This is a genomic window from Kitasatospora sp. NPDC001683 (assembly GCF_053596495.1).
In genome coordinates, this window is the sequence record NZ_JBSFGK010000012.1 from 56,197 (window position 1) to 111,840 (window position 55,644).

Annotated in this window: 54 protein-coding genes and 1 pseudogene; 38 read left to right on the forward strand and 17 right to left on the reverse strand. The window is 72.7% G+C overall.

Annotation, left to right across the window (positions count from 1 at the left end; all coding sequences use genetic code 11):
* Positions 1-161: 161 nt before the first annotated feature.
* Positions 162-284, forward strand: coding sequence for a hypothetical protein (locus ACWCYO_RS09305; protein WP_270148225.1), 123 nt, complete (start codon positions 162-164; stop codon positions 282-284).
* On the opposite strand, the gene ACWCYO_RS09310 is transcribed toward ACWCYO_RS09305, so the two are convergent.
* Positions 281-964 carry an ABC transporter ATP-binding protein gene (locus ACWCYO_RS09310; RefSeq protein WP_270148226.1) on the reverse strand — a complete coding sequence of 228 codons (684 nt, stop codon included), beginning with the start codon at positions 962-964 and terminating at the stop codon, positions 281-283. The two genes, ACWCYO_RS09305 and ACWCYO_RS09310, sit on opposite strands and share 4 nt — an antisense overlap.
* Positions 961-2,037, reverse strand: coding sequence for an ABC transporter permease (locus ACWCYO_RS09315; RefSeq protein ID WP_449783856.1), 1,077 nt, complete (start codon positions 2,035-2,037; stop codon positions 961-963). Before ACWCYO_RS09315 ends, ACWCYO_RS09310 begins: the two co-directional genes overlap by 4 nt.
* A 163-nt stretch (positions 2,038-2,200) precedes the next feature.
* On the opposite strand from ACWCYO_RS09315, the gene ACWCYO_RS09320 reads away from it, so the two are divergent.
* Genes ACWCYO_RS09320 through ACWCYO_RS09330 form a run of 3 tightly spaced genes read left to right on the forward strand, consistent with a single transcriptional unit; the run spans position 2,201 to position 5,097 of the window.
* Entirely contained in the window at positions 2,201-3,406 is a 1,206-nt protein-coding gene (locus ACWCYO_RS09320; protein ID WP_449783857.1) for a sensor histidine kinase, read from the forward strand.
* Positions 3,403-4,029 (forward strand): response regulator transcription factor, encoded by a 627-nt coding sequence (locus tag ACWCYO_RS09325; RefSeq protein ID WP_270148231.1) that lies wholly within the window; start codon positions 3,403-3,405, stop codon positions 4,027-4,029. Before ACWCYO_RS09320 ends, ACWCYO_RS09325 begins: the two co-directional genes overlap by 4 nt.
* A gap of 45 nt (positions 4,030-4,074) precedes the next feature.
* The gene (locus tag ACWCYO_RS09330) at positions 4,075-5,097 is read left to right on the forward strand and encodes a nitronate monooxygenase (RefSeq protein ID WP_270148232.1); all 1,023 of its coding nucleotides are present in this window, start codon (positions 4,075-4,077) and stop codon (positions 5,095-5,097) included.
* Positions 5,098-5,344: 247 nt separating this feature from the next.
* Here ACWCYO_RS09330 and ACWCYO_RS09335 read toward each other — a convergent pair whose 3' ends face one another.
* Entirely contained in the window at positions 5,345-6,796 is a 1,452-nt protein-coding gene (locus ACWCYO_RS09335; RefSeq protein WP_449783858.1) for an aminopeptidase P family protein, read from the reverse strand.
* 154 nt (positions 6,797-6,950) lie between these two features.
* Between ACWCYO_RS09335 and ACWCYO_RS09340 the strand changes: the two genes are divergently transcribed.
* The 5 genes from ACWCYO_RS09340 to ACWCYO_RS09360 all read left to right on the forward strand — a co-directional run bounded on the left by ACWCYO_RS09340 (position 6,951) and on the right by ACWCYO_RS09360 (position 12,724).
* Positions 6,951-8,702, forward strand: a complete 1,752-nt coding sequence (locus ACWCYO_RS09340; RefSeq protein WP_449783859.1) for an ABC transporter substrate-binding protein — start codon at positions 6,951-6,953, stop codon at positions 8,700-8,702.
* Positions 8,703-8,713: 11 nt separating this feature from the next.
* Entirely contained in the window at positions 8,714-9,682 is a 969-nt protein-coding gene (locus tag ACWCYO_RS09345) for an ABC transporter permease (RefSeq protein ID WP_270148236.1), read from the forward strand.
* On the forward strand, positions 9,679-10,665 hold the full coding sequence (locus ACWCYO_RS09350; RefSeq protein ID WP_270148237.1) for an ABC transporter permease: 987 nt from the start codon (positions 9,679-9,681) through the stop codon (positions 10,663-10,665). The genes ACWCYO_RS09345 and ACWCYO_RS09350 overlap by 4 nt, the downstream gene beginning before the upstream one ends.
* Before the next feature lie 77 nt (positions 10,666-10,742).
* Positions 10,743-11,747 carry an ABC transporter ATP-binding protein gene (locus ACWCYO_RS09355; RefSeq protein ID WP_270148239.1) on the forward strand — a complete coding sequence of 335 codons (1,005 nt, stop codon included), beginning with the start codon at positions 10,743-10,745 and terminating at the stop codon, positions 11,745-11,747.
* Positions 11,747-12,724 carry an ABC transporter ATP-binding protein gene (locus tag ACWCYO_RS09360; protein ID WP_270148240.1) on the forward strand — a complete coding sequence of 326 codons (978 nt, stop codon included), beginning with the start codon at positions 11,747-11,749 and terminating at the stop codon, positions 12,722-12,724. Before ACWCYO_RS09355 ends, ACWCYO_RS09360 begins: the two co-directional genes overlap by 1 nt.
* 337 nt (positions 12,725-13,061) lie before the next feature.
* Here ACWCYO_RS09360 and ACWCYO_RS09365 read toward each other — a convergent pair whose 3' ends face one another.
* The gene (locus tag ACWCYO_RS09365; protein WP_270148242.1) at positions 13,062-13,439 is read right to left on the reverse strand and encodes a YrdB family protein; all 378 of its coding nucleotides are present in this window, start codon (positions 13,437-13,439) and stop codon (positions 13,062-13,064) included.
* Between the two features lie 150 nt (positions 13,440-13,589).
* Here ACWCYO_RS09365 and ACWCYO_RS09370 point away from each other — a divergent pair, with 150 nt between their 5' ends.
* Complete coding sequence (locus tag ACWCYO_RS09370) at positions 13,590-14,780, forward strand: aminotransferase class V-fold PLP-dependent enzyme (protein ID WP_449783860.1); 1,191 nt, start codon at positions 13,590-13,592, stop codon at positions 14,778-14,780.
* A gap of 4 nt (positions 14,781-14,784) precedes the next feature.
* Here the strand turns inward: ACWCYO_RS09370 and ACWCYO_RS09375 are convergent, their stop codons facing one another.
* Positions 14,785-15,117 carry an ArsR/SmtB family transcription factor gene (locus ACWCYO_RS09375; protein WP_449783861.1) on the reverse strand — a complete coding sequence of 111 codons (333 nt, stop codon included), beginning with the start codon at positions 15,115-15,117 and terminating at the stop codon, positions 14,785-14,787.
* A 29-nt stretch (positions 15,118-15,146) separates the two neighbouring features.
* Positions 15,147-15,521: a hypothetical protein gene (locus ACWCYO_RS09380; RefSeq protein ID WP_270148247.1), complete on the reverse strand. Its 375-nt coding sequence runs from the start codon at positions 15,519-15,521 to the stop codon at positions 15,147-15,149.
* A 283-nt stretch (positions 15,522-15,804) separates the two neighbouring features.
* On the opposite strand from ACWCYO_RS09380, the gene ACWCYO_RS09385 reads away from it, so the two are divergent.
* Positions 15,805-18,660 carry a DEAD/DEAH box helicase gene (locus ACWCYO_RS09385; protein WP_270151343.1) on the forward strand — a complete coding sequence of 952 codons (2,856 nt, stop codon included), beginning with the start codon at positions 15,805-15,807 and terminating at the stop codon, positions 18,658-18,660.
* Between the two features lie 333 nt (positions 18,661-18,993).
* Here ACWCYO_RS09385 and ACWCYO_RS09390 read toward each other — a convergent pair whose 3' ends face one another.
* The 3 genes from ACWCYO_RS09390 to ACWCYO_RS09400 form a co-directional block, all read right to left on the reverse strand.
* Positions 18,994-19,896, reverse strand: a complete 903-nt coding sequence (locus ACWCYO_RS09390; RefSeq protein ID WP_449783875.1) for a 5'-3' exonuclease — start codon at positions 19,894-19,896, stop codon at positions 18,994-18,996.
* Positions 19,897-19,955: 59 nt separating this feature from the next.
* A complete protein-coding gene (locus ACWCYO_RS09395; RefSeq protein ID WP_449783862.1) occupies positions 19,956-21,026 on the reverse strand; it encodes a cation diffusion facilitator family transporter in 1,071 nt (356 codons plus the stop codon).
* A gap of 118 nt (positions 21,027-21,144) precedes the next feature.
* On the reverse strand, positions 21,145-21,903 hold the full coding sequence (locus tag ACWCYO_RS09400) for a gamma-glutamyl-gamma-aminobutyrate hydrolase family protein (protein ID WP_270148250.1): 759 nt from the start codon (positions 21,901-21,903) through the stop codon (positions 21,145-21,147).
* 155 nt (positions 21,904-22,058) lie between these two features.
* On the opposite strand from ACWCYO_RS09400, the gene ACWCYO_RS09405 reads away from it, so the two are divergent.
* The 4 genes and pseudogenes from ACWCYO_RS09405 (at position 22,059) to ACWCYO_RS09420 (ending at position 25,709) form a co-directional block, all read left to right on the forward strand.
* Entirely contained in the window at positions 22,059-23,444 is a 1,386-nt protein-coding gene (locus ACWCYO_RS09405) for a glutamine synthetase family protein (protein WP_270148252.1), read from the forward strand.
* A 48-nt stretch (positions 23,445-23,492) separates the two neighbouring features.
* Positions 23,493-23,645: pseudogene (locus tag ACWCYO_RS09410) on the forward strand (aldehyde dehydrogenase family protein); the annotation flags it as partial.
* A gap of 22 nt (positions 23,646-23,667) precedes the next feature.
* A complete protein-coding gene (locus ACWCYO_RS09415; RefSeq protein ID WP_270151346.1) occupies positions 23,668-24,453 on the forward strand; it encodes a 3-oxoacyl-ACP reductase in 786 nt (261 codons plus the stop codon).
* Positions 24,454-24,590: 137 nt separating this feature from the next.
* Entirely contained in the window at positions 24,591-25,709 is a 1,119-nt protein-coding gene (locus ACWCYO_RS09420) for a DUF2510 domain-containing protein (protein ID WP_449783863.1), read from the forward strand.
* 158 nt (positions 25,710-25,867) lie between these two features.
* Here the strand turns inward: ACWCYO_RS09420 and ACWCYO_RS09425 are convergent, their stop codons facing one another.
* The 3 genes from ACWCYO_RS09425 to ACWCYO_RS09435 all read right to left on the reverse strand — a co-directional run bounded on the left by ACWCYO_RS09425 (position 25,868) and on the right by ACWCYO_RS09435 (position 28,701).
* Positions 25,868-26,782 (reverse strand): lytic polysaccharide monooxygenase auxiliary activity family 9 protein, encoded by a 915-nt coding sequence (locus tag ACWCYO_RS09425; RefSeq protein ID WP_449783864.1) that lies wholly within the window; start codon positions 26,780-26,782, stop codon positions 25,868-25,870.
* Between the two features lie 242 nt (positions 26,783-27,024).
* Entirely contained in the window at positions 27,025-27,426 is a 402-nt protein-coding gene (locus ACWCYO_RS09430) for a hypothetical protein (RefSeq protein ID WP_449783865.1), read from the reverse strand.
* Between the two features lie 63 nt (positions 27,427-27,489).
* Positions 27,490-28,701, reverse strand: coding sequence for an amino acid deaminase/aldolase (locus tag ACWCYO_RS09435; protein ID WP_270148259.1), 1,212 nt, complete (start codon positions 28,699-28,701; stop codon positions 27,490-27,492).
* Positions 28,702-28,792: 91 nt separating this feature from the next.
* Here ACWCYO_RS09435 and ACWCYO_RS09440 point away from each other — a divergent pair, with 91 nt between their 5' ends.
* Positions 28,793-29,566, forward strand: coding sequence for an SseB family protein (locus tag ACWCYO_RS09440; protein WP_449783866.1), 774 nt, complete (start codon positions 28,793-28,795; stop codon positions 29,564-29,566).
* 51 nt (positions 29,567-29,617) lie between these two features.
* On the opposite strand, the gene ACWCYO_RS09445 is transcribed toward ACWCYO_RS09440, so the two are convergent.
* Positions 29,618-29,995 carry a DUF1844 domain-containing protein gene (locus tag ACWCYO_RS09445; protein ID WP_270148261.1) on the reverse strand — a complete coding sequence of 126 codons (378 nt, stop codon included), beginning with the start codon at positions 29,993-29,995 and terminating at the stop codon, positions 29,618-29,620.
* 498 nt (positions 29,996-30,493) lie between these two features.
* Here ACWCYO_RS09445 and infC point away from each other — a divergent pair, with 498 nt between their 5' ends.
* The 12 genes from infC (at position 30,494) to ACWCYO_RS09505 (ending at position 42,932) form a co-directional block, all read left to right on the forward strand.
* The gene (gene infC / locus ACWCYO_RS09450) at positions 30,494-31,216 is read left to right on the forward strand and encodes a translation initiation factor IF-3 (RefSeq protein ID WP_270151347.1); all 723 of its coding nucleotides are present in this window, start codon (positions 30,494-30,496) and stop codon (positions 31,214-31,216) included.
* A gap of 140 nt (positions 31,217-31,356) precedes the next feature.
* On the forward strand, positions 31,357-31,551 hold the full coding sequence (rpmI, locus tag ACWCYO_RS09455) for a 50S ribosomal protein L35 (RefSeq protein WP_270148263.1): 195 nt from the start codon (positions 31,357-31,359) through the stop codon (positions 31,549-31,551).
* Positions 31,552-31,660: 109 nt separating this feature from the next.
* On the forward strand, positions 31,661-32,056 hold the full coding sequence (rplT, locus tag ACWCYO_RS09460) for a 50S ribosomal protein L20 (RefSeq protein WP_030055649.1): 396 nt from the start codon (positions 31,661-31,663) through the stop codon (positions 32,054-32,056).
* Positions 32,057-32,168: 112 nt separating this feature from the next.
* Positions 32,169-33,035, forward strand: a complete 867-nt coding sequence (locus ACWCYO_RS09465; RefSeq protein WP_270148267.1) for a TrmH family RNA methyltransferase — start codon at positions 32,169-32,171, stop codon at positions 33,033-33,035.
* A 148-nt stretch (positions 33,036-33,183) separates the two neighbouring features.
* Positions 33,184-34,287: a sensor histidine kinase gene (locus ACWCYO_RS09470; protein WP_270148268.1), complete on the forward strand. Its 1,104-nt coding sequence runs from the start codon at positions 33,184-33,186 to the stop codon at positions 34,285-34,287.
* Positions 34,288-34,532: 245 nt separating this feature from the next.
* Positions 34,533-35,654: a phenylalanine--tRNA ligase subunit alpha gene (gene pheS, locus ACWCYO_RS09475; protein ID WP_270148270.1), complete on the forward strand. Its 1,122-nt coding sequence runs from the start codon at positions 34,533-34,535 to the stop codon at positions 35,652-35,654.
* Positions 35,654-38,173, forward strand: coding sequence for a phenylalanine--tRNA ligase subunit beta (pheT, locus tag ACWCYO_RS09480; RefSeq protein WP_270148272.1), 2,520 nt, complete (start codon positions 35,654-35,656; stop codon positions 38,171-38,173). The genes pheS and pheT overlap by 1 nt, the downstream gene beginning before the upstream one ends.
* Positions 38,174-38,288: 115 nt before the next feature.
* Complete coding sequence (locus tag ACWCYO_RS09485; protein WP_270148273.1) at positions 38,289-38,726, forward strand: GntR family transcriptional regulator; 438 nt, start codon at positions 38,289-38,291, stop codon at positions 38,724-38,726.
* Positions 38,723-39,652 carry an ATP-binding cassette domain-containing protein gene (locus ACWCYO_RS09490; protein ID WP_270148274.1) on the forward strand — a complete coding sequence of 310 codons (930 nt, stop codon included), beginning with the start codon at positions 38,723-38,725 and terminating at the stop codon, positions 39,650-39,652. The genes ACWCYO_RS09485 and ACWCYO_RS09490 overlap by 4 nt, the downstream gene beginning before the upstream one ends.
* Positions 39,649-40,614 (forward strand): hypothetical protein, encoded by a 966-nt coding sequence (locus tag ACWCYO_RS09495; RefSeq protein ID WP_270148275.1) that lies wholly within the window; start codon positions 39,649-39,651, stop codon positions 40,612-40,614. Before ACWCYO_RS09490 ends, ACWCYO_RS09495 begins: the two co-directional genes overlap by 4 nt.
* 118 nt (positions 40,615-40,732) lie before the next feature.
* Positions 40,733-41,575 (forward strand): chitosanase, encoded by an 843-nt coding sequence (locus tag ACWCYO_RS09500; RefSeq protein ID WP_449783867.1) that lies wholly within the window; start codon positions 40,733-40,735, stop codon positions 41,573-41,575.
* A gap of 256 nt (positions 41,576-41,831) precedes the next feature.
* On the forward strand, positions 41,832-42,932 hold the full coding sequence (locus tag ACWCYO_RS09505) for a substrate-binding domain-containing protein (RefSeq protein WP_449783868.1): 1,101 nt from the start codon (positions 41,832-41,834) through the stop codon (positions 42,930-42,932).
* A gap of 72 nt (positions 42,933-43,004) precedes the next feature.
* Here ACWCYO_RS09505 and ACWCYO_RS09510 read toward each other — a convergent pair whose 3' ends face one another.
* Positions 43,005-43,874 (reverse strand): 3-hydroxybutyryl-CoA dehydrogenase, encoded by an 870-nt coding sequence (locus ACWCYO_RS09510; protein WP_449783869.1) that lies wholly within the window; start codon positions 43,872-43,874, stop codon positions 43,005-43,007.
* A gap of 329 nt (positions 43,875-44,203) precedes the next feature.
* Between ACWCYO_RS09510 and ACWCYO_RS09515 the strand changes: the two genes are divergently transcribed.
* Complete coding sequence (locus tag ACWCYO_RS09515; RefSeq protein ID WP_270148281.1) at positions 44,204-45,022, forward strand: SDR family NAD(P)-dependent oxidoreductase; 819 nt, start codon at positions 44,204-44,206, stop codon at positions 45,020-45,022.
* Between the two features lie 24 nt (positions 45,023-45,046).
* Here ACWCYO_RS09515 and ACWCYO_RS09520 read toward each other — a convergent pair whose 3' ends face one another.
* Positions 45,047-45,961, reverse strand: a complete 915-nt coding sequence (locus tag ACWCYO_RS09520) for a polysaccharide deacetylase family protein (RefSeq protein WP_270148283.1) — start codon at positions 45,959-45,961, stop codon at positions 45,047-45,049.
* 211 nt (positions 45,962-46,172) lie between these two features.
* Between ACWCYO_RS09520 and ACWCYO_RS09525 the strand changes: the two genes are divergently transcribed.
* From ACWCYO_RS09525 to ACWCYO_RS09535, 3 genes are all read left to right on the forward strand, one after another.
* Positions 46,173-47,057, forward strand: coding sequence for an SAM-dependent methyltransferase (locus ACWCYO_RS09525; RefSeq protein WP_270148285.1), 885 nt, complete (start codon positions 46,173-46,175; stop codon positions 47,055-47,057).
* 102 nt (positions 47,058-47,159) lie between these two features.
* Positions 47,160-47,726, forward strand: a complete 567-nt coding sequence (locus tag ACWCYO_RS09530) for an HD domain-containing protein (RefSeq protein WP_270148287.1) — start codon at positions 47,160-47,162, stop codon at positions 47,724-47,726.
* 38 nt (positions 47,727-47,764) lie between these two features.
* Positions 47,765-48,271 carry an FBP domain-containing protein gene (locus ACWCYO_RS09535; protein WP_270148289.1) on the forward strand — a complete coding sequence of 169 codons (507 nt, stop codon included), beginning with the start codon at positions 47,765-47,767 and terminating at the stop codon, positions 48,269-48,271.
* A gap of 2 nt (positions 48,272-48,273) precedes the next feature.
* Here the strand turns inward: ACWCYO_RS09535 and ACWCYO_RS09540 are convergent, their stop codons facing one another.
* Complete coding sequence (locus tag ACWCYO_RS09540) at positions 48,274-48,648, reverse strand: RNA-binding S4 domain-containing protein (protein ID WP_449783870.1); 375 nt, start codon at positions 48,646-48,648, stop codon at positions 48,274-48,276.
* Positions 48,649-48,723: 75 nt separating this feature from the next.
* Positions 48,724-49,167, reverse strand: coding sequence for a VOC family protein (locus tag ACWCYO_RS09545; RefSeq protein ID WP_270148293.1), 444 nt, complete (start codon positions 49,165-49,167; stop codon positions 48,724-48,726).
* Between the two features lie 126 nt (positions 49,168-49,293).
* On the opposite strand from ACWCYO_RS09545, the gene ACWCYO_RS09550 reads away from it, so the two are divergent.
* From ACWCYO_RS09550 to ACWCYO_RS09575, 6 genes are all read left to right on the forward strand, one after another.
* Positions 49,294-50,460, forward strand: coding sequence for a methyltransferase (locus tag ACWCYO_RS09550; RefSeq protein WP_449783876.1), 1,167 nt, complete (start codon positions 49,294-49,296; stop codon positions 50,458-50,460).
* A 139-nt stretch (positions 50,461-50,599) separates the two neighbouring features.
* Positions 50,600-51,628: an N-acetyl-gamma-glutamyl-phosphate reductase gene (gene argC, locus ACWCYO_RS09555; RefSeq protein ID WP_270148295.1), complete on the forward strand. Its 1,029-nt coding sequence runs from the start codon at positions 50,600-50,602 to the stop codon at positions 51,626-51,628.
* A gap of 2 nt (positions 51,629-51,630) precedes the next feature.
* A complete protein-coding gene (gene argJ, locus ACWCYO_RS09560) occupies positions 51,631-52,794 on the forward strand; it encodes a bifunctional glutamate N-acetyltransferase/amino-acid acetyltransferase ArgJ (RefSeq protein ID WP_449783877.1) in 1,164 nt (387 codons plus the stop codon).
* Positions 52,795-52,966: 172 nt separating this feature from the next.
* A complete protein-coding gene (gene argB, locus ACWCYO_RS09565) occupies positions 52,967-53,842 on the forward strand; it encodes an acetylglutamate kinase (RefSeq protein WP_270151352.1) in 876 nt (291 codons plus the stop codon).
* On the forward strand, positions 53,839-55,044 hold the full coding sequence (locus ACWCYO_RS09570) for an acetylornithine transaminase (protein ID WP_270148297.1): 1,206 nt from the start codon (positions 53,839-53,841) through the stop codon (positions 55,042-55,044). Before argB ends, ACWCYO_RS09570 begins: the two co-directional genes overlap by 4 nt.
* Before the next feature lie 23 nt (positions 55,045-55,067).
* Positions 55,068-55,616 carry an arginine repressor gene (locus ACWCYO_RS09575; RefSeq protein ID WP_270148298.1) on the forward strand — a complete coding sequence of 183 codons (549 nt, stop codon included), beginning with the start codon at positions 55,068-55,070 and terminating at the stop codon, positions 55,614-55,616.
* Positions 55,617-55,644: the final 28 nt, after the last annotated feature.

Consider the following 55,644-nt stretch of genomic DNA (forward strand, 5'->3'; position numbering starts at 1 on the left):
TCCCGGGCATCGGGTGGAGGTGCTGGGCGGCGAGGTGTCCGTCGAGCCCGTGCCGGACATGCGGCATGCCAGAGTCCTGAAGCGGATGAGAAGGGCTTGCTACCAGGCAGGGCTGGGCGAAGGGGGCGCCGAAGGACCGGGTCGATCGGCGGGTTCTGGTGATGACCGATCCGCAGGACGGTGAGTACCGGGAGCAGGTCGTCCACCGCCCGGGGGAGTGGTTCACCTTGCCGGAGTCGATCGGCGCGGTGGTGACCATGAACGTGGACGACCTGTTCTCCTAGGCCGCTGTCGCCGGCACTTCCAGTCGGCCGTCGTGGACCTCGGCGATCTGGTCGACGGCCGTCAGGTGGGTGCGGTCGTGGGTGACCAGGACGGTCGCGGTGGCCCGACGGTGGGTGAGTTCGGTGATCAAGTCCAGGACCGCCGCGCCCCGTTCGTGGTCGAGGGCGCTGGTGGGCTCGTCCACCAACAGCACCGTGGGGTCGTTCATCAGGGCCCGGGCGATGTTGACCCGCTGGCGCTGGCCGCCGGAGAGCTGGTGCGGTCGGCGATGGGCCTGGTCGCGGAGGCCGACGGCGTCCAGGAGTTCCAGGGCGCGGGGGAGGGCGCTGCGGGGGGAGCGGCCGTCGAGGTGGGCCATCACCTGCAGCTGCTCGACGGCGGTGAGCGAGGGCAGCAGGTTGGCCTGCTGGAAGACGATGCCGATCTTGGTGCGGCGCAACGAAGTCAGCTCGGCGCGGTCGAGGCCCGCCGTGTCGGTGCCGTCCACGACGACCCGTCCGGAGTCGGGGCTGATCAGGGTCGCGGCGACCGCCAGCAGGCTGGACTTGCCGGAGCCGGAGGGGCCGACGACGGCCGTGAGCGAGCCCTTGGGGACGGTCAGGGAGACCTGATCCAGTGCGGTGAGCCGGCCGTCGCCGTCCGGGTAGGTGAGGGTGATGCGGTCGAGGGTCAGGCTCATCGGGCGCTCCCCAGGGCGGTCAGCGGGTCGACGGAGGTGATCCGGCGGATGGACAGGGCCGCGCCGATCGCGCCGAGGGCGATCATGACGGCGGCGGGCAGCAGCAGGGTCGGGGCGTCCAGGACGAAGGGGACGGCGGAGCCGATCAGCGAGCCGGCGCCGAGGGCGATCGCGGTGCCGACGGCCGTACCGAGCAGCAGCAGGAGGACGGCCTGGCCGAGGGCGTCGCGCAGCAGGTAGCGGGTGGAGGCACCGAGGGCCTTCAACACCGCGATGTCGCCGCTGCGTTGGATGGTCCAGACGGTGAAGAAGGCGCCGATCACCAGGGCCGAGATGGCGAACAGGAAGCCGCGCATCAGCTGGAGGGAGCCGTTCTCGGAGGTGTAGGAGCCGATCGCGGCGAGGGCGTCGTCCCGGGTGCGGGTCACGGTGCCGTGGCGGGCGTCGGCGCCGGCGAGGTCGGCGCCCTTGGCGGTGTGGAGGGCGATGACGGTGGCGTGGCCGGTGCCGCCGGGGGCGAACTGCTGCCAGTCGGTGAGGCTGCTCCAGATCACCGGGGTGTGGCTGTACGCGGCGTCGCCCTCGACGGCGGCGACGGTGAGCCGGTGGCCGGCCATGGTGAAGTCGGCGCCGGCCGTGAGGTTGCCGAGCTTCTCGGCGGCGGTCGTGGACAGTACCGCCTGGCCCGGGCCGATCAGGCCGCCCTGCGGCGCGAGGTCGGAGCCGTCCGGGACGCCGAAGGCGGAGAGGGCGGCGGTGCGGGTGCCCGCGGCGGCCTTGGTGGTGGTGATGCCGAGCGGCCGGGCGGAGGTGACGCCCGGCTCGCGGGACCAGGCCTGCCACTGGTCGGGGGTGAGCTGGGAGTCGGTGAAGCTGAGCGGCTGACCGTCGGCGGGCTTGGAGAACACCAGGTGGTCGGCGGGCAGGCCGGTGATCGCGGAGATGTTCTGCCGGCCGAGTCCGGCGGTGAGCCCGGACAGCAGGCCGACCAGCACGGTGATCAGCACGATGACGGTTCCCATCAGGGCGAACCGCCCCTTGGCGAACCTCAGGTCCCTCCAGGCGACGAACACGGTGGGCCTTCCTACGGATGAAACGGGTGATGCTCATACGGTCCGCGAAACGGGGCCGCCCGGGCATCGCGCGGGGGATTGCATCCTGGGCATCGAAGGGCCGAAGCGGAGTTCAACCTTTTGATTGATGCCGAGCCTCGGGCGCGGAACTTAGGCTGGAGGGATGGCGACCGAACGACCCAGAACCACTCCCGTCGCCCGCGTCCTCCAGGTCTGCCTGCACCTGCTCGTTGCGGGCCTGCTGGCGCTCGCCGTCGCCCGGGCCGCCGTCGTCGACCGGGGCGGCGATCCGCTGGCTGTCGCCGCCGCGGCCTCCGCGATGGCCGCGGTGTACGCCGTGGGGCCGCGGCTGGCCGCCGTCCGCGCCTCGCGCCGGGGCGCGGCGCTCTGGCTGGCGCTGCTCGGCGTCACCTGGGCGGGCCTGCTGGTCGCCACCCAGGACGGGGTGTGGCTGGCGTTCCCGCTGTACTTCCTGGAGCTGCACCTGCTCGGCCGGCGCAGCGGCCTGACCGCCGTGGGGCTGACGGCCGCGGCGGCGATCACCGCCTGGTCCTGGCACCAGCACAGCTTCAGCCTCGCCGCCTCGATCGGGCCCGCGCTCGGCGCGGCCGTCGCCACCGCGACCGTGCTCGGCTACCAGGCGCTGTACCGGGAGAGCGAGGAGCGGCGCCGGCTGATCGACGAGCTGACCGCGGCCCGCGCCGACGCCGCCGCCGCCCACCACGCGGCGGGGGTGCTCGCCGAGCGCGAGCGCCTCGCCAGGGAGATCCACGACACCCTCGCGCAGAGCCTCAGCTCCATCCAGTTGCTGCTCCGGGCGGCCCAGCGGGCGCTGCCCGAGCGTACCGAGGCCGCCGCCGGGTACGTCGAGCAGGCGCGGCAGGCCGCCCAGGACAACCTGGACGAGGCCCGGCGGTTCGTCCGCGCGCTCACCCCGCCGGCACTGGACGGCGATCCGCTGCCGGTCGCGCTGGAGCGGCTGTGCGCGACCACCACGGCGCACAGCGCGCTGCCCGTCCACCTGCACGTCTCCGGGGACCCGGTCCGGCTGCCGGCCGCGCAGGAGGTGGCGCTGCTGCGGATCGCGCAGTCGGCGCTCGGCAACACCGTGCGGCACGCGAAGGCCTCGCGGGCCGAGGTGACACTCAGCTACATGGAGGGCGAGGTGGCGTTGGACGTGTTCGACGACGGGACCGGGTTCGATCCGGCGGCGGTGGCCGGCCGCACCGGCGGGGACGGCGGCTTCGGGCTGCCCTCGATGCGGGCCCGGGCGCGGGCGCTCGGCGGCAGCTTCACGGTGGAGTCGGCGCCCGGGGAGGGCACGGCCCTGGCGGTGCAGCTGCCGGTCACCCCGGAGGTCGGCGCGTGATCCGGCTGCTGATCGCCGACGACCACCCGGTGGTGCGGGCCGGGCTGCGGGCGGTGCTGGAGGGCGAGCCGGACTTCGCCATCGTGGCGGAGGCGGCGACCGCCGAGCGGGCCGTGGAGCTGGCCGCGGAGCCGGGGGTGGACGTGGTGCTGATGGACCTGCAGTTCGGGCCCGGCTCGGCGTTGAACGGCGCCCAGGCCACCGCCGCGATCACCGCCCGGGCGGGCGCGCCGCGGGTGCTGGTGGTCACCACGTACGACAGCGACGCCGACACCCTGCCGGCGCTGGAGGCCGGTGCGACCGGGTACCTGCTGAAGGACGCCCCGCCGGAGCAGCTGGCCCAGGCGGTACGGGCCGCCGCGGCGGGGCGCAGCGCCCTGGCGCCGAGCGTGGCGGACCGGCTGCTGGAGCGGATGCGGACGCCCGCGGCGGCGCTCAGCGCGCGGGAGACCGAGGTGCTGGGGCTGGTCGCGGACGGGCTGACCAACCAGCAGGTCAGCCAGCGGCTGCACCTGAGCCAGGCCACGGTGAAGTCCCATCTGGTGCACATCTACACCAAGTTGGGGGTGGACTCGCGCACGGCGGCGGTCCGGGCGGCGCGCGGGCGAGGGCTGATCCGTTGAGCGTAGGGTGAGGGAGGTACCCGTAGGAGTGGGAGGAGCCCCCCGATGGCCGTGCGTCTCGCCGAACTCGCCGTGCCGGTGATCGGCGCCCCGATGGCGGGCGGGCCCTCGACGCCCGAGCTGGTGGCCGCGGTGAACCGGGCCGGCGGGCTGGGGTTCCTGGCCGCGGGCTACAAGAGCGCCGCGGGGATGGCCGAACAGATCGCCGCAGTACGGAAGTCGACCGACCGGCCGTACGGGGTGAACCTCTTCGTGCCGGCCCCGCCCGCGGACCCTGCGGCCGTCGCAGCCTACCGGGAGCGGCTGCGGCCGGAGGCCGAGCGGTGGGGGGTGGCGCTGCCGGAGGAGATCGGGCCGGACCGGGACGACTGGGAGGCCAAGCGCGCCGCGCTGCTCGCGGACCCGGTGCCGGTGGTCTCGTACACCTTCGGACTGCCGACGGCGGAGGAGGCGGCGGCGCTGCGGGCGGTCGGGACGCTGCAGGTCGGTACCGTCACCACGCCGGAGGAGGCGCGGGCGGCGCAGGCGGTCGGGATGGACGCCCTGTGCGTGCAGGGCCCGGAGGCCGGCGGGCACCGCGGCACCCACCGGGTGACGGACGCGCCGGGGGAGCTGCCGCTGCTGGAACTGCTGTCCGCCGTACGGGCGGTGACGCCGCTGCCGCTGATCGCCGCGGGCGGGCTGGGCGACGGTGCGGCGGTCGCGGCGGCGCTGCGGGCCGGGGCGGTCGCGGTGCAGCTGGGGACGGCGTTGCTGCGCTCCGACGAGTCCGGCGCCTCGGCCACCCACCGGGCCGCGCTCACCGAACTGCCGGAGACCGTCGTCACCCGCGCCTTCACCGGCCGCCCGGCCCGCGGCCTGCGCAACGCCTTCATCGACCGCCACGGCCGGTACGCCCCGCCCGCCTACCCGGAGGTCCACCACCTCACGGCGCCTTTGCGGGCCGCCGCCACCCGCCGCGCGGACACCACCGCCATGCACCTCTGGGCGGGCACGGCCCACCGGTTGGCGCGCACCGGCCCGGCGGAGGAGATCGTGGCGGAGCTGTGGCGGAGTGCGCGGGGATAGTGTGCCTGGCGCGCGCTGGGCGGGGCGTGTTGTCGCTCGCAGGGCTGGATTGAGCGGGAATGCGCACGGTAGCTCATAAGAGACGACTCGACTGCACCCCATGTGGATGATCCCGAGACGGCGAGCAGCATGCGTTGGAGAGGGCCCGACACGCGCCTACGCCGCAGCGATCGGTGGCGAGGTCGAGGTGGCCGTTCGGCAGGGGGAGCGGACGATCAAGGTGGCTTGACCGTCCGCTCGACCGGACTCAGCTCAGCAGGCCGGCCATCCAGGACTCGATGTCGGGGACGGTCCGTGGCAGGGCGCTGGACATCAGGTGGGCGCCGTCCTCGGTGATGACGAGGTCGTCCTCGATGCGGATGCCCATGCCGCGGAGCTCCAGGGGGAGGGTTTCGTCGTCGGGCTGGAGGTAGAGGCCGGGTTCGACGGTGAGGACCATGCCGGCTTCCAGGGTGCCGTCGACGTAGCGGTCGGCGCGGGCCTGGGAGCAGTCGTGGTAGTCGAGGCCGAGCATGTGGCCGCTGCCGCAGAGGGTGTAGCGGCGGTGGAGGCCGTTGTCCTCGGCGAGGGCCTGGTCGGCGGGGACGCGCAGGACGCCCCAGTCGGCGAGGCCTTCGGCGATGACGCGCATGGCGGCGTGGTGGAAGTCGCGGAAGCGGGCGCCGGGGCGCAGGGCGGCGATGCCGGCGCTCTGGGCGGCGAGGACGAGTTCGTAGGCCTGGCGCTGGACCGGGGTGAAGGTGCCGCCGAGGGGGAGGGTGCGGGTGATGTCGGCGGCGTAGAGGGTGTCGGTCTCCACGCCGGCGTCGAGCAGGAGCAGGGAGTCGGGGTCGAGGGCGCCGTCGTTGCGGATCCAGTGCAGGACGCAGGCGTGGGCGCCGGAGGCGACGATGCTGGTGTAGCTGGGGCCGTTGCCCTCGGCGCGGGCGCGCAGGTCGAAGACGCCCTCGATCCAGCGTTCGCCGCGGTGGTGGCGCAGGGCGGTGGGCAGGGCTCGGACGACGTCCTCGAAGCCGGTGACGGTGTGGTCGACGGCGAGTTGCAGCTGCTGGACCTCCCAGGTGTCCTTGACCAGCCGCAACTCGGAGAGCACGGCGGCGAGTTCGCCGTCGCGCTGGTCCGCGACGGGGCGTCCGGTGGCGAGGTCGACGAGGGCGTCGGTGCCCGCCAGTACCCGGGTGGACGGCTGCGGTCCGGTGAGCAACTTGCCCAGGTCGTCGAGGTGTTCGGTGCGCAGCCCGGTGAGCTGGGTGGTTTCGGCGAGGTCGGGGCGGCGGCCGACCCAGAACTCGCCGTAGCGGCGGTCGCGGTAGAACTCGCCGCCGTCGCGCGGGGATCGGGGGCGGACGTAGAGCACCGGTTCGTGGCCCGCGGCGCCGGCCGGTTCGAGGACGAGGACGTGGTCGGCCTGGTCCTCGCCGGTGAGCCCGGTGAGCCAGACGTACGCGCTGTGCGGGCGGAAGCGGTGGTCCAGGTCGTTGCAGCGGACCTTGAGGCGGCCGGCCGGGACGACGAGGCGTTCGCCGGGGAAGGCGGCGGAGAGCCGGGCGCGGCGGCCGGGGAAGCCCGAGTAGCCGGGGACGCGCTGGTCGGCGGGGAGCGGGGTGGCGGCCCAGTGGGTGCCCATGAAGGCGTCCAGGGCGGGGGAGACCGGGAGGTCGTGGCTTCCGGTGGCGAGGCCGGGCTGGGGGAGGGTCACCGGTGAACTCCTAGGCGGGGGTGGGGAGGTGAGGGCGCACGGACACGGCTGGGTAACGACCGGCGCCACCCCTTGTGTAGTGCAATTTCACATTACTATGTTACGGGTCACACAGCGGAGCGGCCAGAGCAGGCCCCCCACAGCGGAGTTGCACATGACCAGGCGCACCCATGCCCTCCTCGCGACGGCCCTCGCGGCGGCCCTCACCCTCGGCCTCGGGGCCTGCAAGAACGACAAGAGCGACAGCGGCGGTGATGCCGCGGCCGGCAGCACCCGGGCCCCGGGCGCCGCGTCCGGGACGATCGTCGGCGGCACCCCGGTCAGGGGCGGCACCCTGACCGTGCTGTCCAACCAGGACTTCGCCCACCTCGACCCGGCCCGCAACTGGACCATGCCGAACATGGACTTCGGCATCCGGCTGCTCTACCGCACCCTGGTCACCTTCAAGGCCGAACCGGGCGCCGCGGGCAGCGAGATCGTCCCGGACCTCGCCACCGACCTCGGCCGGCCCTCGGACGGCGGCAAGACCTGGACCTTCACCCTCAAGGACGGCGTCAAGTACGAGGACGGCACGCCGATCAGGTCCGCCGACATCAAGTACAACGTCGAGCGCTCCTTCGCCCCCGACCTCACCGGCGGCCCCGACTACGCCGAGCAGTACCTGGCCGGCGGCGAGAACTACAAGGGCCCGCTGAACGGCGAGCACCTGGCGAGCATCGAGACCCCGGACGACAAGACCGTGGTCTTCCACCTCAAGCGCCCGGTCGCCGAGTTCTCGTACACCGCGACCCTGCCGACCTTCGCCCCGGTGCCGCAGTCCCAGGACAAGGGCACCCAGTACGACCTGCGGCCGTTCTCCTCCGGCCCGTACAAGATCGAGACCTACGACCGCGGCAAGCAGCTGGTCCTGGTCCGCAACACCAACTGGGACCAGTCCACCGACCCGGTCCGCAAGGCGTACCCGGACAGGATCGTGGTCACCGAGGGCCTCAAGGGCGGCCAGGTGGACGACCGGATCATCGCCAGCGACGGCGCGGACGCCTCCGCCGTCGAGTGGATGAACCTGCGCCCGGAGTCCGTCTCCAAGGTGCTGCCCAAGGCGGACGTGAAGTCCCGGCTGATCGCCGAGCAGGAGGGCTGCACCGACATGCTGTACCCCAACACCTCCAAGGCGCCCTTCGACGACCCCAAGGTGCGCGAGGCCCTGATGTACGCGGTCGACCGGGACGCCCAGGTGACGGCGAACGGCGGCCCGGCGATGGGCGACGTGGCGACCTCCTACCTGCCGCCCGCGCTGGCCGGCGGCACCAAGCTGGACCCGCTGAAGATCCCCTCCACCGGTGACCCGGAGAAGGCCAAGCAGTTGCTGAAGGACGCGGGCAAGACCGACCTCAAGCTCTCGCTGACCGTCTCCACCGGCGACAAGACCCGGGCCGAGGCGCTGCAGCAGTCGCTGGCCAAGGCCGGCATGCAGGTCACCATCACCACCGCCGACCCGTCGGTCTACTACGACACCATCGGCGACACCAAGAACGCGCCCGACCTGGCCATCGTCGGCTGGTGTCCGGACTACCCGTCCGGTGCGACCTTCCTGCCGATGGTCTTCGACGGCCGCACCATCAAGGAGAAGGGCAACCAGGGCAACGTCGAGCAGTTCCGCGACCAGGCCACCGAGGACCGGATCGACCAGATCAACGCGATGTCCGACGTCACCGAGGCCGACAAGGCGTGGGTGCAGCTCAACGAGGACCTGATGAAGAAGGCGCCCACCGTGCCGATGCTCTGGCAGCGCCGCCCGTTGCTGGCCGGGACGAACGTGGCCGGGGCGTTCGGCTCCCCGGTGTGGACCGGTCAGTGGGACTTCGCCACGATCGGCCTCAAGGACCCCTCCAAGAGCAAGGGCTGAGGGCTCCTCCGATGAGTACCACCATCGATACCGGCGCGGCCGAAGAGGCCGAAACGGCCGGGCCGGTCACGCCGAAACGTTCCGGCAGAGGGCCCTGGCGGCTGGTCTGGGACCAGCTCTGGGCCAAGGGCTCGGCCCGGTTCGGCCTGGTCACCGTCGTCCTGCTGCTCCTGCTCGCCGCCCTGGCCGAGCCGCTGAGCGAGCTCGGCGGCTGGACCCCCGAGGAGTTCGACAAGCGCGCCGTGGACCCGTACCTGGGCGGCCAGCCGATCGGCGACTTCGGCGGGATCGGCACCCGGCACTGGCTGGGCGTCGAACCCGCCACCGGGCGCGACCTGTTCGCCCGGGTGCTGCACGGCGGCCAGGTCTCGCTGCTGATCGCCTTCACCGCCACCGCCGTGGTGGTGGTCACCGGCACCCTGGTCGGGATCGCGGCCGGCTACTTCGGCGGGCGGACCGACACCGTGCTGTCCCGGCTGATGGACCTCACCATGTCCTTCCCCTCGCTGATCTTCATGATCTCGATGATGTCGGTGGCCAAGGACGTCAACCGGATCCTGCTGATCACCCTGGTGATCGGGCTGTTCACCTGGCCCGGCATCGCCCGGGTGGTGCGCGGCCAGACCCTCTCGCTCAAGCACCGCGAGTACGTCGAGGCCGCCAAGGTCGGCGGCGCCCGCCCCTGGCGGATCCTCACCCGGGAGATCCTGCCGAACGTCTCCGGCCCGGTCATCGCCTACACCACGCTGCTGGTGCCCGGCATGATCGCCACCGAGGCCGCGCTCAGCTACCTCGGCGTGGGCGTGCGCCCGCCGACCCCCTCCTGGGGCCAGATGATCGCCGAGAGCATCAGCTTCTACGAGACCGACCCGACCTACTTCCTGATCCCGACGGCCTTCCTGTTCCTCGCCGTGCTCGCCTTCACCCTGCTCGGCGACGCGCTGCGCGACATCCTCGACCCCCGGGGAGGCCGGTCGTGATCCTCTACCTCGGCCGCCGGCTGCTCGGCGCGCTCGGCATCCTGCTGGCGATCTGCGCGATCACCTTCACCATCTTCTACCTGCTGCCCGCCGACCCGGCGGTGGCCGCCTGCGGCAAGACCTGCAGCCCCGAGCGGGTCGCCGAGGTCAAGGCCGCGATGGGCCTGGACAAGCCGGTCTGGGAACAGTTCGGCACCTACGTGACCGGCATCTTCGCCGGGCGCGACTACGGCAGCGGACCCGGCGCCACCCACTGCGCCTTCCCCTGCCTCGGCTACTCCTACGAGTACTCGCTGCCGGTCTGGGGGCTGCTCACCGACCGCCTGCCGGTCTCCGTCTCGCTCGCCCTCGGCGCGTCCCTGCTCTGGCTGGTCCTCGGCCTGGGCGCGGGCGTCACCTCGGCGCTGCGCAAGGGCGGGGCCGTCGACAAGACCCTGATGGTGTTCTCGGTCGGGGCGGCCTCGCTGCCGGTCTACTTCACCTCGATCATGCTGATCTGGGGCGTGGTCAGGACGGCCGGGCTGCTGCCCTACCCGTCGTACCACGCCTTCACCGACGGCCCGGTCGCCTGGGCCTCCAACCTGCTGCTGCCCTGGATCGCCCTCGCCCTGCTGTACGCCGCCATGTACGCCCGGCAGAGCCGCAACTCGATGATCGAGGCGATGGCCGAGCCGTACATCCGCACCGCCCGGGCGAAGGGCCTGCCACCGCGCACGGTGACCGTCAAACACGGGCTGCGCTCCGGGATGACACCGATCCTGACCATCTTCGGGATGGACCTCGGCGGGCTGCTGGCCGGCGCCGTCATCACCGAGTCGATCTTCGGACTGCCCGGCGTCGGACGGCTCTTCTACGACGCGCTGGTCCGCTCCGACCAGCCGGTGATCCTCGGGGTCACCCTGCTCGCGGCCACCTTCATCGTCGTCGCGAACCTGCTGGTGGACCTGCTGTACGCGTTCGTCGACCCGAGAGTGAGGTACTGAGTGAGCGAGCGGAGCGAGCGAACCGTCAAGAGGTGCGTCCTCGGCGAAGCGGCTGCCGAGCGAAGCGGGGCGGGCGCATGAGCCTGCTGGAAGTCGAGGACCTCAAGGTCGCCTTCGACACCCCGCGCGGCACCGTACGGGCCGTGGACGGCGTCTCCTTCGCCGTCGAGGCCGGGCGCACCCTCGGGCTGGTCGGCGAGTCCGGCAGCGGGAAGTCCGTCACCTCGCTGGCCGTCATGGGCCTGCACCGGGGGGCCGCCGTCAGCGGCTCGATCCGGCTCCACGGGCAGGAACTGACCGGACTGGGGGAGCGGGAGCTGGGCGCCGTCCGGGGCCGGCGGATCGCGATGATCTTCCAGGATCCGCTGTCCAGCCTGCACCCCTTCTACACCGTCGGCGAACAGATCGCCGAGCACTACCGGGTGCACTTCCGGGCGGGCCGGAAGGCCGGGCGCGCCAAGGCGGTCGAGATGCTGGCCGAGGTGGGCATCCCGGAACCGGCCCGTCGGGTCGACGAGTACCCGCACCAGTTCTCCGGCGGCATGCGCCAGCGCGTCATGATCGCCATGGCGCTCGCCTGCGAACCCGACCTGCTGATCGCCGACGAGCCCACCACCGCCCTGGACGTCACCGTCCAGGCGCAGATCCTCGACCTGATCGCCCGGATCCAGCAGGACCGCGGCCTCGGCGTCGTGATGATCACCCACGACCTGGGCGTGGTCGCCCGGGTCGCCCACGAGGTACTGGTCATGTACGGCGGCCGGGCGGCCGAACAGGCCCCGGCGGAACGGCTGTTCGCCGCACCCGCGCACCCCTACACCCGCGGCCTGCTGGACTCGCTGCCGCGCCTGGACGACACCGACGACGCCCCGCTGCGGGCCATCCCCGGCAGCCCGCCGTCGCTGCTCGTCTCCGCCCCCGGCTGCTCCTTCGCCCCGCGCTGCGCCCGCACCACCGGCGCGTCCGCCGAGGAGCACGCCCGCTGCCTGGCCGAGCGCCCGTCGCTCGACCGGCTCGGCCCGCCCGCCGCCGGCCACCGCGCCGCCTGCCACCTGCCGCTGGTGCCGGAAGGGATCGTCTGATGGCCGAACCACTGCTCTCCGTGCGGGACTTGGTGAAGACCTTCGCCGGTCGGCGCGGGCGCACCGGCCGGCCCGGCGCACCGATCCGGGCCGTGGACGGGGTGAGCTTCGACGTCGGCGCGGGCGAGACCCTGGGCCTGGTCGGCGAATCCGGCTGCGGCAAGTCCACCACCGGGCGGATGATCGTCCGGCTGCTCGACCCGACCTCGGGCACCGTCACCTTCGACGGCACCGAGATCGGCGGCCTCTCCCAGGCGCGGCTGCGGCCGCACCGGAGGCACCTGCAGATGGTCTTCCAGGACCCGTACTCCTCGCTCAACCCCCGGCAGACGGTGGCCCGGATCATCTCCGAGCCGCTGCTCGTCCAGGGCACGGGCGCCGAGGAGGCACGCGGCCGGGCGGCCGAACTGATGGAACTGGTCGGGCTGATCCCCGAGCACCTCGACCGCTACCCGCACGAGTTCTCCGGCGGCCAGGCGCAGCGGATCGGCATCGCCCGCTCGCTGGCCACCTCGCCCAAGCTGGTGATCGCGGACGAGCCGGTGTCCGCGCTGGACGTCTCCGTCCAGGCCCAAGTGGTCAACCTGATGGAGCAGTTGCAGCGCGAGCTCGGCCTGGCGTACGTGTTCATCGCGCACGACCTCTCAGTGGTCAAGCGGGTCTGCGACCGGGTCGCGGTGATGTACCTGGGCCGGATCGTGGAGATCGGTGACAAGGCCGAGGTGTACGGCAACCCGGCGCACCCGTACACCCGGGCGCTGCTGTCCGCCGTTCCGCTGCCGGACCCGGCGGCGGAACGGGCCAGGGAGCGGATCGTGCTGCTCGGCGACCCGCCGAGCCCGGCCGACCCGCCCACCGGGTGCGGCTTCCACCCGCGCTGCCCGAAGGCGCAGCAGCGCTGCCGGACGGAGCGGCCGCTGCTGGAGGCCGTCGGCACGGGTGGCCGGCAGGCCGCCTGCCACTTCCCGGAGGCCTGAGGGCCTGAGGGCCGCTCCGGCGGGCCTGGTGGACGGGCCGCCACAAGCCCCCGGTCGGACGCGGTGGGGAACCTCACGAGGGCCGCGTCCGACCGGGTTCCACGCCTCCTGGTGTTCGTCAGGAGGCGGCAGCCGCCGGGGCCCTGGCCCCTCGGTGGCGAGTCCGTCGGCCGGGTCGAGCACCCGGCGGCGGCGCAGCGACACGCAGCCGCAGCCGATGCAGCCGGTCAGTTCGGCCTCCAGCCGCTCCAACTCGTCGCGTCGGGCGCGCAGTTGCTCGGCCCGGCGGCGGGAGATCCGCCTTTTCGTCGGGGAGGTCCGGGGCCTTCCCGTTCCGTCAGCGCGTGGTGTACTCCACGGCCACGCTGACCACCGCCAGCACCGCGAAGACCACCGCCAGGGTGCTCCGGCCGGAGGCGTGCAGCGCCAGCGCCGCCGTTTCCAGGACCAGCACCTTGAGCGCGATCTCCACGCCCAGCGGCTGGCGGAACTTCGGCCCGCCCGCGGCCAGGAACAGGCCCCAGACGGTGGCCGCCAGGGCCGGTGCGCCGATCCCCAGCAGCAGCCGGGTCGCCAGGGTGGAGCCGGTCTTGAACCCCCAGTAGCAGAGCGCCGCCAGCATGCCGAGCTCCAGCCCGAAGGCGAGGCCCGCGTTGGTCGCCGTCAGCGGGGTCCACTGCCGCTGTCCGACCGGGCCCGGTATTGCGATCTTCATCCCCGCGCTCTCCCCGTCTCGCCGAGCCGCCCGGCCCGGGCGGCGGTTGTGCGGAGTCTCCCAGAGCGGCCCGGGCGGACTCAACGGATCCGCGGTCGGCAGCCAGTAGAGTGGCATGAAATGTCACACACCACCGAGGGGGAGAGTGCCATGACGGAGGACCCGGGCACCGCGGAGGACCTGAGCACCGTCGAGCCGCCGGCCCCGCTGCCCGCCGCCGAGGGCCTGTTCAGCGTCGCGCCGCACACCGCGCACCTGAACCACGGCTCCTTCGGCGCCGTGCCGCTCCCGGTCCAGCGCGCGCAGGAGGCGCTGCGCACCGAGCACGAGCTGGACCCGGACGGCTTCTTCGCCGATCTGCCGGACCGGATCGCCGGAGCCCGGGTGCGGATCGCGGCCGAGCTGGCCACCGACCCGGACCGGCTGGCGCTGGTCGCCAACGTCACCGAGGCGGCCGCGATCGCCCTGGACAGCATCCCCTTCGCCCCCGGCGACCGGATCCTGGTCACCGACCACGGCTACGGCGCGGTCACCCAGGCCGCCGCCCGCAAGGCCGCCGAGACCGGCGCCGAACTGGTGGTGGCCGAGCTGCCCCTGGTCGCCCCGGACGAGCGGGCCGTCCGGGAGGCGGTGCTCGCAGCCGTCGACGGGCGCACCGCCGTCGCGATCCTGGACCGGATCACCTCGCCCACCGCCCGTACGGTGGCGTCCCCGGCCCTGGTCGCCGAGCTGCGCGAGCGCGGGGTGACCACCCTGGTGGACGGCGCCCACGCGCCCGGCATGCTGCCCGAGCCGGTCGACCCGAACGCCGACTTCTGGTTCGGCAACCTCCACAAGTGGGCTTTCGCCCCGCGCGCCACCGGCGTCCTGTCCGTGCGGCCCGAGTGGACCGCCCGGGTGCGCCCGCTCGCGCTGTCCTGGGAGCACCACCGGGGCTTCCCGGCCAGCGTCGAGTGGCGCGGCACCTGCGACTACACCTCCTGGCTGGCCGCCCCGGCCGGCTTCCAGCTGCTGCGCGAGCTGGGCCGGGAGGCGGTCGCCACGCACAACACCGCGCTCGCCGCGTACGGCCAGCGGGTGCTGGTCGAGCGGGCCGGCCTGCGGGCGCTGCCCGCGACGCCCGGGGTGTGGATGCGCGCCGTACGGCTGCCGCGGGGCCGGTTCGACACCGAGCAGGCCGCCCGGGGGCTGATGGCCGGGCTGTGGCAGCGGCTCGGCGTCCGGGTGGCGGTCCGGCCGTGGGCCGGCGGCGGGGTGCTGCGGGTCAGCGCCCAGCTGTACAACCGGGCGGCGGAGTACGAGCGGCTCGCGGACGGGCTCGCGGAGTTCCTCAAGGACTGAAGGGTCAGTCGCCGGCCGCCCGCAGCTCCGCGAGCAGGACGTCCCGGTCGGCGAGCAGCTCGGTGAGGATCCGCCGGGCTGCCCGCAGCAGGTCGGTGACGTCGCCGCCGGCCAGCGCGTAGACCACCGTGCTGCCCTCCCGGGTGGCGGTGACGATGCCGGACCGGCGCAGCACCGCGAGCTGCTGGGACAGGCTGGAGGGCTCGACCTCCAGCTCGGTGAGCAGACAGCGGACGGGCTTCGGTCCGGCCTGGAGCAGCTCCAGCACCCGGATCCGGACGGGATGGCCGAGCATCCGGAAGAACTCGGCCTTGGCCTGGTACAGCGCCACCGTCACGAGGCCCCCCTTCCCTGGTGTCGGCGGGCTCAGATCTCCAGCGCGAGTTCGATCCGCTTCAGCTGGTGGCGGGCCATCGCGAGGTTGGAGCGGCTGCGGTTGAGGGCCAGGAACAGGAACAGGCCGCGCCCGCTGGGCGTCGTGATCGGCCGGACCATGTGGTACTGGTTGGTCAGGCTGATCAGGATGTCCTCGATCTCGTTGTCGTGCAGGTTGAGCATCTCCATCGCCCGCATCTTGGCGCGGACCACGTCGGTGTTGCCGGCGGCGGCGACGTTGAGGTCCATCTCGCCGCCGTCGCCGAGGCTGCCGAGGGCCATCCCGCTGCCGTAGTCGACCAGGGCGACGCCGATCGCGCCGTCGATCGCCATGGCTTCCTTGAGGGACATCTCCAGGTTCGCCATCGTGGCTGTCCTCCCGTGAGTGGTGACCGGGGCACCCGCGGGTGCCGTGGCACTCGAAGATCGGGTGCCGTGGCATCCGAAGGTAGGGAGCAACCTCCGCGCTCCACCGCGGATGACCGGAGACGTTCGGATCTGGCTCGGTCCTGATCATTTGAAGACATTTGCAACTATGGATCTGGGAGAGGAGTGATCTCCTCGCGCGGAAAACGGTGCTATCGATGTCACTCCACCCGGGTAACCTCTCGCTGAGATGCGAGATCACACCAACCACACCCGGACGGCGATGAACACCCCCGATCCAGAGCCCCAGGAAGACCAGGAGCTCAGCCCCGCCGAGGCGTACGCGGCCAGCCGTCGCCGGGCCAAGGAGCAGGCCACCGCCCTGTACGGCTTCCAGCAGTTGTACGACTTCCCGCTGGACGACTTCCAGCTGGAGGCCTGCGAGACGCTGGAGGCCGGATCGGGCGTGCTGGTCGCCGCCCCCACCGGTTCCGGGAAGACCATCGTCGGCGAGTTCGCCGTGCACCTGGCCCTCGCCGCGGGCCGCAAGTGCTTCTACACCACGCCGATCAAGGCGCTGTCCAACCAGAAGTACGGCGACCTGGTCAAGCGCTACGGCGCCGCCAAGGTCGGCCTGCTCACCGGCGACAACACCGTCAACGGCGACGCACCCGTGGTGGTGATGACCACCGAGGTGCTGCGCAACATGCTCTACGCGGGCTCCAGCACCCTCGACGGCCTCGGCTACGTCGTGATGGACGAGGTGCACTACCTCGCCGACCGCTTCCGCGGCGCCGTCTGGGAGGAGGTCATCATCCACCTCCCCGAGTCGGTCACCCTCGTCTCGCTCTCCGCGACCGTCTCCAACGCCGAGGAGTTCGGCGACTGGCTGGACACCGTCCGCGGCGGCACCAAGGTGATCGTCTCCGAGACCCGTCCGGTGCCGCTGTGGCAGCACGTGATGGCCGGCAACCGGATGTACGACCTGTTCGCCAACCCCGACCGGGACGGCCGCCCCAAGAACAACCTCAAGAACCCCGGCAAGGCCGTCAACCCCGAGCTGGTCCGGCTCGCCCGCTCCGAGCTCGACCGCAACCCGCGCGACCGCTTCGGCCGCGGTCGGGGCCGCTCCATGCCCAACGGCCGTCCCGGCCGGGTCTGGACGCCGGGCCGGGTGGACGTCATCGACCGGCTCGACGCCGAGGGCCTGCTGCCCGCCATCACCTTCATCTTCAGCCGGGCCGGCTGCGAGGCCGCCGTCCAGCAGTGCCTCAGCTCCGGCCTGCGGCTCAACAAGGAGGCCGAGCGCGCCCAGGTCCGCGCCATCGTCCAGGACCGCTGCGCCGACATTCCGGACGAGGACCTGCACGTCCTCGGCTACTTCGAGTGGCTGGACGGGCTGGAGCGCGGCATCGCCGCCCACCACGCCGGGATGCTGCCCCGGTTCAAGGAGGTCGTCGAGGAGCTCTTCGTGAAGGGCCTGGTCAAGGCCGTCTTCGCGACCGAGACCCTGGCCCTCGGCATCAACATGCCGGCCCGCTCGGTGGTCATGGAGAAGCTGGTCAAGTGGAACGGCGAGACCCACGCCGACATCACCCCCGGCGAGTACACCCAGCTCACCGGCCGGGCCGGGCGGCGCGGCATCGACGTCGAGGGCCACGCCGTCGTGCTCTGGCAGCGCGGCCTCGACCCGGAGGCCCTGGCCGGCCTCGCCGGCACCCGCACCTATCCGCTCAAGTCCTCGTTCCGGCCGTCGTACAACATGGCCGTCAACCTGGTCTCCCAGTTCGGCCGGCACCGCTCGCGCGAACTGCTGGAAACCTCCTTCGCCCAGTTCCAGGCCGACCGCTCGGTGGTCGGCATCGCCCGCCAGGTGCAGCGCAACGAGGAGGGCCTGGAGGGCTACCGCGAGTCGATGACCTGCCACCTCGGCGACTTCGACGAGTACATGGAACTGCGCCGCCGGCTCAAGGACCGCGAGAACGAACTGGCCCGCGAGGGCACCAGCCAGCGCCGCGCCGCCGCCATCGAGTCCATCGAGCAGCTCAAGCCCGGCGACGTCATCCACGTCCCCACCGGCAAGTTCGCCGGCCTCGCCCTGGTCCTCGACCCGGGCCTGCCGCCGGTCAACCGCTCCGGTCGGGGCGGCCCGCGCCACCCCGACTTCCAGGACGGCCCGCGCCCGGTGGTGCTCACCGCCGAACGGCAGGTCAAGCGGCTCGCCATGATCGACTTCCCGTACCCGGTCGCCGCGATCGAGCGCCTGCGCATCCCCAAGTCCTTCAACCCGCGCAGCCCCCAGTCCCGGCGTGACCTCGCGTCCGCGCTGCGCACCAAGGCCGGCCACCTCGAACCCGAGCGGTTCCGGCGCGGCCGCGCGGCCGCCGCCGACGACCCGGAGATCACCCGGCTGCGCGCCGAACTGCGCCAACACCCGTGCCACGGCTGCTCCGACCGCGAGGACCACGCCCGCTGGGCCGAGCGCTACCACCGGCTGCACCGCGACACCGAACTGCTGGAACGCCGGATGCGCTCCCGCACCCACACCATCGCCCGCACCTTCGACCGGGTCTGCGCACTGCTCACCGACCTCGGCTACCTCCAGGGCGACACCGTCACCGACGACGGCAAGCGGCTCGGCCGGCTCTACGGCGAACTCGACCTGCTCGCCTCCGAGTGCATCCGCGAGGGCGTCTGGAGCGGCCTCGCCGCCGCCGAACTCGCCGCCTGCGCCTCGGCGTTGGTCTACGAGTCGCGCCAGGCCGACGATGCCGGCGCCCCCCGGGTGCCGGAGGGTGCGGCCAAGGAGGCACTCGGTCAGATGGTCCGCATCTGGGGCCACCTGGACGCCCTGGAGGAGCAGCACCGGATCAACACCGCCGAGGGCGTCGGCCAGCGCGAACCCGACCTCGGCTTCGCCTGGGTCGCCTACCGCTGGGCCCTCGGCCACAACCTCGACCAGGTCCTGCGCGACGCCGACATGCCCGCCGGCGACTTCGTCCGCTGGACCAAGCAACTCATCGACGTCCTCGGCCAGATCCAGGACGCCGCCGGCGCGGACGCCGACCTCCGCAAGACCGCCCGCAAGGCCGTCGACGGCCTCCGCCGCGGCATCATCGCCTACTCCTCGGTGGGCTGACCGGCCCACCCCCCCACCGCCCGCCCGTCGCCGCTTCGGCTCCCGCCGAAGCGGCACCGGAGTTGTGCGGGGTTGCGCAGGAAGTCGATTCGGCCGACTTCCTGCGCAGAGGAGGGCTTGACCTTGGCCTTTCGGCGGCCTCTCTCGACCCGAGCGAGGCCGCCGACCACGCCCCTCTTGCCGTTTACGACGGTGGATGCTGGGCGAGGCCGGCGACGCACAACCATCTGAAGGCGCCGGCGGTGGTGGGGATCCTTGGTTGCCCGCGTGCGAGGAGGCGCCGTGTTCCAGGAAGACGGTTTCGGCGCGGGGCCCAACGGGTGCGTGGGATGCTCAGCGCGTGGCGAGAGCCTCCAGGAGGCGGTCCAGGGAGGTGCCGAGGCCCCAGCGGGTGGAGAGGTGTTCGAGGGTCATCGGGTCGAGGGGTTCGCGGGGGAGGGCGGGGTCGAAGTCGAGGAGGGGGGCGTCGGAGGCGACGCGGACGACGGTGGGGGCGACGTCGAGGTAGGCGGCGCCCTCGACGATGTTGCGGCGGCGGGCGGGGGTGAGCTTGGAGGCGACGTCGAGGGCGGCGGCGCGGATGGCCGCGAGGTCGCCGTACTCGTTGATCAGTTGGGCGGCGGTCTTCTCGCCGATCCCCTTGACACCGGGCAGGCCGTCCGACGGGTCGCCGCGCAGGGCGGCCATGTCGGCGTACTGGGCGCCGCGCACGCCGTACTTCTCGAGCAGCAGCGCGTCGTCGGTGGTCTGCAGGTTGCCCATGCCCTTGACCGGGTAGAGCACGGTGATCTGCCGGGCGTCGTCGACCAGTTGGAAGAGGTCACGGTCGCCGGTGACGATCTGCACCGGGCCCTTGGCGCGGGCGGTGAGGGTGCCGATGACGTCGTCGGCCTCGTAGCCGGGGGAGCCGACCCGGGCGATGCCGAGGGCGTCCAGCACCTGCTCGATCACCGGGACCTGCGGGGCGAGGGTGTCCGGCACCGCCTCCTCGCCGTCGACGGCCGCCTCGGCGACCCGGTGGGTCTTGTAGGAGGGGACGAGGTCCACCCGCCACTGGGGGCGCCAGTCGGCGTCCATGCAGGCCACCAACTGATCGGGCCGGTGGTCGTGGACCAGCCGGGCGATGAAGTCCAGCAGGCCGCGGACGGCGTTGACCGGCTCGCCCTGCGGCGAGCGCAGGGTGTCCGGTACGCCGTAGTAGGCGCGGAAGTACAGGCTGGCGGAGTCGAGCAGCATCAGTCGCGGTGCGGTCACGTCTCAGATCATGCCGCACCGCGCTGACGAAGACCCGGTTCTCAGTGCTCGTGCGGGCCGGCGCGGTGCACCGGGCCGTGGGCGTCGGCGCAGTGTTCGGCGGCCGGATCGCCCGGGGCGGCGATCTGCAGCAGCGCGCCGGCCTCGTCCTCGCCGACGTGGTCGACCTGGAGGGTGCTGTGGGTGATGCCGTACTCCTGGGCCAGTCGGCGCTGCAGTGCGCGCCGGACGGCGTGGCAGTCGCCGCCGGGGGTGACCAGGATGTGCGCGGACAGGGCCGGCTGGTTGGAGGTGATCTCCCAGATGTGCAGGTCGTGGATCTCCTCGACCAGCGGCTCGGTGACCAGCCGGTCGGCCACCGCGTCCGGGTCGATCCCGGCGGGGGCGGCCTCCAGGAAGATCCGCCCGGAGTCCCGGACCAGGCCGATGCCCGCCTTGAGCATCAGCGCGACGACGATCAGCGAGGCGATGGCGTCGGCCCGGACGAAGCCGGTGGTCAGCATGATCACACCGGCCACGGCGGTGGCGACGAAGGCGTACAGGTCGGTGAGCACGTGCTGGAAGGCGCCCTCGACGTTCAGCGAGCTGCGGTTGGCCTTCGACATGCACCAGGTGGCGGCCAGGTTGACCACGATCCCGATCAGCGCGGTGGCCAGCACCAGTGAGCCGGTGACCTCGGGCGGCTCGATCAGCCGGGTGATCGCCTCGTAGCCGAGCCAGGCGGACAGCACCAGCAGCGTCACGCCGTTGGCCTGCGCGGAGAGGATCTCGGCACGCTTGAGCCCGTACGTGTAGCCGCCTCGGGCCGGGCGGGCGGCGAGCCGCATGGCGACCAGGGCGAGCACGATCGAGGCGGCGTCGGTGAGCATGTGCGCCGCGTCCGAGATCAGGGCCAGCGACTGGGCGGCGAAGCCGACCACGACCTCGCCGGCCATGAAGACGAGGATCAGGGCGAGGGCGCTGACCAGCCAGCGGCGGTCGGCGTCGGCGGCGACGCCGTGCGAGTGGCCGCCGTGCGAGTGGCCGCCGTGCCCGTTGTCGTGGTTGTGACTGCGGCCGGGCGCGGTCAGGTGGTCATGCGCATGGTCATGGGAATGCTCGTGCCCGGCCATCGAAGTCCTCTCTGGACGCACGGGTGGGAGGCGGCGGGCGCGATCGCCCCGCACTCGAAGTGAACCGCAGAATCGACAAAGATCCAAAGGCTGTACTGGTGACCGTTGTCGTTGCCGTTCAGCCCAGCGCCACCGCGTCCAGCGACGCTGCGTCCAGCGACACCGCGTCCAGCGCCGCCGCGGTGGCGGCCTGGACCAGGGCCCGCATCACCCGCAGGTCGTCGCCCTGCTCCGGGTGCCACTGCACCCCCACCGTGAACCCCGGCCCCTCGACCGCCTCCACCGTTCCGTCCGGGGCGAGGGCGCCCACCCGCAGCCCCGTGCCCAGCCGGCCGACCGCCTGGTGGTGGAAGGTCGGCACCTCCAGTTCGCTCTCCGGCAGCAGCCCGCCGACCAGGGTCCCCGGTACGGGCCGCACCAGGTGGGTGCCGTAGCGCCCCGGCGAACCGCCGTGGACGTCGACGTCCACGACGTCCGGCAGGTGCTGCACCAGCGTCCCGCCGCAGACCACGTTCAGGATCTGCATCCCCCGGCAGATGCCCAGCACCGGCATGCCCGCCGCCAGGGCGCCGCGCAGCAGGGCGACCTCCCAGGCGTCCCGCTGCGGCGAGTCCACCTCCGTCAACGGGTGGGCCGGCTCCCCGTAGTAGGCCGGGTCGATGTCCGGCCCGCCGACGATGACGAGGGCGTCGAGCCGGGCGAGCACCTCGGGCGCGCGCTCGGGGGCGTCGGGCGGAAGCAGAACGGCGATGCCGCCGGAGTCCTGCACGTACGCGGTGTACCGCTCCGGCACCAGGGCGACGCGCCGGTCCCGCCAGTCGCTCCAACTCGCGTCCACCAGGTAGGTGCTGACGCCGATGAAAGGCCTGCGATCCATGGCGGGCATTCTCCACCCGTATCGTCTGATACTTCGTCAATCACGCGTGTCGGCGCGCCACACCCGTCCGCCCTCTTCCGCGCCGTGAGCCGCAGGCCGTACGGTTCGCTGTGACCGCTTGATCTCGAAGAGTGATCGAGGAGGAGGGTTCCGGCATGCCCGAGAACGCCGCCACGGGATCGCGGCCCCGGCCGCCACTGACCCTGGACGAACTGCGCACCCTGGTGGACGCGGGCGAGGTGCACACCGTCGCGCTCGCCTTCACCGACATGCAGGGCCGCCTGCAGGGCAAACGATTCGCCGCCCGCTTCTTCCTCGACGAGGTGGCGGAGCACGGCGCCGAGGCCTGCGACTACCTGCTGGCCGTGGACGTGGACCTGAACACCGTGGACGGCTACGCCTTCTCCTCCTGGGCCACCGGCTACGGCGACTTCGCGATGCGCCCCGACCTCGGCACCCTGCGGCTGACCCCCTGGCAGCCCGGCACCGCCCAGGTCACCGCCGACCTGGCCCGGCACGGCGGCCACCCGGTGGACGCCGCCCCGCGCCAGCTGCTGCGCCGCCAGATCGCCCGGCTCGCCGAGTACGGACTGGCCGCGGACATCGGCACCGAACTGGAGTTCCTGGTCTTCCGCGACACCTACGAGCAGGCCTGGCTGGGCGGTTACCGCGGCCTGACCCCGGCGAACCTCTACAACGTGGACTACTCGATGCTCGGCACCGCCCGCGTCGAGCCGCTGCTGTCCCGGATCCGCAACGAGATGGCGGGCGCCGGGCTGACCGTCGAGTCCGCCAAGGGCGAGTGCAACCTGGGCCAGCACGAGATCGCCTTCCGCTACGCCGACGCCCTCACCACCTGCGACCAGCACAGCGTCTACAAGACCGGCGCCAAGGAGATCGCCGCCCAACAGGGCTGCGCGCTCACCTTCATGGCCAAGTACGACGAGCGCGAGGGCAACAGCTGCCACATCCACCTGTCGCTGCGCGACGCCGTCGGCGCCCCCGCCTTCGCGGACCGGGACGGCCGGATGACCGACACCATGCGGCACTTCCTGGCCGGACAGCTCGTCGCGCTGCGCGAGTTCAGCCTGCTGTACGCGCCGAACATCAACTCCTACAAGCGCTACCGCCCGGGCTCCTTCGCCCCGACGGCCGTCGCCTGGGGCCGGGACAACCGCACCTGCGCCTACCGGGTGGTCGGCCACGGCCCGGGCCTGCGGATGGAGAACCGGGTGCCCGGCGGCGACGTCAATCCCTACCTCGCGGTGGCCGGGATGATCGCGGCCGGCCTGCACGGACTGCAGCGCAAACTCGACCTGCCCGCGCCCTGCCTGGGCAACGCCTACGCCGTGGAGGAGTACCCCCGGGTGCCCGGATCCCTGCGCGAGGCGGCCGAGTTGTGGGGGCAGAGCGAGCTGGCCCGGACGGCCTTCGGCGACGACGTGGTCGAGCACTACCTGAACATGGCCCGGGTCGAACAGGCCGCCTACGACGGGGCCGTCACCGACTGGGAGCGCTACCGGTCCTTCGAACGGATGTGAGGCATGACCGACTCGCCGGGCAGTGCCGTCCGCAACCCGGCCCGGGAGAGCTGCAACCTGTCGGTCGACTCGCACTCCTCGGTGCGCCACTGGACGCCCTTCGGCGGTTTCGGCGAGTCGGGGGTGGGCCGCGAGCTGGGACCGGACGCGCTGCGCCATTTCACCGAGACCAAGAACGTCCGGATCCACAGCGAGGAGTGACAGTCCGATGAGCCCCAGTCCGATGAGCGAGAACGACGTCGTCTGCCGCCGCCTGGTCGGCCGCACCGCCGTGGTCACCGGCGCGGGCAGCGGGATCGGCCTGGCAGCCGCCCGCCGGCTCGCCTCCGAGGGGGCGAAGGTGGTCTGCGCGGACCTGGACGAGGAGACCGGACGGGCGGCCGCCAAGGAGACCGGCGGGCTGTTCGTGCACACCGACGTCACCGACCCGTACATGGTCGAGGCGCTGTTCGACGAGGCGTACGAGACCTACGGCAGCGTGGACGTCGCCTTCAACAACGCGGGCATCTCGCCGCCGGAGGACGACTCGATCCTGACCACCGGCCTGGACGCCTGGCGCAAGGTCCAGGAGGTCAACCTGACCTCGGTCTACCTGTGCTGCAAGGCCGCGCTGCCGTACATGCGCCGGCACGGGCGCGGCTCGGTCATCAACACCGCCAGCTTCGTGGCCCGGATGGGCGCGGCCACCTCGCAGATCTCGTACACCGCCTCCAAGGGCGGGGTGCTGGCGATGTCCCGCGAGCTGGGCGTGCAGTTCGCCCGGGAGGGGATCCGGGTGAACGCGCTGTCGCCCGGGCCGGTGGACACCCCGCTGCTGCGCGAGCTGTTCGCCAAGGACCCGGAGCGGGCCGCCCGCCGGCTGGTGCACATCCCGCTCGGCCGGTTCGCCCGGGCCGAGGAGATCGCCGCCGCGGTGGCCTTCCTGGCCAGCGACGACTCCTCGTTCATCACCGCGAGCGAGTTCCTGGTGGACGGCGGCATCTCCGGGGCGTACGTCACCCCGTTGTAGGCCGTTGGCACCGCGGGTGCCACCGGTGGGCCCGGCTGGGCCATCGAGTGGCTTCTCACCGTAATCTCATCGAAAACCCTCGGAATTCCCGGCTACGCTGATTTCGCGTTTATCCGGCTACCTTTACATTCTTTGCTGTGAGTGAGCAGATTCCCGCCGGGTGGTACCCGGACCCGAAGGACACCGCCAGCGACCCGAGACCGCAGCGCTGGTGGGACGGCAAGGGCTGGACGGCCGAGACCCGGCCCGCACCCTCGGACGCCCCGCAGCCGGAGCCCCCGGCCGCCGCGGCCCCGGCGCCGGAGACGGCGGAGCAGCCCAGGGTGCTGGAGGGCGAGGTCCTGGACGGCGGGCCGACGGTCCGCTACCCGGAGCCGCCGCCGTTCGGCGCCGGGTACGGCGCGACGCCCGCCCAACCGCCGCGCAAGGCCTGGCGCAAGCCCTCCAAGCTGGTGGTGGCCACCGCCGTGGCCGCCGTGCTGGGCCTCGGCGCCGGCTCGGGGATCACCTACCTGGCGATGGACGGGAAGCACGACGGCGGCCCGAAGCACAGCGCCGCCCGGGCCCAGCCCGCGCCGAACGACGGCGGGGACGGGCTGTTCGGCTTCCCGGGCCTCGGCGGCGGAAACGGCAAGGGCGGGGGGAACGGCAAGGGCGGCGGGAATGGCAGCGGGAAGGCCAGGCCGGGCGCCGGGAAGGCGATCGACCTGGTGAACGGGCTCACCCTGCCCGTCCCCTCCGGCTGGCAGGCCGGCACGACCAAGGACGGCTACGCCGCGCTGACCATCGGCGACTACAAGTGCCCGGACGGCTCCGACTGCACGCTCGGCGGGGCGAACACCGGCCGGATCGACGGGGGCGGCACCGATCCCCAGGCGGCGGCCAAGGCGGACATCGACCACGCCGCCAAGGACGCCTACCGCGACATCACCGGGCACCAGGAGCTCAAGTCCGAGGCCGTGAAGGTCAACGGCCAGGACGGCTACCTGGTCCGCTGGAAGGTGGACGTGGCCAAGGGCAACAGCGGCTACGTGGAGACCGTGGTCTTCCCGTCCACCGACGGCAAGAACCTGATCTCGGTGCACTTCGGCTTCGACATCGCCGACAAGGCGCCGGACGTCGCGGTGATGGACACCATCGTCAAGGGCATCGCCGACTTCAAGGGCAAGATCCCGAGCCTCCCCGGCAAGCCGGGCTCCGGCGGCGGTTCCGGTTCCGGCAGCAGCCCCGACGGCTCCGGCACCGAGACCACCTGAGCCCCCCGCTCCTCACACCGCGACGGCCCACCCGGGAGGAATCCCTCCGGGTGGGTCGTCGCCGTTGAGCCCGTCGGCCCGTCAGTCCGGCGGACGGTCGGGGGCCACGGAACCGGACCGGACGGGGGTTGGCCGGTCCGGCCCCGCGTCGTCCGGCGTCAGGAGTCGCGTCGAACAGCCTCGATGCGACGGCGCCGGAGCACCATCCCCGCCCAGCCGGCGCCGAGCGCGGCGGCACCGGCGAGCAGCAGCGGACCGGTGGCGGAGGTGCCGGCCACGGCCGCGGTGGTGGTCGGGAGCGGCTGGCCGGCCGGGGCGTTCGGATCCCCGCCGTGGCCGTGGTGGGCGACCGTCGACCTGGGCGCGTCGGCGGCGATCTGGGCGTCGCTGGGCGCGGCCGGGGCGGCGAGCGACGAGACGGCGGTGGTGGCGCCGGAGGTGCCGAAGTCCACGTCGGAGCAGCTGTAGAACGCCTCCGGGCTGTCGCTGCGCTGCCAGATCATGTAGAGCAACTGGCGGCCGGTGCGCTTCGGCAGGGTGCCCGAGTAGGTGTAGTACCCGTTGACGGCGGTGCGGTCGACCTGCGCCTGGGCCACCGGGGTCGGGTCGAGGTCGGACCACTTCAGCGGCTGGGTGGGGTCGTAGCCCTGCTTGGTGAGGTAGACGGTCTGGGTGCCGACGTGCGGCGCGGTGGTGCGGAACTGGAAGGTGAAGGCGCCCGCGCTGACCGGGGTGGCCGGCCAGTCGGTGCGCGGCCAGTCCAGGGCCGCGTACTTGTCGCGGTTGGCCGAGCAGAGCCGGCCGTCCGGGATCAGCGCCTGGTGGTTGCCGTCGGCGTTGGCGATGTTGACCTCGTTCCAGTCGTACAGCGGCTGGGTGCCGCCGGCGGCGACGAGGTCCTTGCAGACCTGGGACACCGGGTGCTCGGGGCCCTCGGCGTAGCAGGCGGCGATCCGGCTGACCGGGCCGGTCATGGTGCCGTGGGCGCTGGCGGTACCGGCGGTGGTCGCGGCCACCGCGAGCACCGCGGCGCCGACCACGCCGACGGACAGGGCACTTCGCTTGATGGACATGGGGTGGGGACTCCTTGACCGTCGTTCCGGGCGGGTGTGGGGGAGCGGACACGCCTGCCCGTTCGGGGGTCGCCGGCCCGGATCGCGGACCCCCGGCCAGAGCGTAGGATTGGTCTGGACCAGATGGCAATAGCCGTGCGACTCGGGCTTGTTGACCGACTGTAGGCTTCGGAGCAGCGCAAAGGCCCGACGGGACGCCCGGGTTAGGCGTTCCATCGGGCCCGCTTAAGCCTGGGGAAAGGTCAGCGCTGGTTGGTGATGCCGGACTGGATCACGATGTCGCTGTTGATGGTCGAGTTCTCGATCACGTTGTGCACCTTGCCGATCCGTACGGCCTCCTGGGGGTCGAACTCCTTGATGATCTCCCGGAGTTCGGTGATGGCCTCCGGGTTCTCCCGGAACAGCGCGCGCAGCCGGTTGCGCAGCGCCGCGGTCTGGTCGGCCAGGACCTCCCGGTCGTCACCGGCCTCCAGCACCTCGGCCCGGATCGCCTCCAGCTCGGCGCTCGCCTCCTCGTCCCGCTCGCCCCGCCCGAACATCGTGGCGATCCGCGAACTGGCCTGCCCCCAGGCGGCCTTGGCCATCAGGCCGGCCAGCGCGGTGGCCCCCGACTTCACCATCTCCTGCACGAGCTCGGCGTCCATGCGACCCCTCCGTTTCGCAGTTGTGCTTGCGGCCACCACGGTAGGGGACCGGGCGGCGGCTCGTCAGAGGAACGTCTTCCCCTCACCCCGGTAGGTCGGCACGCTCCGGACGACCCGGTCCCCCTCGATCAGGTGCAACTCCGCGAAGCGCTCGCACAGCTCGCCCGCCTTGGCGTGCCGGAACCAGACCCGGTCGCCGATCAGCAGGTCGTCGGCGGCCGGGCCGATCAGCGGGGTCTGCACCTCGCCCGCGCCCTCCATCGGGTCGTACTGCAGCCCCACCGGAAGGTACGGCACCGGCGAGCGGTCCGGCCCGGCCGCGCCGGAGGCCGGGTAGCCGCCGCCGAGCACCGTCACCACCCCGACACCGGGGCGGCGCACCACCGGCTGGCCGAACAGCGCGGCCGGACGGCCCCGGAAGGAGCGGTAGTTGTCGAAGAGCCGCGGCGCGTAGAGCCCGGAGCCGGCGGCGACCTCGGTGACGGCGCGTTCGGCCACGGTGGACTCCACGCTGCCGGTGCCGCCGCCGTTGACGAACTCCAGCTCGGCCACCTGTCGCAGCCGCCGGACCGCCGCCGCGCGCCGCTCGGCCAGCTCGGTCCGCGACCTGGCCTGCATCAGCCGGATCAGCTGCGAGCGCACCGGCCGCCCCGGGATCCGGTCGCCCACCCCGGCGACGTGCCCCTCGTACGCCATCAGGCCGACCACCCGGAAGCCCGGGCGGCGCTGGACGAGTTCGGCGAAGGCGCCGAGTTCCTCCGGGGTGCGCAGCGGCGAACGCCGGGCGCCGACCCGGACCCGCCCGCCGAGCAGGTGCAGTGCGGTGTCCAGCTCCAGGCAGACCCGCACCTCGGCGTCGCCGGCGCGGGCCTTGTCGATCAGGTCCAGTTGGGCCGGGTCGTCCAGTACGACGGTGACCCGGCGGGCCAGCTCCGGGTCGGCCGTCAGTTCGGCGTAGCCGGTCCGGTCGGTGGAGGGGTAGGCGAGCAGGACGTCGCGCACTCCGGTACGGGCCAGCCAGAGCGACTCGTCCAGGGTGAAGCTCATCACCCCGGCGAAGCCGTCCACGGCCAGCACCCGTTCCAGCAGGGCCCGGCAGCGCAGCGACTTGCTGGCCACCCGGATCGGTTTGCCGCCCGCCCGGCGCACCAGGTCGGCGGCGTTGGCGTCGAAGGCGGCGAGGTCCACCACGGCCACCGGCCCGTCCAGGTGGGCGGTGGCCCGGTCGTACCGGTGCCGGTCGGAAACCGGAGTGGGTGCAACGAGGATGACCATGCGCGCAGGGTGCCACAGGCGGCTACCCGTGGGTAGAGGTCGCGTGCGGGGAAATGCGGGCGGTGGCCGGCGGTGGCATAGGGTCGGCCGGGTGGACCGCAAAGACTTCTCCAACCCGGCGTTCGTCGGCAAGAGCATCCCGAATCCCGGCTTCTCCGACGACGACGGCACGGCGGACCCGGCGCTGACCGCGGCCCTCGCCCGTTGGTCGCAGGACCGTACGGCCGAGCCCGAGGTGCTGGCGGCGCTGACCCCGACCCGGCTGATGGTCCCGATCGTCGCCCTCCTCGGCGAGGTCGAGGTGGACGAGCACGGGCACAAGCACGACAAGAGCAGCGACATGGCCGTCCCGGTGCTGGAGGCCCCGGACGGGCGTCGCGCACTGCCTGCCTTCACGTCGCTCGAGTCGCTCGCCCGCTGGCGCGCCGATGCCCGTCCGGCGCCGACGGCGGCCCCGCAGGCCGCGATGGTGGCGTTCTCCGAGCGCGCCGACACGCTGCTGATCGACCCGGCGGGGCCGGTGCCCTTCCTGCTGAGCGGTGCCCGGCTGCGGGCGCTGGCGGAGAACCGTCCGTACCTGCCGCCGGTGCGGGACCCGCAGGTGCGGGAGGCGGTCCGGGCGCTGCTGGCGGCGGAGCCGCAGGTGCTCAGCGGGCTGCTGGCGCCGTCGGAGGACGCGGACGGGGTGCTCGCGGTGGTGTTCGACCCGGCGCTGGACCGGTCGGGGCTGCAGGCGGTCGCGCAGCGGGTCGGCCGGGCGGTGGCCGGGGACCCGGTGCTGCGGGTGCGGCTGGACCGGGGGCTGGACCTCGCGGTGCTGCCGGCGAGCGCGGAGCTGCCGGGGGAGCCGCTGTACCGGCGGTAGGAACGAACGGGACCACCTACGAAACTTCGTAGGTGGTCCCGTGAGAACCGCTCAGCTGTAGACCGGCCCGGTGAACTTCTCGCCCGGCCCCGCGCCCGGCGCGTCCGGCACGAGCGAGGCCTCGCGGAAGGCCAGCTGCAGCGAGCGCAGCCCGTCCCGCAGCGGGGCCGCGTGGAAGTTGCTGATCTCCGGGGCGCCGGCGGTGACCAGCCCGGCGAGCGCGGTGATCAGCTTGCGGGCCTCGTCCAGGTCCTTGTCCTTCTCGCCGCCCTCGGCCAGACCGCACTTGACCGCGGCCGCGCTCATCAGGTGCACCGCGACGGTGGTGATCACCTCGACGGCCGGGACCTCGGCGATGTCGCGGGTGAGGTCGTCGAAGCCGATCGCGTCGTCGTCCGCGCCGGGGTTCTGGGTGGGCTCGCTGCTCAAGGGTGGCTCGTTCCGTCGTGCGGTGTGGGTACAGGTGGAGCGTACAAGGGGGCCCCGGACGCGCCGGGAGGGCAGTGCGCCGGGAAGGCGGCGGGCCGGGGCGGAATAGCGTTCGACGGCGTGACGCTGTAAGCTTCGAGACTGACCGGCCAGGATCCCGCATGGGCACCTGGCCAGCAAGTGGAGGCTCCACTACAGGAGGCCCGAGAGGGCAACCGCGAAAGTCTCCCACCTGATCGGCCTCGCGGTCGACGGGTCCGGTCCGCGACGGGCGCCACGGCGTCGAGTCGCCCGCAGCGTCCCTCACCGGACGCCGCCCCCGGTTGTGTGGAGCCCCGCTTGTACCGAGCGGGGCTTTTTTCGTGTCGCGGTGCACCAGGTGTCGAAAACCAGCACCGGGCAGCGCAGCACGAATGAAGCCCCGCCCAGTGGTCGAGTCCACTACGTGCGACCGCCGTCCGACGGCCGCATCGCAGAAGGTGCAACCGAGGAGGCCCCATCAGCACCGAGCCCCGCATCAACGACCGGATTCGCGTCCCGGAGGTGCGACTCGTCGGTCCCAGCGGCGAGCAGGTCGGCATCGTGCCGCTTGCCAAGGCGCTGGAGCTCGCGCAGGAGTACGACCTCGACCTGGTCGAGGTCGCGGCGACCGCCCGGCCGCCGGTGTGCAAGCTCATGGACTACGGCAAGTTCAAGTACGAGTCGGCCATGAAGGCCCGTGAGGCGCGCAAGAACCAGGCGCACACGGTCATCAAGGAGATGAAGCTCCGGCCGAAGATCGACCCGCACGACTACGACACCAAGAAGGGTCACGTCGTCCGGTTCCTCAAGCAGGGTGACAAGGTCAAGATCACGATCATGTTCCGTGGTCGTGAGCAGTCCCGCCCCGAGCTGGGCTTCCGTCTGCTGCAGCGGCTCGCCGACGACGTCCAGGAGCTGGGCTTCGTCGAGTCCTCGCCGAAGCAGGACGGCCGGAACATGATCATGGTTCTTGGCCCGCACAAGAAGAAGACCGAGGCGATGGCCGAGGCCCGCGCCCTCGCGGACGCCCGCAAGGCCGAGCGGCTGGGCCGGACCACCGGTTCCGACGCCGCCGCCGCGGACGACGACGCGGCGGCCGAGGACCTGGCGGCCGAGGGCGCCGAGACCGAGGCGCAGGACGCCCCGGTCGAGGAGCAGGACGCCCCGGTCGAGCAGCCGGCCGCTCCCCAGGGCGCCTGAGCCGCGAGGCTCACGGCGGTCCGGGGTCGGCCCCCAGGGTGACGGGGCGTCCCGCCCGGTCACCACAGATCCATCCAGTTCACGCCCGCGCGGCGCAGGTCGCGCGGGCGCGGACGGGACTGACGAGGAGAAACGGCGAAATGCCGAAGCAGAAGACGCACAGTGGCGCCAGCAAGCGCTTCAAGATCACTGGCTCCGGCAAGGTGGTGCGCGAGCGCGCCGGCCGCCGCCACCTCCTGGAGCACAAGCCCTCGACGCTGACCCGCAAGCTGGCCGGGACGGTCGAGATGGCCCCCGCTGACGCCAAGAAGATCAAGAAGCTTCTCGGCAAGTGATCGCCCTCCCGCCCGGCGCGAGCCGCGTGCGGGGCAGCTGATCCTTCCCGACCCATTCGAATGACGGACCACGTGAAGCAGTCCGTGGTCCAACCCAAGGAGTAATCAAGTGGCACGCGTCAAGCGGGCAGTCAACGCCCACAAGAAGCGCCGGGTCATCCTGGAGCGCGCCAGCGGCTACCGTGGCCAGCGTTCGCGCCTGTACCGCAAGGCCAAGGAGCAGGTCACCCACTCGCTGGTCTACAACTTCAACGACCGCAAGAAGCGCAAGGGCGACTTCCGTCAGCTGTGGATCCAGCGCATCAACGCTGCGGCCCGTGCCAACGGCATCACCTACAACCGCTTCGTGCAGGGCCTGAAGGCCGCCAGCGTCGAGATCGACCGCAAGATGCTGGCCGACCTGGCCGTCAACGACCCGGGTGCGTTCGCCTCCCTGGTCGAGGTCGCCCAGAAGGCGCTGCCGGCCGACGTGAACGCCCCGAAGGCTGCCGCCGACGCCGCCTGATCTTCCGAGATCGGTTGAGCTCTGACCGGACCCGCAGGCTCTCCTGCGGGTCCGGTTCTGCGTTCCACCCCCTCAGCACCTCCAGAAGTCAGCGCCTCCAGAGAACGAGACCATGCCGAGCACCGAGACCCCCCTGCTCACCTCCCTGCGCTCGCCGCGCGTCGTCGCCGCCCGCCGGCTCGCCAAGCGGAACCAGCGCACCAAGGAGCGCCGCTTCCTGGCCGAGGGCCCGCAGGCCGTCCGGGAGGCCGTCGCCTTCGGCAAGCTGCCGGGGACGGCCGAGCACGCCGTGGTCGAGGTGTACGTGGGCCTGGAGGCCGCCGAGCGGCACGCGGACATCGTCGAGGCCGCGCTGGCCGAGGGGCTGCCGGTGCTGACCGCCACCGACGAGGTGATCGCCGACATCTGCGACACGGTGACCCCCCAGGGCATCGTGGCGCTCTGCCGCTTCATCGACACCCCGTTCGCCGAGGTGCTCGCGGCCCGGCCGAAGCTGGTGGCGATCCTCGCCCACGTGCGCGACCCCGGCAACGCCGGCACCGTGCTGCGCACCGCCGACGCGGCCGGCGCGGACGCCGTGGTGCTCACCGACGCCTCGGTGGACCTGTACAACCCCAAGGCCGTCCGGGCCTCCGTCGGCAGCCTGTTCCACCTGCCGGTCGCGGTCGGGGTGCCGGTCGAGGAGGCGGTCGGGCAGCTGCGCGCGGCCGGTGTCCGGGTGCTGGCCGCGGACGGCGCGGGGGAGCGCGACCTGGACCAGGAACTGGACGAGGGCACCCTGGGCGCGCCAGGCGCGTGGGTGTTCGGCAACGAGGCGTGGGGGCTTCCGGAGGAGACCCGCGCGCTCACCGACGAGGTCGTGCGCGTCCCGATCCACGGGCACGCGGAGAGCCTCAACCTGGCCACCGCGGCGGCGGTCTGCCTGTACGCCTCGGCCCGGGCGCAGCGTTCGCCCGGTGGCTGCCGCTCGAACGGCTGACACGTTCCGCCAGACGGCTGACACGCTGTGGGGGCGCGCCCGGCGTGCTCGGATCACCACGCTGCAAGCCCTACTGCCGGGGCCTGCGAGGCGCTAGGGTCTGCCTCGGTGGGGGGAACGGCACGGTGGGTAATCGGGGAGGCAACCCATGGTCGGCAGCGGACCCGAACTCGACCCGGACGACCTGCCGGACGGCCTGGTGGTCGCCGACGCGACGGGCCGGGTGGTCTGCTTCAACCGGGCCGCGGCCCGGCTCACCGGCGTGCTCCCGGAGGCCGCGCTGGGCAGCGACCTGGAGGACGCCCTGCCGCTGGAGGACCTGGACGGCCGCCGCTGGTGGCAGCTGACCAATCCGTACGGCGGCCTGGCGATCCGCACCCGCCAGCCCGAGCGCAACCTGCTGCTGCCCGGCGGCCGTGAGGTGCTGGTCTCCGCCCGGTACGTCCGGGCGGTGCCGCAGGGGCCGCTGGAGCGCCTGGTGATCGCGCTGCGCGGTACCGAGGCCCGGCGCCGCACCGAGCGCAGCCACGCGGAGCTGATCGCCACCGTCGCGCACGAGCTGCGCTCCCCGCTGACCAGCGTCAAGGGCTTCACGGCGACGCTGCTGGCCAAGTGGGAGCGGTTCACCGACGGGCAGAAGCGGCTGATGCTGGAGACGGTGGACGCCGACGCCGACCGGGTCACCCGGCTGATCGCCGAGCTGCTGGACATCTCCCGGATCGACGCCGGGCGGCTGGAGCTGCGCAAGCAGGTGGTCGACCTGGCGGCCGCGGTGCGCCGGCACGTCGAGCGCAAGGTCGCCACCGGCATCCCCGAGGAGCGCTTCGACATCCGGATCACCGAGCCGCTGACCGTGCTGTGGGCGGATCCGGACAAGGTCGACCAGGTGCTGGCCAACCTGCTGGAAAACGCGGTGCGGCACGGCGAGGGAACTGTCACCATCGAGGTGGCACCGGCCAAGGAGGTCGTCGAGGCGCCCGTCTGGGAGCGCTCCGGCACCCCGCCCCGCATCGTGGAAGGCACAGCGGTCACCGTGAGCGACGAAGGCAGCGGCATCCCCGAGGAATCGATGCCGCGCGTCTTCACCCGCTTCTGGCGGGGCTCCAAGCGCGGTGGCACCGGCCTCGGGCTCTACATCGTCAAGGGCATCGTGGAGGCCCACGGCGGCTCGATCCGAGTGGACCGCGCGCCCGGCGGTGGGGCCCGGTTCCGATTCGTCCTGCCCGCCGGAGTGCCCGACTTCATGCTCTGAAAGAGCATGAACGACCAGCAGAGCATGTTGTGGTCGGGGTCCGGACGGGCTTGACGGCAGCCGCGCTACGCGCTGCGACTACACTCGACCTTTGGCGTTGCGCAACGCCCTGCGCGGCTGTGCCGCGGACGCCCCTCCCCGTCAGTACGGAGACGGGCTGCCCGTGCCCCGGCCCCGCCGGGCGTGACGCGAAGGCGAGCCCACACACCTGAGCACGGACGAGCAGGAGCACGGGAAAGATAGAGATGTCGGCACCCAACAAGTCGTACGACCCGGTCGAGGTCGAGGCCCTCAAGCCCGAGGTGGTGGAGCAGGCGCGGGACGAAGCCGTCGCCGCCTTCGCCGCCGCCACCACGCTCGACGAGCTGAAGCAGGCCAAGGTCGCCCACACCGGCGACCGCTCCGCGCTCTCGCTCGCCAACCGCGAGATCGGCGCCCTCCCGCCGCACGCCAAGGCCGCCGCGGGCAAGCTGATCGGCCAGGCCCGCGGCGCCGTCAACCAGGCGCTCGCCAAGCGGCAGGGCGAGCTGGAGGCGGAGCGGGACGCCCGCGTGCTGGTCGAGGAGGCGGTGGACGTCACGCTGCCGTACGACCGCGCGCCGCGCGGCGCCCGGCACCCGCTGACCACGCTGGCCGAGCGCATCGAGGACACCTTCGTCGCGATGGGCTACCAGGTCGCCGAGGGCCCCGAGGTCGAGGCCGAGTGGCTGAACTTCGACGCCCTCAACCTGGGCCCGGACCACCCGGCCCGCTCGATGCAGGACACCTTCTTCGTCCAGGCCCCGGACGGCTCCGCCGACTCCGGCGTGGTGCTGCGCACCCAGACCTCCCCGGTCCAGGCCCGCACCATGCTCGACCGCGAGCCCCCCATCTACGTGGTCTGCCCGGGCCGGGTCTACCGGACCGACGAGCTGGACGCCACCCACACCCCGGTGTTCCGCCAGGTCGAGGGCCTCGCCGTCGACGAGGGCATCACCTTCGCCGACCTCAAGGGCACCATCGAGGTGCTGGTCGAGAAGCTGATCGGCGGCGGCCTGGAGCTGCGCTGGCGCCCCTCGTACTTCCCGTTCACCGAGCCGAGCGCCGAGATCGACCTGCAGTGCTTCGTGTGCCGCGGCGAGAGCGTCGGCAACCCGGACCGCCCGTGCCGCACCTGCTCCTCCGAGGGCTGGATCGAGCTCGGCGGCTGCGGCGTGGTCAACCCCCGGGTGCTGGTCGCCTGCGGCGTGGACCCGAACCGCTACAGCGGGTTCGCCTTCGGCCTGGGCCTGGAGCGGATCCTGATGAATCGTCACAACGTCGCCGACATGCGCGACATGGTCGAGGGTGACGTGCGTTTCACCCTCCCGTTCGGGATGGAGATCTGATGCGCGTCCCGCTTTCCTGGCTGCGCGAGTACGTCGATCTGCCGGCCGGCGAGACCGGCCGTGACGTGGCCGAGCGCCTGGTCCGGGCCGGCCTGGAGGTCGAGACCGTCGAGCAGCTCGGCGCCGACCTCAAGGGCCCGCTGGTGGTCGGCGAGGTGCTCTCCATCGAGGAGCTGTCCGGCTTCAAGAAGCCGATCCGGCACTGCTTCGTCAACGTCGGCGACGCCAACGGCACCGGCGCGCCGCAGGAGATCGTCTGCGGCGCGACCAACTTCGCCGTCGGCGACAAGGTCGTGGTCGTGCTCCCGGGCGCCGTCCTGCCCGGCCCGTTCCCGATCTCGGCCCGCCAGACCTACGGCCACACCTCGGCCGGCATGATCTGCTCCGCCCGCGAGCTGGGCATGGGCGACACTGTGTCCGATTCTTTCGGGGGCAACGGCATCATCGTGCTCCCGCCGGAGTACGAGCCCGGCACCGACGCCATCGAGCTGCTCCAGCTGGTCGACGAGGTGCTCGACATCGCCGTCACCCCGGACCGCGGCTACTGCCTGTCCATGCGCGGCGTGGCCCGTGAGGCCGCTGCCGCGTACGGGCTGCCGCTGGCCGACCCGGCGCTGCTCGACGTGCCGCCGGCCAACTCCTTCGGCTACCTGGTCAAGGTCGACGACCCGGCCGGCTGCGACCGCTTCGTGGCCCGCACGGTCGTCGGCGTCGACCCGAACGCCAAGTCCCCGATCTGGCTGCAGCGCCGGCTGCAGAAGGCGGGCATCCGCCCGATCTCGCTGACCGTCGACATCACCAACTACGTGATGCTCGAGGTCGGCCAGCCGCTGCACGCGTACGACAAGCAGCGGGTGGACGGCCCGATCACGGTTCGCCGGGCGGAGCCGGGCGAGACCCTCACCACCCTGGACGGCGTGCAGCGCAAGCTGTCCGTCGAGGACCTGCTGATCTGTGACAACAGCGGCCCGATCGGCCTGGCCGGCGTGATGGGCGGCGCCTCCACCGAGATCCTCGACCCGACCGCCGGTCCGGGCACCACCGAGGTGATCATCGAGGCGGCGCACTTCGCCCCGGTCGTCATCGCCCGTGCCGCCAAGCGGCACAAGCTGCCCTCCGAGGCGTCCAAGCGCTTCGAGCGCGGCGTCGACCCGGAGGCCGCCCGCGCCGCCGCGCAGCGCGCCGTCGACCTGCTGGTGCTGATCGCCGGCGGCACCGCCGAGGCCGGGGTCACCGACATCGCCGGCCCGCACCCGGTGCGCACCATCCTGATCCCCGCCGACCTGCCCGACCGGGTCGCCGGCACCGAGTACGGCCGCGAGACCGTCACCCGGCGCCTGCAGGAGATCGGCTGCTCGGTCGCGGGCGCCGACACCCTGGAGGTCACCCCCCCGACCTGGCGCCCCGACCTGACCGACCCGTACGACCTCGCCGAGGAGGTCATCCGGCTGGAGGGCTACGACAACGTCCCCGCCCGGATGCCCAACGTGCCGCCGGGCAAGGGCCTGACCGAGGCCCAGCGCATCCACCGCCGGATCGGCGTGGCGCTGGCCGGGGCCGGCTACGTCGAGGTCAACAACTACCCGTTCCTCGGTGAGGCCGCCTTCGAGGCGCTCGGCCTGGAGCCGGACGACCGCCGCCGCCGTACGGTCAAGCTGGTCAACCCGCTCAACGACGAGGAACCGTCGCTGCGCACCACGCTGCTGCCGGGCCTGCTCGGCGCGCTGCGCCGCAACATCGGCCGGGGCAACACCGACCTGGCGATCTACGAGACCGGCACCGTGTTCCTGCCCAAGGACGAGCTGACCGTGGCCCCGCGCCCGGCCGTCGACCACCGGCCGAGCGACGCGGAGCTGGCCGCGCTGGACGCCGCGCTGCCGGACCAGCCGCGCCGGGTCGCCGTCGCCCTCGCGGGCGAGCGGCTGCCCTCCGGCTGGTGGGGCAAGGGCGAGCAGGCCTCCTGGGCGGACGCCGTCGAGGCGGCCCGTACGGTGGCCCGGGCGGCCGGCGTCGAGCTGACCGTCCGCCAGGGCCAGCGGGCGCCCTGGCACCCGGGCCGCTGCGCCGAGCTGGTCGTGGCCGGCACCGACCGGGTGGTCGGCCACGCCGGTGAGCTGCACCCGCGCGTGGTCAAGGCGCTCGGGCTGCCGGCCCGTTCGGCCGCGATGGAGGTCGACATCGACCTGCTGACGGCGGACGGCCCGGAGAAGGTCAGCGGCCCGGCGGTCTCCGGCTTCCCGGTGGCCACCCAGGACGTCGCGCTGATCGTGGACACCGCCGTCCCGGCCGCCGAGGTCGAGGCCGCGCTGCGCTCGGGCGCGGGCGAACTGCTGGAGGCCATCCGGCTGTTCGACGTGTTCACCGGCGAGCAGGTCGGCGAGGGCAAGAAGTCGCTGGCCTACGCGCTGCGCTTCCGCGCGGCCGACCGCACCCTGACCGCCGACGAGGCCACCGCCGCCCGCGAGGCGGCCGTCGCCGAGGCGGTCAGCCGCACCGGCGCGGTGCTGCGCGGCGCCTGACCCTCAGCAGGGCCTTGTCGAGGGCCCCGCTCGGACCGTTTCCGCGGTCCGAGCGGGGCCTTTTGCGTTCCCTTGGCTTGACGGCGCGTCACCATACCCGCTTAACTCATTAACTATGGAACTAGATAAAGGCGCCGACCAGCCCTCCCCGATCGAGTTCCGCCTGGACCCGGCCTCCGGCGTCCCGACCTACCTGCAGCTCGTGCAGCAGGTCGAACAGGCGTTGCGGATGGGCTGGTTGGCCGAGGGGGACCGGTTGCCCCGGGTGCGCGAGGTGGTCGCCGGGCTGGCGATCAACCCCAACACCGTGCTCAAGGCCTACCGGGAACTGGAGCACCGCGGCCTGGCGGCCGGCCGGCGCGGCCAGGGCACCTTCGTGCGTGGGCTGCCCGCCGGAGTGGTGCCGCTGCGCGAACGGGCCGCGCTGCGGCGGGGCTTGCTGGACTGGATGCGCTCGGCGCGGGCCGCCGGGCTGGACGAAGGGGGGATGGTCGCGGTGTTCGAGGACGCGCTGCGCGACCTGCGTGAGGGACGCGACGGGGTGGTGGCATGATGGCGGCGACGGACACCGTGATCGACTGCGGCGGGATCGGCAAGCGCTACCGCCGCTCCTGGGCGCTGCGGGACTGCCACCTCGCCGTCCCGGCCGGGCACGTGGTGGCCCTGGTCGGCCCGAACGGCGCCGGCAAGACCACCCTGCTCAGCCTGGCCGCCGGCCTCACCCTGCCCAGCGAGGGCGCGATGACCGTGCTCGGCGACCAACTCCCCGGCTCGCCCAGGGCCTTGGACCGGATCGGCTTCGTCGCCCAGAACGCCGCGCTCTACCCCGCACTGCGCGTGCGCGACCTGCTCGCGATGGGCCGCCACCTCAACCGGCGCTGGGACGCCGCCCGGGCGCGCGACCACCTGGACGGCCTCGGCATCCCGCTGGAGCGCAAGTACGGCAGGCTCTCCGGCGGCCAGCAGGCCCAGGTCTCGCTCGCCCTGGCCCTCGCCAAGCGTCCCGAACTCCTGCTGCTGGACGAGCCCTTGGCCGCGCTCGACCCGCTCGCCCGGCACGACTTCATGTCCGTGCTGCTCACCGCGGTGGCCGAGGACGGCCTCTCGGTGGTGTTCTCCTCGCACGCCGTCAACGAGCTGGAGCAGAGCTGCGACTACCTGGTGGTGCTGGCCGGCGGCCGGGTCCAGGTCTCGGGGGAGGTGGACGACCTGCTGGGCGGCCACCGGATGCTCACCGGCCCGACCGCCGAAGCGGACGCGGTCGCCGAGCGCCTGCCGGTGGTCCGCGACCGCCGGGCCGGCACCCAGTCCCACCTGCTCGTCCGCACCGGCGGGGTGGACGCCCCGGTCTCCGACGGCTGGCGCCAACAGCGCATCGGCCTGGAGGAGTTGGTGCTCGCCTACCTGCGTGAGCCGACCGTTTCCGCCCTGCCCGGCCCGCGCGGGGCCGTCCGTCCGAACCAGAAGGTGCTGTCGTGAGCTCCACCACCCTCGCCCCGCCCCGCTCCGCCGTGCTGCGGGCCGCCGGGCTGCGCCACCGACCCGCGCTGCTGACCCTGCTCGCGGTGATGGGCGCGATCTCGCTCGCCCTGCTGCTGCACGGCTGGTACCTGCACAACGGCCTGGAGCGGACGGGCGCGGCCTCCTGCGATCCGGCCACCGAGGCCTGTCGGGTCAAGTTCAAGCAGTTCCTGCACCAGTACGCCGACAGCATGCCGATGCTCACCGCCGTGTCCTACGTGCTCGGCGGATCCTTCGGCGCCTTCCTCGGCGGCCCGTTGCTGGCACGGGAGTTCGAGCACGGCACGGTCCGCTTCGCCTGGACCCAGGGTGCCGGGCGAAGCCGCTGGACGGCGGGCGGCCTGGCCGTGGGCGGCGCGGTGCTGGCCGGCGTGTCGGTGCCGTTCGGGCTGCTGCTGCACTGGTGGATCGTGCCGTCCACGATGGCGAGCGGAAGCTTCACCCCGGAGAGCTTCGTTCAGATGCCGCCCGTGCTGGCCGGCCGGGTGCTGGTGGCCTTCGGGACGGCGGCGCTGGCCGGCGCGGTGCTGCGCCGCACGGTGATCGCGGTGGGGCTCGGCCTGGCGGTCTCGGTCGCGCTGCCGTTCCTCGCGTATGCCGTGCGCTCGGACTACATGGCTCCGGTGGAGGATTCGACGCACACCCTGGCGCCCCTGGCGCTGGACGACCGCTGGCTGCTGAGCGTCTGGTTCTCCGACCCGGCTGGTAACCGGATCTCCGAGGGTGACTTCTACAACCTCGGACGTGACAACGCAGACCTCCAGTCCCTGGTGCGCGACGGGGGGTACACCGTGCACGAGGTGTACCAACCGGCCGACCGGTTCTGGCCGTTCCAGTGGATCGAGTTCGGCTGGACGACCCTGCTCGCCGTGGCGCTGTGCGCGGCGGCGGTCTGGTGGGTGCGGCGCCGGGCGGCCTGACCTGGGTCGTTCACATCCGGCTTGAAGTGAATACGTCAAAACCCTTGCGGCGCCGGGACTGTAGGGCTTTTGCTTCTCGTTAGGAAGGTTTCCTAACCCACGAGGAACCGGAGCATCCATGCGTCCTCAGCCCCGCCGTGCCCTCCGCATGGCCCTCGCCGCCGCCCTGGTGGCCGCGCCGCTCACCGTCGCGGCCACCTCGGCCGCCCAGGCCGCGCCCGCCGCCGCAACCTCCGTGCAGCTCAGGGGAGTCGGCCTCGACGACCCGCACGAGAAGGACATCGCGATGCAGCTGGTGTCCAGCGCGGAGAACTCGTCGCTGGACTGGAAGGGCCAGTACAAGTACATCGAGGACATCGGCGACGGCCGCGGCTACACCGCCGGCATCATCGGTTTCTGTTCGGGCACCGGCGACATGCTGGAGCTGGTCCAGCACTACACCGATCTCAAGCCCGGCAACGTCCTCGCCAAGTACCTGCCCGCGCTGAAGAAGGTCAACGGCAGCGACTCGCACGCCGGCCTCGGCACCCCGTTCACCAAGGACTGGGCCACCGCCGCCAAGGACCCGGCCTTCCAGCAGGCCCAGAACGACGAGCGCGACCGGGTGTACTTCAACCCGGCCGTCAGGCAGGCCAAGGCCGACGGCCTGCGCGCGCTCGGCCAGTTCGCCTACTACGACGCCATCGTGATGCACGGCCCGGGCAACGACTCCGACAGCTTCGGCGGCATCCGCGTCGCCGCCATGAAGAAGGCGAAGACGCCCGCCCAGGGCGGCGACGAGGCCACCTACCTCAAGGCCTTCCTGGACGCCCGCAAGGTGGCCATGAAGAAGGAGGCCGCGCACTCCGACACCAGCCGGGTCGACACCGAGCAGCTGGTGTTCCTCAACGCCGGGAACTTCGACCTCAACCCGCCGCTCAAGTGGAAGGTCTACGGCGACAGCTACGCCATCAACGGCTGACGCCCGGGTCGGAGCAGTGGCGGGAGGCCGTTCGGCCCGGTCTCCCGCCGCTCCGGCATTCGGTGCCCCCATTCGGTGCCCCCCCGCGAAATACCCAAGGGAATGTGAAAGTCCTGTTCATCCCGTAACGAATCGAGCAAGGGGATAACGAAGGATCTCTCCCGCATTGACGCATTCGCCCGGTGGCGTTTGACTCCCTCCCCTGCCGCAGTGTTGCGGCGCAGTACAGGAGGCACCACCGATCATGATCAGACCCATGCGTCTCGCGGCCACGGGCACCGCCGCCGTGTCGCTCGCACTCGCCCTCACGGCCTGCGGTCAGACTGCCGCGACCCAGGCGCCGGCGGCCGGCGGAGGCGCAGACGCAGGCGCAGGCGCAGGCACCGAGGGCATCGGTCTGCTGCTGCCGGAGAGCACGTCCTCCACCCGGTACGACGCGTTCGACAAACCACTGATCGAGAAGACGGTGGCGGGCCTCTGCACGAAGTGCACGGTCAGCTACGCCAACGCCGGTGGTGACGCGAACGCCCAGAAGAAGCAGTTCGACGACATGGTCGCCAAGGGCGTGAAGGTCATCCTGCTCGACCCGGTCGACGCCAAGCTCACCGCCCCGTGGGTGGACGCCGCCAACGCCAAGGGCGTGAAGGTGGTCGCCTACGACCGGCTGGCCCAGGGCAAGGTCGCCGCGTACGTCTCCTTCGACAACCAGCAGACCGGCCAACTCCAGGGGCAGTCCCTGCTCGACGCCCTCGGCCCGAAGGCCTCCGCGGCCAGCGTCGTGATGATCGACGGCGCCGAATCCGACCCCAACGCGGCGCAGTTCAAGGCGGGCGCGCACCTGGCGCTGGACGGCAAGGTCAAGATCCCCTACGAGCAGTCCGGCGAGTGGAAGCCGGACGTGGCCACGGCGAAGATGAACGAGGCCATCCAGAGCCTCGGGAAGAACGGGTTCCAGGCCGTCTACGCCGCGAACGACGGGATGGCCGCCGCCGTCATCGAGGCCCTGAAGGCCGCGGGCATCAAGAACGTGCCGGTGGGCGGCCAGGACGCCTCCATCGACGCGATCCGCCGGGTGCTCACGGGCGAGCAGGCCTACACCATCTACAAGCCGTACAAGCCCGAGACGGACGCGGCGGGCACCATCGCCGTACAGCTGGCCGAGGGCATGGACATCAGCACCACCGCGACCTCGTCCACGGACAGCGGCGGGCTGCGCATCCCCTCGCTGCTGCTCACCCCGATCGTGGTGACCAAGCCGAGGGTGGAGGCCACCGTCGTCGTCGGTGGGCTCTACAAGGCGTCCGACATCTGCACCCAGCAGTACCAGGACGCCTGCGCGGAGGCCGGGGTCAAGTAGCCGGGACCGTCGGGAACTCGACGAGGGCGCGGCCGCACCGACCAGGTGCGGCCGCGCCCTCGCCGTCGAGCGTCAGGCGCTCGCGGTGTAGTCGTAGAAGCCGCGGCCCGACTTGCGGCCCAGCAGGCCGGCGTCGACCATCCGGGACAGCAGCGGCGGAGCGGCGTACAGCGGCTCCTTGTACTCGTCGTACATCGACTCGGCGATCGAGACGATGGTGTCCAGGCCGATCAGGTCGCACAGCCGCAGCGGGCCCATCGGGTGGGCGCAGCCGGCCTCCATGCCCTTGTCGATGTCGGAGGCGGTGGCCACGCCCGACTCGAACATCCGCACCGCGGAGAGCAGGTACGGCACCAGCAGCGCGTTGACCACGAAGCCGGCCCGGTCGCGGGCGCGGATCGGCTCCTTGGCGAGCACCTGGGAGGCGAAGGCCTCGACCCGCTCGGTGGTGACGGCCGAGGTGGTCAGGGTCGGGATGACCTCGACCAGCTTCTGCACCGGCGCCGGGTTGAAGAAGTGCAGGCCGATCACCTGCTCCGGGCGGGAGGTGGCGGCGGCCAGCTTCACGATCGGGATGGACGAGGTGTTGGAGGCCAGGATCGCGTCGCGGCGCTCGACCACCCGGTCCAGGGTCTCGAAGATCCGGACCTTGACGTCCTCGCGCTCGGCGACCGCCTCGACCACCAGGTCGCGGTCCGCGAAGTCGGACAGCTCGACGGTGAAGGTCAGCCGGGCCATCGCCTCGTCCCGCTGCTCCGGGGTCAGCTTGCCGCGCTTGACCGCCGTCTCCAGGGAGTTCGTCAGCCGGGTGCGCCCGAACTCCAGCGCTTCACCGCTGGCCTCCGACACCATGACGTCCAGCCCGGCCCGGGCGAAGACCTCGGCGATGCCCGACCCCATCAGGCCGCAGCCGACTACTCCGACGCGCGCGATGTCACTCACTCAGTTGCCCTTCGGTGGTGCTGGGGGTCGCCCAGCGAAGTGGTGGCCCAGCGAGCTGCTGGTCAGCGGGTCGGTGTACCGGAATGGGTGCACCGGTCACCGCCCCGACGACGTTACTACTCCGTACCGGCGAGTAGGTCACCCCCTCCCCGGCGCAGTGCCACCGCGACACCCGGCACGGTGCCACCGCGACACCCGGCACGGTGCCGGCCCGGACGGCCGTCCGAACGGGTGAGGCCGCGCCGCCCGCGCGTGTGCCCGGGGCCGCCACCGCCCGGCGCCCGACAGAATGCCGCAGACGGGGGCCGGGGACGGGAAGGGAGCACGCGGTGTCGACGGGATCGCTCACAGGACAGGTCGCCCTGATCACCGGCGGCGGCCGGGGCATCGGCCGGGAGATCGCCATCGGGCTCGCCGCCGAGGGCATGGCCGTCGGCCTGGTCGGCCGCACCCACGACACGCTGACCGCCACCCTCAAGGAGTGCGTCAAGCACGGCTCCCGGGGCGTCGCCGTCACCGCCGACGTCTGCCGCCACGGCTCGGTGCGCGAGGCCGTCCGCCTGGTCGAGCGCGACCTCGGCCCGATCGACCTGCTGGTCAACAACGCCGGCCAGGTCGACCGCGCCGAGGTGCCGCTGTGGGAGACCGACCCCAACCAGTGGTGGCAGGTGATCGAGACCAACCTGCGCGGCCCCTACAACCTGCTGCGCTGCGTACTGCCCGGCATGGTCGCCCGCCGCCACGGCCGGGTGATCAACCTCAACTCCGGCTTCGCGCTGCGCCCGGACGGCGACTACACCGCGTACGCGACCTCCAAGGGCGCGCTGCTCCAGCTCTCCGACAACATGGCGGACTCGCTGGCCCAGCACGGCGTCGTGGTCCTCGACATCAGCCCCGGCGCGGTGGCCACCGACATGACCGCCGGGATGCCGATGTTCAAGGACATGAAGGACTGGGGCTCGATCCCGTACATGGTCGCGGTCACCGTGGACGCCGCCCGCGGCCGCTTCGACGCGCTGCACGGGCGGTTCATCCACGCCGGGCGGGACGACCTGGAGGAGCTGGTCGAGCGGGCCGACGAGATCCGGGAGGCGGACGCCCGGACGCTGCGGCTGCGCCCGTACAAGGACGACGACCCGATGGCCTGACCCGATTTGCCTGAGATCGGCGGGTCAGGCGCACAGCTGGCTGGCGGTGACCGGCTTGAGCCCCGCCTTGGCCAGCCCGTCCAGGATCGCCGGCAGCGCGTCGATGGTGCACTGGTGGCCCATGTGCAGGGCCACCACCGAGCCGCCGCGCACCGCGCCCAGCACCCGGCGCTGCAGCTCGGCGGCGGTCGGGTCGCTGTAGTCGCGCGGGTCGACGTCGTAGGACAGCACGTGCTCGTAGCCGACGGCCTTGGCCTGATCGGCCACCATCGAGGTGGCGTACTGCGCGGCGGAGGGGCGGAACCAGCGGCCGATCGAGCCGGTCAGCGCCTTCAGCCGGTCGGCGCACTGGGCGATCTCGGCGCGGGCCTGGTCCGGGGTCATCGCGGAGATGTTGAGGTGGTTCTGGGTGTGGTTGCCCAGCTCGTGGCCGCCGTCCAGGATCCGCTGGACCATCTGCGGCTGCTGGTCCAGCCAGCTGCCGACCGCCAGCACGGTCAGTTTGGCGCCGCGCTGCTCGGCGGCCTCCAGCAGGGCGGTGGCGAGCTTCGGGTCACCGCTGCCGTGGCAGGTCAGCGCCACGTTCTTGGCGGTGCGCGGCCCGTGCACCACCTCGTAGGGCGTGCCGGCCGCCAGCGGCGCCAGCACCGGCGGGGTCGGCGGGGCGGAGGCCTGGGCGGACGCCTGGGGAGCGGCCGGGGTGGCCGTGCCGGTGGGCGTCGGGGTGGTCGGGGCGGGGGAGTCGGGCCCCTCGCCGCCGGTCCAGGCCGGGTCGGTGGTGTGCTGGGGGTCGACGCTGCCGGGGTGCGCGGCGAGCGCCGCCCCGGGCTCGGCGCGGCGGGGCGTGCCGCTGCCGCAGGACGTGAGGAGCCCGCCGGAGGCGGACAGGGCGGCCAGCTTGGCGGCGGTGCGCAGTACGGTGCGGCGGTCGGCAGTCATCGGCAGCCAGCATAGAGAGGACGGCCCCGCGGGGCGATCCGCACCGCCGTCCGCAACGGCTTTGACGTGCACACACTCGCTTTTCACGAGTGTGTGCGTAAACCTGAACTCCCGCTGTTTCCACGGCGTGTCCTTGGATACGATCGCCGCGCACCGCGTTGTTACGGGGCAGTAGGCACATTCCGGCATTGCGCATTGGGGGCGGAACAGGATGCATGAGGACACCGCGGCCATCGACCAGGACACCCGCACCGGCTGGGAGTGGGCCAGAGCCGACGACTGGCAGCCGCCGAGCGAGCTCGACACCGGCATCCCGCACACCGCCCGGATGTACGACTACTACCTGGGCGGCAAGGACAACTTCGAGGCGGACCGCAAGGCCGCCCAGGCCGCGATAGCCGCCTACCCGGCACTGCCGCTGCTGGCCCGCACCAACCGACAGTTCCTCGGCCGGGCCGTCGAGTTCGCGGCGGGCCGGGGGATCCGCCAGTTCATCGACATCGGTACCGGGATCCCGGCCGTGGGCTCCACCAGCGAGGTCGCCCAGCGGGTCGCCCCGGACGCCCGGGTGGTCTACGTGGACAACGACCCGATCGTCGCCACCCACGCCCGCGCCCTGCTGGCCGGCCACCCGGCCGGGCACACCTCGGTCATCGAGGCCGACCTGCGCGACCCGGAGGCGATCCTCGGCCACCCGGCGCTGGCCGCCGCCGTGGACCTCTCCCAGCCCGTCGCGCTGATGCTCGTCGCCGTCCTGCACTTCATCCGCGACGAGGAGGGCGCCGAGCGGATCGTCCGCACCCTGCGCGACGCGCTCGCCCCCGGCAGCGCCCTGATCCTCTCCCACGGCAGCCCCGACTTCGCCTCCCGTGAGAGCGCCGCCGAGGGCGCCCGGATCTACAAGAGCGCCAGCGCCCCGCTGGTGCTGCGGCCCCGGTCCGGTGTCGAACCCTTCTTCGGCGACTTCGAGTTCGTCGGCCCCGGGCTCGTCCAGCTGCCGCTCTGGCGCCCCACCGCGGGACACGTCCGCACCGCCGAGCTGCCCGAGGGCTGGCAGGACGTCTCCGCCTACGCCGGCGTCGCCGTCAAGAAGTGACCGCGGGGCCGGTCCCGGCGCCCCCCTCCGGCGCCGGGAACCGGTCCTCGCAGACTACGGCTGGGCACTGACAAACCGTCACCGCCCCGGATACCCTGCGGCGTGACCACCGCACTGCCGCCCCTGCCGCCCCTTCCGCCGGATGCCGCCGAGCTGCTGCGGGCCGTCGAGGCCCCGCCCCGGCTGGTCGCCCACCTCGCGCTCGTGCACCAGGTCGCCGAGCAGATCGCCGAGTTCTGCGCCGCCGAGGGCCTGGCCTTCGACCGGGAGGCCGTCCGGTTCGGCGCCGCCACCCACGACATCGGCAAGGTGGTCCACCCCGAGGAGCTCTCCGGGCCCGGCTCCGCGCACGAACCCGCGGGCCGCGCCCTGCTGCTCACCCACGGCGTCGCCGAACCGCTGGCCCGATTCGCCCGCAGCCACGCGAGCTGGGGCGAGCCCGGTATCACCACCGAGGAACTACTGGTCAGCCTGGCCGACAAGGCCTGGAAGAACCAGCGCGTCCGCGACCTGGAGGACCTCGTGATCGACCGGCTCGCCGGGGCCACCGGCCGGGAACGCTGGGAAACCTTCCTCGCCCTGGACGACCTGCTCACCCGGATCGGCGAGGACGCCCCGCGGCGGCTCGCGCTGCAGGCCGCCCATCCGGTGCGTACCGGGAGAAATTGACGCGACAGCGCGCGGCGCGCGGTGTTAGCTTCGGCGCCATGCAACCCCTCAGCGACCCAGAGATCCGTGCGTCCTTCGTCAACTGCTCCAAGGGCGAGGCCCGTCGGCTCAACCTGCCCCGGGGCCTGGCCGAACTGCCTTGGGAGAGTCTGGACTTCCTCGGCTGGCGGGACCAAGGCGCGCCCGACCGGGCGTACTTGGTGGCGCCGTACCAGGGCCGGCTGGTCGGGGTGACGCTGCGCTCGCCGATGGTCCGGCGCAGCCTGACCAAGACCAACGTGTGCTCGCTGTGCATCACCGCGCACGCCGGGTCGGGCGTCGCGCTGCTGGCCGCCCGCCGGGCCGGGGCCGCCGGGCGGGAGGGCAACACCGTCGGCACGTACGTCTGCGCCGACCTGGCCTGTTCGCTCTACGTCCGCGGGCTGAAGAAGTCCACCCTGGTCACCCGGCCCGACGAGTCGCTGCCGCTGGAGGACCAGGTCGCCCGTACGGTGCTCAACCTCGACGCCTTCCTGGCCCGGGTGCTCACCGACACCGCCGCATAGGACTACCGTCCGCGCAGCTGGTCCAGGTCCCGGCGCTCCCGCTTGGTCGGGCGCCCCGCGCCGCGGTCCCGCTCGAAGGCCGGTGCCGTGAACTCGCGCGGCGGTCGCGGCGGGCTGTTGTCGATCAGGCACTCCGCCGCGACCGGGGCGCCGACCCGCTTGCGGATCAGTTTCCGCACCTCGACCACCCGCTCGTAGCCCTCCCCGCGGAGCCGGACCTCGTCCCCGGGCTTGAGCGTCTGCGCCGGCTTGGCCCGTTCGCCGTTCACCCGCACGTGCCCGGCCTTGCAGGCGGCCGCCGCCAGCGAGCGCGTCTTGGCCAGCCGGACGGACCAGATCCAGACGTCCACCCGCACGCTTCCCTCGTGTTCAGCCATCCCCGGAGCCTACCCAAGCCGAGTCCCAAGCCGAGTCCCGAGTCGCGTCCCCGAGTTGCGTTCCCGAGCCGCGTTTCAGACCGCAGCGGCGGAGGCTTCCTGGAACTCGTGCGCCTCACGGATGTCGGGCACCTCCTGGACCGCCCAGCCGTTGCCGTCCGGGTCGTTGAAGAACACGAAGTTGTTCCAGGCCTCGCCGTGTCCGTTCACCCGCGCCCCCGCGACGAAGTGCTGGACCGGGCTCACCTCCACGCCGCGCGCCGCCAGCTCCGCGTGCGCCTTCTCTATGTCGGTCACCACCAGCTGGAGCCCCTTCACCGAGCCCGGCGCCGCGTCGATCAGCCCGCTGCCCACGACGATCGAGCAGCGCGAACCCGGGGGAGTCAGCTGGACCACCCGGACCCCGTCGCGCAGCCGGGTGTCGTGGTCCACCGTGAAGCCGGCCTGCTCCTCGTAGAAGAGCTTGGCGCGGTCCACGTCCGCCACCGGCACCACCACGACTTCGAGCTTCCAGTCCATCGCCCTCACCCCTCTCGGTCGGGCTCTTCCAGTATCTGCCCGAACCGTTCCCCGGTGGCCTTCGGATAGCCTGAGAACACGATGAATCCGCAGACCACGCCCCCCGCGTCCCCGCCGGTCACCTCGCTGGCGACGCCCTGGGGCGCCCTCGACCTCACCCGCTTCCCGGCGGACCCGCGCGAGCGGTTGCGGGCCTGGGACGCCGCCGACGAGTACCTGCTGCGCCACCTCGCCGGCGAGGCCGACAGCGCCGACGGCGCCGCGACCGAGCTGGCCGGCCGCCGGATCGCCGTCCTCGGCGACCGCTGGGGCGCGCTGACCACCGCACTGGCGCCGTACGAACCGGTCCAGATCACCGACTCCCACCTCGGCCGGCAGGCCACCCGGGAGAACCTCGCCCGGGCCGGTGCCGCCGTCGACGAGGCCCGGCTGCTCACCACCCGGGACACCCCGCCGGAGCGGATCGACGTCCTGCTGGTGCGCGTCCCCAAGAGCCTGGCCCTGCTGGAGGACCAGCTGCACCGGCTCGCCCCGGCGGTCCACCCCGGCACGGTCGTGGTCGGCACCGGCATGGTGACCGAGATCCACACCTCCACCCTGCAGCTGTTCGAGAAGGTCCTCGGCCCGACCCGCACCTCGCTGGCCGTCCGCAAGGCCCGGCTGATCTTCTGCACCCCCGATCCGGCGCTCGACCCCGGCCCCAGCCCGTGGCCGCACCGCTACGCGCTGCCGCCGGACATCGGCGCCGCCGCCGGCCGTACGGTGGTCAACCACGCCGGCACCTTCTGCGCCGAGCGGCTCGACATCGGCACCCGCTTCTTCCTGGCCCACCTGCCCACCCCCGCCCCCGGCGACCGGGTGGTCGACCTGGGCTGCGGCAACGGCGTGGTCGGTACGGCCGCCGCACTGGCCGGGCCGGGCGCCGAGCTGGTGTTCGTGGACGAGTCCCACCAGGCGGTGGCCTCCGCAGAGGAGACCTTCCGGACCAATCTGGGCCCGGAGGCCCCGGCCGAGTTCCGCACCGCCGACGCGCTCGACCCGGCGGTGTTCGCCCCCGGCTCGGTGGACCTGGTGCTCAACAACCCGCCGTTCCACTCCCACCAGGCCACCACCGACGCCACCGCCTGGCGGATGTTCACCGGCGCCCGGCGCGCGCTGCGGCCGGGCGGCGAGCTGTGGGTGGTCGGCAACCGCCACCTCGGGTACCACGTCAAGCTGCGCAAGCTGTTCGGCAACTGCCAACTCGCCGCCGGCAATCCCAAGTTCGTGGTGCTGCGCGCGGTCAAGCGGTAGCCCGCGCGGCGGTTCGGCAGCGCCGTCCCGATCCGGAAGCCGTGCCGACAGCGCATGGCCGGCCGTGCGGTTCGCCTACCCAGCCTTGCATGACTTTTCCTCCACGCGTATATTCATGCCACGACGAAGGAGGAACGCCATGGCATTGCGAGTCGCCGTCGCCGGCGCGAGCGGATACGCGGGCGGCGAGGTGCTGCGCCTGCTGCTCGGCCACCCCGAGGTGGAGATCGGGGCGCTGACCGGCGGCTCGAACGCGGGCAGCAGACTGGGCGAGCTGCAGCCGCACCTGCTCCCGCTGGCCGACCGCGTCCTCGAGCCCACCACCCCCGAGGTGCTGGCCGACCACGACGTGGTGTTCCTGGCCCTGCCGCACGGTCAGTCCGCCGCCGTCGCCGAGGCCCTCGGCCAGAACGTCCTGGTGGTCGACTGCGGCGCCGACTTCCGGCTCAAGTCCGCCACCGACTGGGAGCAGTTCTACGGCTCCGCCCACGCCGGCACCTGGCCCTACGGCCTGCCCGAACTCCCCGGCCACCGCGCTGCGTTGAAGGGCAGCAACCGGATCGCCGTGCCCGGTTGCTACCCGACGGCCGTCTCCCTGGCGCTCTTCCCGGCGTACGCGGCCGGGCTCGCCGAGCCGGAGGCCGTGGTGGTCGCCGCCTCCGGCACGTCCGGTGCGGGCAAGGCCGCCAAGCCCCACCTGCTCGGCAGCGAGGTCATGGGCAGCGTCAGCCCGTACGGCGTCGGCGGCGTGCACCGGCACACCCCGGAGATGGTGCAGAACCTCACCCCGCTCGCCGGCGAGCCGGTCACCGTCTCCTTCACCCCCACCCTCGTCCCGATGCCGCGCGGCATCCTCGCCACCTGCTCCGCCAAGGCGAAGCCGGGCGTGAGTGCCGAGAGCCTGCGTGCGGCCTACGCCGAGGCGTACGCGGACGAGCCCTTCGTCCGCCTGCTGCCCGAGGGGCAGTGGCCGCAGACCAGCAGCGTCTACGGCGCCAACACCGCCCTGATCCAGGTCGCCCTGGACGCCACCGCCGGGCGGATCATCGCGATCAGCGCGATCGACAACCTGGTCAAGGGCACCGCGGGCGGCGCGGTGCAGAGCATGAACATCGCCCTCGGCCTGCCCGAGGAGCTGGGCCTTCCCCTGAACGGAGTCGCACCGTGACCATCCCGAACACCGGCGTGACCGCCGCCAAGGGCTTCCGCGCCGCCGGCGTGACCGCGGGCATCAAGGCCTCCGGCACCCCGGACCTCGCCCTGGTGGTCAACGACGGCCCCTCGCTCGCCGCGGCCGGCGTCTTCACCGCCAACCGGGTCAAGGCCGCGCCCGTGCTCTGGTCCCAGCAGGTCCTCAAGGGTGGTCAGGTCTCCGCCGTCGTGCTCAACTCCGGTGGCGCCAACGCCTGCACCGGCCCGGCCGGCTTCCAGGACACCCACGCCACGGCGGAGAAGGTCGCCGCGGAGCTCGACCTCAACGCCGGCGAGGTCGCCGTCGCCTCCACCGGCCTGATCGGCGTCCGGCTGCCGATGGACATCCTGCTTCCCGGCGTCACCCTGGCCGCCCAGCAGCTCAGCGAGACCGGTGGCGAGGCCGCCGCGATCGCCATCAAGACCACCGACACCGTGCACAAGACCGCCCAGTTCACCAGCCCGGCCGGCTGGACGGTCGGCGGCATGGCCAAGGGCGCGGGCATGCTCGCCCCGAGCCTGGCCACCATGCTGGTCGTGCTCACCACCGACGCCGACCTGGACTGCGCCGCCCTGGACGCCGCGCTGCGCGGCGCCACCCGCACCACCTTCGACCGGATCGACTCCGACGGCTGCATGTCGACCAACGACACCGTGCTGCTGCTCGCCTCCGGCGCCACCGGCATCACCCCGGACCGGGCCGAGTTCGCCGAGGCCGTCCGCACCGTCAGCGCCGACCTGGCCCGCCAGCTGATCGGCGACGCCGAGGGCGCCAGCAAGGACATCCGGATCGACGTCACCGGCGCCGCCACCGAGGACGAGGCCGTCGAGGTCGCCCGCACGATCAGCCGCAACAACCTGCTCAAGTGCGCCATCCACGGCGAGGACCCCAACTGGGGCCGGGTGCTGTCCGCCATCGGCACCACCAGCGCCGCCTTCGACCCCGACCGGCTCGACGTGGCCATCAACGGCGTCTGGGTCTGCAAGGACGGCGGCGTGGGCGAGGACCGCGAGCTGGTCGACATGAAGGCCCGCGACGTCGTCATCACCGCGAACCTCAACGCCGGTACGGCGAGCGCCTCGCTGTGGACCAACGATCTCACGGCCGACTACGTCCACGAGAACAGCGCCTACTCCAGCTGACCCGCTGACCCGCTGACCCGCTGACCCGCTGACCCGTTGACCGGCTGATCCGCCGATCCGCGACATCCTCCCCCAGCCTCCGGCCGGGGGGACCCCCATCGACGAGGGAATCCCCGTGCAGATCGCACCCAAGGGCGAACAGGCCCGCAACAACACCGCGTTGCCCAAGGCCATGACGCTGATCGAGGCGCTGCCCTGGCTGGAGCGCTTCCACGGCAAGACCATCGTGATCAAGTTCGGTGGCAACGCCATGGTCGACGAGGACCTCAAGGCGGCCTTCGCCCAGGACGTCGTCTTCCTGCGCTACGCCGGACTGCACCCCGTCGTGGTGCACGGCGGCGGCCCGCAGATCAGCGCCCAGCTGGACAAGCTCGGCCTGGAGTCCAACTTCACCAACGGCCTGCGCGTCACCACCCCCGAGACCATGGACGTGGTCCGGATGGTGCTGGCCGGCCAGGTCCAGCGCGAGCTGGTCGGCCTGCTCAACGAGCACGGCCCGTTCGCCGTCGGGATGACCGGCGAGGACGCCCACACCATGACGGCCGTCAAGCGCTACGCCGTGGTCGACGGCGAGCCGGTCGACATCGGCCTGGTCGGCGACATCGTCAACATCGAGGCCGGTGCGGTGAAGGCGCTGATCGCCGACGGCCGGATCCCGGTCATCTCCTCGATCGCCCGCGGCGCCGACGGCCACGTCTACAACATCAACGCCGACACCGCGGCCTCCGCCCTGGCGGTCGCGCTCGGCGCCGAGATGCTGGCGGTGCTGACCGACGTCGAGGGCCTGTACAAGGACTGGCCGAACTCCGACGACGTGATCAGCCAGCTCAACGCCGGCGAACTGGAAGCCCTGCTGCCCAATCTGGCCAGCGGCATGCTCCCCAAGATGGAGGGCTGCCTGCGTGCCGTCCGCTCCGGCGTGGGCACCGCCCGCGTGCTGGACGGCCGGGTGCAGCACAGCCTGCTGCTGGAGATCTTCACCGACGAGGGCATCGGCACGATGGTCGTGCCGGACGACGAACCGACCGTGACCGGGGGACTGGCATGACGCACAACGAGCAGCTCACCGACCGGTGGCAGCACGCCTTCACCGACAACTACGGCACCCCCCGCGTCCCGCTGGTGCGCGGCGAGGGCGTCAAGCTCTGGGACGCCGACGGCAAGGAGTACACCGACCTGCTCGGCGGCATCGCCGTCAACGCCCTCGGCACCGCCCACCCGGCGGTCGTCGCGGCCGTCACCCGGCAGATCGCCACCCTCGGCCACGTCTCCAACCTCTTCATGGCCGAGCCGACCATCGCCCTCGCCGAGCGGCTGCTGCGGCTGGACGGCCGCGAGGGCGGCCGGGTGTTCTTCTGCAACTCCGGCGCCGAGGCCAACGAGGCCGCCTTCAAGATCAGCCGGCGCACCGGCCGCACCCACCTGGTCGCCCTCCAGGGCGGCTTCCACGGCCGGACCATGGGCGCCCTCGCGCTCACCGGCCAGCCCGCCAAGCAGGACCCGTTCCGCCCGCTGCCCGGCGACGTCACCCACGTGCCCTTCGGCGACGTCGAGGCGCTGCGGGCGGCCGTCACCACCGAGACCGCCGCCGTCTTCCTCGAGCCGGTCCAGGGCGAGAACGGCGCGATCCCGCTGCCCGACGGCTACCTGAAGGCCGCCCGCGAGATCACCCGGGCCACCGGCACCCTGCTGGTCCTGGACGAGATCCAGACCGGCATCGGCCGCACCGGGTACTGGTTCGCCCACCAGGCCTTCGAGGGCATCGAGCCGGACGTCGTCACCCTGGCCAAGGCGCTCGGCGGCGGCCTGCCGATGGGCGCGGTGCTGGCCTTCGGCGAGGCCGCCGAACTGCTCACCCCGGGCCAGCACGGCACCACCTTCGGCGGCAACCCGGTGGCCGCCGCGGCCGGACTCGCGGTGCTGGACACCATCGAGTCCGAGGGGCTGCTGGAGCACACCCGCAAGATCGGCGAGCGGCTGCGGCACGGCATCGAGGCGATCGGCGACCCACTGGTCTCGCACGTGCGCGGGGCCGGCCTGCTGCTCGGGATCGTGCTCACCCGGCCGGTCTCCGCCCGGATCCAGGCCGCCGCACAGCGGGCGGGCTTCCTGGTCAACGCCGCCGTCCCGGAGGCCGTCCGGCTGGCGCCGCCGCTGGTGCTCACCGAGCAGGACGCGGACGCCTTCCTCGCCGCGCTGCCGGGCATCCTCCGGACGGTCCGGGAGAGTGCCCCGGCCGATGCGAGTTGACCGTCGTCCGGGAGAATAATCACATGACCGATTCCCGCTCCGGCCCCTCCGCCGCCGGCCCGACGCCGCAGGTCCCGCAGACCCGCACCGCGCGCCACCGGCGGATCGTGGACCTGCTCACCCGCCAGCCCGTGCGTTCGCAGAGCCAGCTCGCCAAGCTGCTCGCCGACGACGGACTCGTGGTCACCCAGGCCACCCTGTCCCGGGACCTGGACGAGCTGGGAGCGGTCAAGATCCGCAACCGGGACGGCGCGCTGATCTACGCCGTCCCGGCCGAGGGCGGCGACCGCACGCCGCGCGCACCGATGGGGGAGTCGGCCAGCGAGGGCCGGATGGCCCGGCTGGCCGGCGAGCTGATGGTCTCCGCCACGGCCTCCGGCAACCTGGTCGTGCTCCGCACCCCGCCCGGGGCCGCCCAGTTCCTCGCCTCGGCGATCGACCAGGCCGAGGTGTTCGAGATCATCGGCACCATCGCCGGTGACGACACCGTGCTGCTGATCAGCCGCGACCCCGCCGGCGGCCAGGCGCTGGCCGACCACCTCATGCAACTCGCCCAGGCCAAGGCCCAGTAGCACCGTCCGACCCCGACCCCGGCTGCGG

Excerpts from the sequence above, each read along its gene's own strand:
- ACWCYO_RS09405 (WP_270148252.1), top strand. The coding sequence starts at position 22,059 with ATGCCCGAGAACGCCGCCACGGGATCGCGGCCCCGGCCGCCACTGACC.
- ACWCYO_RS09435 (WP_270148259.1), bottom strand. The coding sequence starts at position 28,701 with ATGGTCATCCTCGTTGCACCCACTCCGGTTTCCGACCGGCACCGGTAC.
- ACWCYO_RS09355 (WP_270148239.1), top strand. The coding sequence starts at position 10,743 with ATGAGCCTGCTGGAAGTCGAGGACCTCAAGGTCGCCTTCGACACCCCG.
- ACWCYO_RS09470 (WP_270148268.1), top strand. The coding sequence starts at position 33,184 with ATGGTCGGCAGCGGACCCGAACTCGACCCGGACGACCTGCCGGACGGC.
- ACWCYO_RS09430 (WP_449783865.1), bottom strand. The coding sequence starts at position 27,426 with ATGGACGCCGAGCTCGTGCAGGAGATGGTGAAGTCGGGGGCCACCGCG.
- ACWCYO_RS09520 (WP_270148283.1), bottom strand. The coding sequence starts at position 45,961 with ATGACTGCCGACCGCCGCACCGTACTGCGCACCGCCGCCAAGCTGGCC.
- ACWCYO_RS09305 (WP_270148225.1), top strand. The coding sequence starts at position 162 with ATGACCGATCCGCAGGACGGTGAGTACCGGGAGCAGGTCGTCCACCGC.
- ACWCYO_RS09425 (WP_449783864.1), bottom strand. The coding sequence starts at position 26,782 with ATGTCCATCAAGCGAAGTGCCCTGTCCGTCGGCGTGGTCGGCGCCGCG.
- argB (WP_270151352.1), top strand. The coding sequence starts at position 52,967 with ATGACGCTGATCGAGGCGCTGCCCTGGCTGGAGCGCTTCCACGGCAAG.
- ACWCYO_RS09385 (WP_270151343.1), top strand. The coding sequence starts at position 15,805 with ATGAACACCCCCGATCCAGAGCCCCAGGAAGACCAGGAGCTCAGCCCC.
- ACWCYO_RS09500 (WP_449783867.1), top strand. The coding sequence starts at position 40,733 with ATGCGTCCTCAGCCCCGCCGTGCCCTCCGCATGGCCCTCGCCGCCGCC.
- ACWCYO_RS09545 (WP_270148293.1), bottom strand. The coding sequence starts at position 49,167 with ATGGACTGGAAGCTCGAAGTCGTGGTGGTGCCGGTGGCGGACGTGGAC.
- ACWCYO_RS09395 (WP_449783862.1), bottom strand. The coding sequence starts at position 21,026 with ATGGCCGGGCACGAGCATTCCCATGACCATGCGCATGACCACCTGACC.
- ACWCYO_RS09540 (WP_449783870.1), bottom strand. The coding sequence starts at position 48,648 with ATGGCTGAACACGAGGGAAGCGTGCGGGTGGACGTCTGGATCTGGTCC.
- argC (WP_270148295.1), top strand. The coding sequence starts at position 50,600 with ATGGCATTGCGAGTCGCCGTCGCCGGCGCGAGCGGATACGCGGGCGGC.
- pheS (WP_270148270.1), top strand. The coding sequence starts at position 34,533 with ATGTCGGCACCCAACAAGTCGTACGACCCGGTCGAGGTCGAGGCCCTC.
- ACWCYO_RS09310 (WP_270148226.1), bottom strand. The coding sequence starts at position 964 with ATGAGCCTGACCCTCGACCGCATCACCCTCACCTACCCGGACGGCGAC.
- ACWCYO_RS09525 (WP_270148285.1), top strand. The coding sequence starts at position 46,173 with ATGCATGAGGACACCGCGGCCATCGACCAGGACACCCGCACCGGCTGG.
- ACWCYO_RS09400 (WP_270148250.1), bottom strand. The coding sequence starts at position 21,903 with ATGGATCGCAGGCCTTTCATCGGCGTCAGCACCTACCTGGTGGACGCG.
- ACWCYO_RS09505 (WP_449783868.1), top strand. The coding sequence starts at position 41,832 with ATGCGTCTCGCGGCCACGGGCACCGCCGCCGTGTCGCTCGCACTCGCC.
- ACWCYO_RS09365 (WP_270148242.1), bottom strand. The coding sequence starts at position 13,439 with ATGAAGATCGCAATACCGGGCCCGGTCGGACAGCGGCAGTGGACCCCG.
- ACWCYO_RS09490 (WP_270148274.1), top strand. The coding sequence starts at position 38,723 with ATGATGGCGGCGACGGACACCGTGATCGACTGCGGCGGGATCGGCAAG.
- ACWCYO_RS09575 (WP_270148298.1), top strand. The coding sequence starts at position 55,068 with ATGACCGATTCCCGCTCCGGCCCCTCCGCCGCCGGCCCGACGCCGCAG.
- ACWCYO_RS09380 (WP_270148247.1), bottom strand. The coding sequence starts at position 15,521 with ATGGCGAACCTGGAGATGTCCCTCAAGGAAGCCATGGCGATCGACGGC.
- ACWCYO_RS09340 (WP_449783859.1), top strand. The coding sequence starts at position 6,951 with ATGACCAGGCGCACCCATGCCCTCCTCGCGACGGCCCTCGCGGCGGCC.
- ACWCYO_RS09320 (WP_449783857.1), top strand. The coding sequence starts at position 2,201 with ATGGCGACCGAACGACCCAGAACCACTCCCGTCGCCCGCGTCCTCCAG.
- rpmI (WP_270148263.1), top strand. The coding sequence starts at position 31,357 with ATGCCGAAGCAGAAGACGCACAGTGGCGCCAGCAAGCGCTTCAAGATC.
- ACWCYO_RS09360 (WP_270148240.1), top strand. The coding sequence starts at position 11,747 with ATGGCCGAACCACTGCTCTCCGTGCGGGACTTGGTGAAGACCTTCGCC.
- ACWCYO_RS09570 (WP_270148297.1), top strand. The coding sequence starts at position 53,839 with ATGACGCACAACGAGCAGCTCACCGACCGGTGGCAGCACGCCTTCACC.
- ACWCYO_RS09390 (WP_449783875.1), bottom strand. The coding sequence starts at position 19,896 with ATGCTGCTCGACTCCGCCAGCCTGTACTTCCGCGCCTACTACGGCGTA.
- ACWCYO_RS09330 (WP_270148232.1), top strand. The coding sequence starts at position 4,075 with ATGGCCGTGCGTCTCGCCGAACTCGCCGTGCCGGTGATCGGCGCCCCG.
- ACWCYO_RS09535 (WP_270148289.1), top strand. The coding sequence starts at position 47,765 with ATGCAACCCCTCAGCGACCCAGAGATCCGTGCGTCCTTCGTCAACTGC.
- pheT (WP_270148272.1), top strand. The coding sequence starts at position 35,654 with ATGCGCGTCCCGCTTTCCTGGCTGCGCGAGTACGTCGATCTGCCGGCC.
- ACWCYO_RS09465 (WP_270148267.1), top strand. The coding sequence starts at position 32,169 with ATGCCGAGCACCGAGACCCCCCTGCTCACCTCCCTGCGCTCGCCGCGC.
- ACWCYO_RS09345 (WP_270148236.1), top strand. The coding sequence starts at position 8,714 with ATGAGTACCACCATCGATACCGGCGCGGCCGAAGAGGCCGAAACGGCC.
- ACWCYO_RS09485 (WP_270148273.1), top strand. The coding sequence starts at position 38,289 with ATGGAACTAGATAAAGGCGCCGACCAGCCCTCCCCGATCGAGTTCCGC.
- ACWCYO_RS09415 (WP_270151346.1), top strand. The coding sequence starts at position 23,668 with ATGAGCGAGAACGACGTCGTCTGCCGCCGCCTGGTCGGCCGCACCGCC.
- ACWCYO_RS09370 (WP_449783860.1), top strand. The coding sequence starts at position 13,590 with ATGACGGAGGACCCGGGCACCGCGGAGGACCTGAGCACCGTCGAGCCG.